A 57,671-nucleotide genomic window follows, 5' to 3' on the forward strand; every position below is an offset into this window, starting at 1 on the left:
TTGCAAGCCTTCTTGTCGGAAGTGAAAAGTCGTTCTCAAAAGAGATTGAAGAACTGCGCAGCAAAGTACAGCGCCTTTCCAGTAAAATTAACAGGTTTTCAGAAAGGGAAAAAAGTAGATTTGCAAAAGTTCTCAATCTTTTTTGCTACTGGTTCTTATCTATTTTCCGAATTCCTGAGCTATTATTTATCAGGCAAAAACCTATAAAATTTGCAGATTATTGCATAGCCTAAAATTCGTTTTTTAATTTAATTCCTTAAATTGACAGGGCAATTTCAAATTGCGGAGCCAGCATAAACGCTCTTTGAACTAAGTATATATTAGGTTTTGAAATAAGTCTTTTAACAAAAAAGATTGCAACTCAAAAGAATAAGCTATACAAAATAAAATTGTATAAAACAAGCTGTAAATAGTATATTATTAAATATATTCTATTAATTAACAATGGTTTCTTATTTATATTTCTATATCTATTATATTCTTTGAGTATAATCTCCTGTTGGTACGTACTATTTGTTGGGGCAACTTGGGATAATTTTAATCGGCAAATTTTTTCGGCACATCAAATGAGATCAAAATCTGTCAGTAATATGTCTTTCAGAATAACGTCAATAACTAAGTGATAAAATTATACTTAAGTGCTGTATCTACCGATAAAACTGGTTGAAACACCGACAGCTTAGTCGTATCAAATTGAAGGAGTGTGTACAAATGAGAATACTTAGGAAGACAATAAGTGTGTTAGTGCTGGTCTTTTTTGTAGCATCTCTTACAGCTGGGTCAGCCAGTGCAGGCTACTGGAAAAATGATTGCAACTGCGACAAGGATAAATGCAGTGACTGGGGATGCAAAGATAAATGCGGTCACAAAGATAAATGCGGTCACAAAGATAAATGCTGTAAAAAGGATAAATGTGACTGTGACTTTGACTTCGAAGCCTTCTTTGGAGGTAGCTTCTTCGAATCCAATTACTTCTTCGGAAATGATTGCTTCTATGGATTAAGCGACGATTGGTTTGATTGCTAGTGAAATTAACCAGGCTTTCATGATATAAGTATGAAACAAATTATCACTCATTCGTAATGTCTTACATCAGGCTGCAGGGACCATTAAGTCCTCAATAGTTCAAGTTTAGAGTTTCTATGGGGAGTACTCTTAACAGAAATTATGCGTTTAAGTAGTGGTGTAAGCACGTACCTCTATCACATAATTATGGATTAGACAGTTTGAATTCTCATGCGACTGGTTCTTTAGTTAAACTGCGTAGTTTCTTTCCCTACACTGGATGGCAGTCGTCGAAATGCATTTACGAATGAGTCTCGTTTTATATTTCATAAATTTCATAATCGTACGAATCTGTTGTATTTTTTTGAAACTTATCGGATTTCTAATTTTTCGGATTTCTAACTTTTAGGGATAATTTCTAACTTCTGGGGACAATTTCTAACTTTTAGGGATAATTTCTAACTTCTAGGGACAATTTCTAACTTTTAGGTATAGCTTGATTAAGGATAAATTCCTGAGACTCAAACTGCTAACTTCTACTTTGTAACTGATGGTTAGTGTTACATTTTTCCTGTTACTGATTTAATTTATACAGGATTTATCTCTTAACTCTCAATTAATTTTTTTGACCAAATTTAGCTCATCCTTTAGTGCTATATTTTTTGATTCGGGGTTTACTCGATAAACTGCTAGACTGGAGATCACCAATAAAAATAAAAAAAAATATAAAGTGAAAATTGGATTAGTTTATAATTGGCTTAGTTTATTTAAGAAATAGAGTTGTATCTGGAAAGTAATTTTTATAGAAACAAGTAGTTCATAGAAACTGTGTGCATATGACAAAGAAATAAATGTATCCATTAACTTTTCAAAGTCTCAAATATACAGCGCTGGAGGAGTTTGATTGAATAAAGGAAATTTGATGCATTTTGGTGCTCTTATTTTTCTGCTTCTGGTAGCACTTTTAATCTTTTCGGAACAGAGAAAGGAAAACACCTCAGGGCTTGAGAACGCAAGTGTACAGGAAGCAAAAGAGATGATTGAGAAAGGCGACGTATTCGTACTTGACGTTCGAACGCCTGATGAGTTTAACTCATCTCATATCAAAGGAGCGACCTTGATTCCGGTAAGCAATGCCTTTGGATCAAATTTGAGTTCGGATAGGCTGCTCAAGGCTCGTATAGATGAAGTTCCTCAGAAGAAAATACTGGTTTACTGCAGAACAGGACGCAGAAGTGATACCGCAGGTATAATGCTTGTAAACGCAGGATATTCACAGGTTTATAGTATGGTAGGAGGTATTAATGCCTGGATTAATGCAGGGTATCCGGTTGTCAGTTCGGAAGATAAGGAGGCTGAAGACTCCCATAATTGAGATCACATAGTCTATTAATCTGTATCACCTACTACCTCAGAGAAGGAAACGGTTTTACCGTCCACAACCCTCCGATTTTTACTTTTTCGCTTCTCAGTGCAATCAACAATTCTAATTATCGTCCTGCTTTTCCAATATATTTCAATTGAAACCTGTTTTCTTTCAATTGCAGTGACTTCAAACGAAATAACCTGAAACGAAATAGCCTCAAACGAAATAGCCTCAAACGAAATAACCTAAAACAAAATAACTTGAAACGAAATAACCTGAAACGAAATAACCTGAAACGAAATAACCTGAAACGAAATAACCTGAAACGAAATAACCTGAAACGAAATAACCTTAAATGCAGTAGTCTCTTAAGATCACTACTACATACTCGCTCTGTGATTACTCTATACTCGTTCTGTAACTGAAAAGGCTTTTATTCTCCAGACCTCTAAATTTATAATGAACTAAAAATTCTAAAACTGGTTCTATAATTACTTGGGGAATAAAAACCAATTTGAGTATTAAGTTTGGGGGTAATAGAATATGGGAAGAGATGCACCAACCGAAGAGAAGAACATAACACCGCGAGACAGGAATGTAACTTTTGAAAGAGGAACGGAGTTTGTGGTTCCTTATGTAAAAGAAAATATTAACAGGTGTAGATGCTCGCAGTGTCCGGTTCAGGCTAATAGTCGATGTGCGCAGAGTGAAGGTCAGAGTGTAAAACAGGCATTGAAGAATGCGCCTGCAGGTGAGGTTCCGGATCCCGAGAAAGTTCCGGGAGTTTATTGCTCGGAAGGTCCTGCCACATGTCAGGATCTTGATTTTGATAGACAATGCATCTGCAGTTCATGTGAAGTCTGGAAGGAATATGATCTCAAAAATGCAAATCCAAATAATCATTTCTGTCAACATGGAAGAGCAACCTGATCATTCATTTATTCCATATGCTCAACATAATTAATTTTTACTTTTCAATCTCGTATTGACTCTTTAATTTAATATTTAGTCAGTGTATTTAAATTTCACTTTAAATTTCATTTTTTGTTCACTCTAAATTTCACTTTAAATCTCACTTTTTGTTCATTCTAAATTTCACTTTTTGTTCATTCTAAATTCCACTTTTTGTTCACTCTAAATTTCACTTTAAATCTCACTTTATTTCATTAGTTTTTCTTAGTTTTAGATGCCATGAAAGCAGTTTCCTGGATTTATGAGAATTTGGCCTAGAACCGAAAATACTATATCTTTTAATAAATATTGTTATTGAACAGTTGCAAAATTTTGGAGCTGACGAGTATAATCTTAATACTTAGTTCTCGGGTCTATCTTAGGTTTTTCAAGAATTCTAAAGGCTCAAATAGCCCTATTTCAACATATGGAGGAGCAAAATAAATGGTATCCTCTTTACTGGCAAACGTTGACGTACTTCTTGGCTTTGCTATTTTGATTCTCACGATTTTCTACAGATTTCAAGTCCCTCCTGTACTCGGTTTTCTTGTAACCGGAATGCTGATTGGTCCATATGGGCTTGGTATTCTCAATGGAGGACAGAATGAACTGAATGCCGATCTCGGTGTAATCTTTTTGCTCTTTACAATTGGAGTTGACCTCTCCTTAAAAGAACTATGGAAGATGAAAAAGGCTTTATTTTTGGGTGGAACTCTCCAGATCCTTTTAACTACGTTTCTGGTCCTCATATTATGTTCTTCTCTAGGCTTCAGCTCAGCTACATCTGCCTTTATAGGATTCTTAATTTCGCTTAGCAGTACTGCAATAGTACTCAAAGTCCTCCAGGACAGAAACGAAGTTTATACACAACATGGGAAAACCTCACTTGCAATTTTGATATTTCAGGACCTCGCTATCGTTCCCCTAATTCTGATTACCCCGTTATTGGCTGGAGATTCTCTAAATTTTGAAGGTTCGCTTTCAACCGTTTTTCTCAAAGGTTCACTGGTCATTCTGGTTTTTATCCTGAGTGCCAAATTTTTGATTCCCTATATATTCTACCATGTGGGCAGGACAGGCAATAAAGAGTTATTCCTTGTCAGTGTTGTCTTTATCTGCCTTTCTACCGCTCTCTTTACCTCAAGTATCGGACTGTCTCTTGCTCTTGGCGCGTTTTTAGCTGGGATTGTCATATCAGGTTCCCAATACAGCCAGCAAGCAATGGGCAATATTGTACCTTTGAGAGATATGTTCATGAGTTTCTTTTTTGTGTCTGTAGGGATGCTCTTGAACATCGGATATTTGCTTGATCATCTCTCTATCCTGATTCTTGCTTCAATTGCCTTAATTTTTATCAAATCAATAGCAGGAGTGACTATAACATTTCTTCTCGGCTACCCGCTCCGTACAGCTATATTGACAGGGTTTGCGTTGTCTCAGGTAGGAGAATTTTCTTTTGTTCTATCCCGATTGGGGGTGGAATATTCTCTCATGACTGAAGATACTTACCAGGCATTTCTTGCAGTTTCTATAATTACCATGGGAGTTACGCCTTTTTTGATTAATTCTTCCTACAAGCCTATCGATTTCCTTGTCACAAAAGTTTCAGAAACAACCAATGGCATGAAGCTAATACATGGATTATATTCAAAACCTATTAAAGAGGAAGAACAGGCCGAGCCTGAAATGAAAGATCATTTAATCATCGTAGGTTTTGGTTTTTCCGGAAGAACAGTATCGAAGGCTGCAAAAGCAGCAGGCATCCCTTATATTATCGTAGAAGCAAACCCTGAAACTGTTGTCCAGGAAAAGCAGAAAGGGGAGAACATCCACTATGGAGATGCAACCTTTGAGGTTGTACTGGAACATGCAGGCGTTAAGAATGCAAGAGTTCTTATTATAGGGATATCGGATTCAAATGCCACAGGTAAGATAGTAGAAATTGCAAAAAAATTGAATCCGAACATCTGCATCATCGCAAAGGTGAGAGATCTACAGGAAATGAAACGCCTTAATTCCCTGGGAGCTGATGAAATCATCCCCGAGGAGTATGAAACTTCAGTAGAAATCTTTGTCCGCGTGCTGGAAAAGTATCTGGTTCCAAGAGAAGACATTGAAAAACTCGTAAATGATGTGCGAGCTAATGGCTACCGGATGCTGCGGAAATTGTCCGGGAATACATGTGGTGATAGCGAGTTCAATATAAAAGACGGGCTTCCGGGAGTTGATATTCAGGTTCTCAAAGTAGAGGATGGTTCAAGTTTCGATGGAAAAGCCCTTGCAGACCTGAATTTCAGGACAAAGCACGGAGTTACAGTACTTTCGGTTCGCAGAGGCTCGGATCTGATTTACACTCCAGAAGGCAATTTCATCCTTCATGCAAAAGATGCCTGCATCCTTCTGGGAAAACCTGAGGATCTCTGCAATATAAGGAGGTTCTTTGAAAGTATTCGCGGATAATCAACAATTTCACTAATTAAAATTTCACTAATTAAAATTTCACTAATTAAAATTTCACTAATTAAAATTTCACTAATTAAAATTTCACTAATTAAAATTTCACTAATTAATTTCAATGTCTCCTCTATCTACAACACAAATATATTCCATGCATCCTGAGTTCTTCCAATGCGTCAGATTATTCTCGCGTCTGCATCTCCGAGGCGACAAGAACTGCTTAAACAGCTTATAGGCGATAATTTCCGGGTCTATTCCAGTTCCTATATGGAATCTACCTACCCTGGTCTGCCCCCTGAAGAACTTGTCTTAAGGCACTCCACCGGAAAAGCCAGAGACGTGGCTAAACACTTCAATTCCGGGCTTGTAATTTCTGCTGATACTTCGGTGCTTTTTAATGGAGAACTTATGGGAAAGCCAGAATCTTCCGAAGAAGCAGAGAGAATGCTGAAACTCTTAAGCGGACAGCGATTCCTGGTTATAACCGGGCTTACAGTCTTTGACCTTGACAGCGAGACAGAAATCACCGAATTGGAATCCACGACAGTCTGGATGGACGAAATAAGCAATGAACAGATTTCAGCCTATGTCAGAACAGGAGAACCCCTTGATAAAGCAGGGGCTTTTGCTGTTCAGGGAAAAGGGGCAGCCTTTGTGAAAAGGATCGAAGGAGACTTTTTTAATGTTGTCGGCCTTCCTCTTTTCCGGTTGGGAAAGATCTTGCAGAAATCTGGAGTATCTATATTTGAGGGAAATTTGCCCTGAAACCGTTGAGCTGCAACCGTTGACCCGCAACCGTTGCGCCGGTTGATCACGCCGGATAGGGTTTGGGGATAAGGTTATCAGACTCAAACGGTTCTTGGGGTTTTCGGTCAAGCCTTTTTTGAAAAGGGTTGCGGTCAAGCCTTTTCTCAAAAGGGTTGCGGGCAAACAATTTTTTTAAAAGGCTTGCGGCAAAAGTAATAAAGCATTTCTTAACAATTAGGTAACAATACAGGAATTAGAATAACTCTTAAATTGAATTCCCATAGATTAAAGAGATTTAGTCTCACTTTAGCAAGTGTTCTAACAAAATATTCAGGTACTTAAATTTCCAGAGGCGTTCCGGATGCTCCAGGTTTACAATACCCTTACACGAAAGAAAGAGATTTTCAAACCGTTAAAGGAAGGTGAAGTTTCGATTTACGCCTGCGGGCCTACAGTTTACAACATGCCGCATATAGGCAACTATCGTACTTTTCTGATGGCAGATAATATTGTGAGAAGTCTTGAGTACCTTGGATATAAAGTAAAAATTGTAATGAACATTACTGATATAGATGACAAAACCATCAGGGATTCGAAAGCAGCCGGAATGTCACTTAAGGATTTTACGGATAAATATACGGCAGAGTTTTTTAAAGGCCTTGATATGCTGAACATAAAAAGGGCCTCAGCTTACCCTAGAGCTACGGAAAATGTTGACAGCATGATTGGACTTACGCAAAAGCTGATAGATAAAGGGATGGCTTATGAAAAAGGCGGGTCGGTCTATTACAGAATCTCAGCATTTCCGGATTATGGCAAACTCTCAAAGCTTGATTTTGATAACATTATAATTGGCGCGTCGGTGGATGTGGATGAATATGATAAAGACAATCCCCGTGATTTCGCTCTCCTGAAAGCTTCAATCCCTGAGGAAATCGAAAGGGGAATTTATTATGAGAGTCCATGGGGAAAAATCCGTCCTGGATGGCATATCGAATGCTCGGCAATGGCCATGAACTGCTTCGGGCCCACTCTGGATATGCATTTAGGAGGAGTGGACCTTATTTTTCCTCACCACGAAAATGAGATTGCGCAATCGGAAGGGGCAACCGGAAAACCGTTTTCATGCAACTGGATTCATGGAGAACACCTCATAGTTGAAGGAGAAAAGATGAGCAAGTCCAAAGGAAACGTCTTCACCCTGCCCGAGATTGTCGAGAAGTACGGTGGGGAAGTTGTACGCTTTATGTTTCTCTCAGTCCACTACCGTAAAAAGCTTGACTATTCCGATGCCTTTGCAGAAAATGCTAAAAATAATTACTTAAAGCTTAAAGAAACGCTCGAGAACCTTGAATTTAGCCTGGAAAGCGCAGAGGATGCAGCTTATCCTGGAGACGAAGAGGTTCTTAATACCCTTCCTGAACTTGATATCCAGTTCAGGGAAGCTCTTGAAGACGATTTCAATACCCCGAAAGCCCTAACGGTTTTTAAAGAACTTTCACGTACAGCTAACAGGTATCTTGAATCCGAAAAAAATCGACAGGTCCTTGAAAAGCTCTATTCTCTATACAGACAGTTTTCGGATGCTCTGGGTCTCTTTTACGAGTCAGAAAAAAAGAAAATCCCCACAGAAGTGATGGAACTGGTTGAAGAGCGTGAAGCTGCCAGAAAAAAGAAAGACTGGGCAGTTTCAGACGCTATCAGAGAAAAAATAAAATCTATGGGATATATTGTACAGGATACAAAAGAAGGGCCCAATGTAAAAGAAGCCGAAGAAAGTGTATAAAGTATTTAAGGTATGAACTTCTTTAACTCGAATTCTCAAAACGATCATGGCTCTTCGTCATTCCCTATGGATAGAATGATTTTCAATTCAAGACCTCATTGGTTTTTATGAGGATATTATGAGAATATTATGAGAATATTATGAGAATATTATGAGAATATTATGAGAATATTATGAGAATATTATGAGAACATTATGAGAATATCATGAGAATATCATGAGAATATCATGAGAATATTATGAGGATATCCACACAAAACAACGAAGAACCATAATTATTTATTCATTTATATACTATTTTATTTACGTTAATCTATTCTTACTCAGGGTTGTACTCTCTTTTTCTGTGAGATGCACCCATATCGTCTAATGGGGGGAACAGTTTCTGGATAAAGTAACTGTTGATGAAAAAGTCACTGTTAATGAAAAAGTTGTTGAGAATTCCGGCAGGGAGGCTTTAAAAGCAGGGTATATTCTAGCCGAACTGGGGCATGCTCCAGGTACAATAAAAAAATTTGCGCTCGTATCTCCTAAAGCCCTGGAAGAGAAATCCACAGAATCGGTTGATAACGCGATGCTTATGATTAAGGAGATTTCTAAAAAAGTTGTAGGCAATCTGGAGGACACTCCCCCTGAGTTCAGACCATCTCAGATGGAACTGACTTTTAACTTACTGCTGACAATGAATGGAAAGGCAGTTATCACCAAATCGGAAAATGAGAAAAACCTGAAAGTAATGTTAATGTGGAAGGATAAAGGAGAGGAGACTGAGAAGGAAATCCCTGAAAAGTAAGGTTGAACTCGGCATATACACTTATATAAATTCTTAGTTTAAACTTATGGATTCGAATAGAGGGCTTCCTGAATCCATGTATTCATCTATTGGAAAACAGAGTATTCACTTCTTTGTAATCAACATATTCATTTATCTGTAACTAACATATTTACCATTGGGTCTTTAAGTTAAATCTGTGATTATATGTTCTAAATGTCTCTTGCAGTTTTCAGGCATGGTTTCCATAAGGAAGAATAAGTATGATCTAAAGAAGCAAATCGAAAGTGATAGGTGGTATGAAGTCCAAACTTCTTGTTTTTTTACTGGTTATTTCGCTTTTTGCAAACGCTTACTTTGTCCTGTTTGAAGAACAGCCTTCCTTTGAGGGAAAACAGGTCCAAGAAATGCAGACTCAAATAAATTCCCTTGAAACGGAAAATAAAAACCTTAAGACACAGATAAATCAGAGTAATGAATCGCTTCAGTCTTATGCTTCTCAGTTAAAGTCCTATCGCGAAAGAGTCTTTGAGCTTGAAAATGGCTCTCAAATATGTCCTGCAGGGGTTGAAGGCTTTGCTACTCTCCAGGGACCTGCGGTTTTCCAGAAAGTAAAACTTGAGAGATCAGGTTCCTTTATATGGAAAAATGTTTCTGAGGAAGGAGCTTTGCTCAATATCTCAACTGAGATCCAGTCTGGAAAAGGCCGTGTGCTTGTCCAGACAACTCCTCTGATGGGTGTGGTCTTTCAGGATGCTGCAAACACTGCAGTTTTCGTCGCTGAAAACAAAACCGGTAGACAAATGTCAAGCAGTGATATTATTTTCAGCATTACCGCTTCGAATGAAACTCCGGGAGTCGATGGTCCCAGCGCAGGAGCTCTCATGACCCTGCTTACGATTTCAGCCATTGATAACAATACCAAACTGAACAATAGTATAACCCTTACAGGCACGATTGACGATGAAGGCAATATCGGTCAGATAGGTGGAGTTCTGGAAAAAGCTAAGGCAGCAAAAGTCGGGGGTAAAACCCTTTTCCTCATTCCGAAGGAAAACAACCAGCTTGTTACATATAAATATGTAGAAAGGAAGCTTGGCGGTTTTAATGTCATTGAGAAGCAGTCTGAAGTCGTAGATGCTAAAGAGTACATAGAGAAAGAGGTGGGAATCAACATCGAGTATGTGGATACTATTGATGATGTACTTAAATATGAGAAATAAAATATGGATTCGAATATTTACTGTAACTCAGATTGTTTTTCCGGGGATTCTTTTTATCCCCGGAATGATCACGTTCTCCTGTTTGACGGTATAGTTCCCAGGAATAGAACAGTCCTTGGTGATTCCCCAGACGATACAGAAAGCTAGGGCGACGAAGATGTTAGTGGAAATTATCTTCTCGAAGACAAACGAAGATACATGTATGGCAGGATTTTTGAAGTACAGGGCGAGTTATAGAGATGCGGAAAATGATAAAAAGCTCTAGGAAAGGGTCGAAAAGTTTTCGGAAAAAGAGTTAAGATGAGCACTGAGCGTTATTAAAAAAAGGTTATTCCTGAGCAAAAGTATTCACTTCTTCAAACAGACCGGCCAAGGCAATTCTGATTTTCCCTTCCTTGTCAACACTTCTCATTTTGACCCTCCTCTCATTTATTGTTCTGGGTTCTTTCATGGAGAATGTTCTTGTAGATCTTCCCGTCCTTCATGATCACCACGAAGTTCTTGTCCGGGTCCGCGACAAGGTCTATGTTTTGCAGCGGATTCCCGTCCACAAGCAGCAGGTCGGCAAGCGCGCCTTCCTTCACCACGCCTAATTCTCCGGGATAGGGATCGCGCGGGCCGCAAAGTTTGATCAGCTGGGCATTATCGTGAGTGGCCATTTTCAGAGCTTCATAGGGTGTGTACCACTTCTTCATCTTGGCCAGGAATTTGCCCTGTTTCGCGGCGAGCGCGGGGTCGAACAGCATGTCGGTGCCGAAGGCGGTTTTGACCTTGTACTTTTTGGTGAGCGCGATGACTTTCTCCAGGCCGGCAACACATTGCGCATACTTGGCCGTGCTAATAGGATTCTCGAATTTGAAAGCGTCTTCGTCACCAACCGACATCGGTTGCATACTCCACCAAACGCCCTTTTCTGCCATCAGTTTCGCTGTTTCCTCCTCAATGAAGAAACCGTGTTCGACGGATAGGGCACCGGCTTCTATCCACTGCCGGATGGCCTCGTCGGTATTGGCGTGGATCATGACATAGGTGTTCCAGGTCTTGGCAACGTCGCAGATCGCCTTCATCTCCTCGAAGGTGTATTCCGTGACATCGAGCGGATCATAAAGTGAAGTCACGCCGCCGCCTGCCATGGCCTTGATATGGCTGGCACCCATGCGAAGCACCTCCCGGGTGCGCTTAATCACCTCTGGCACCCCATCTGCGATCAACACGTGCCCGACTCGCTGCATGTAGTCGAGCGGAGTGCCTGGATTCTCAGGTACATCATTAGGGCCACGGAAATCGCCGTGACCGGAGGTCTGGCTGATATATGCGCCGGCAGGATAAACTCGAGGGCCGTCGATCAAACCCTCATCATTAGCCTTCTTTATCGAGAAAACATTGGCACCGGCATCCCTCACCGTTGTGAAGCCGCGCAGAAGGGTTTCTCCAGCCGATTTGGCGGCCGCTATGCTGAGAAGGCCGAAATCGGAACTAAGTATTTTGCTGATAGGCCAGAAACAGAACATGGTGTGCCAGTGGGCATCGATGAGCCCGGGAATCAGCGTGCGCCCCCCGCCGTTGATCACCATCGCGCCGTCAGCGGTGATCTTCTGGGCCGAGATCTGCTTGATCAGATTACCTTCAACAAGAACGTAGGCGTTTTCGATGCGCTTCTCGTGCACGCCGTCGAAGACGTGAACATTGGTAAAAAGAGTCTTTGGTTTGGCTGCCTGATTAGCCGGTGTTGTTGCTCCCATTTTCCTTTACCCCCATCTGAAATTTCCCCCTGTTTCAATGGATAAAAATTATATTATTCAATTTTATATATATAAATGGCAGCATATATAGGTTTTTGGAATATAAAATTGCGTTCTAACGGACAGCAAACAATTTGGTATCTTGTGCAGCTTATCTGGTTCAGAGAGTTGTAATACTTATACTTCTCTTATTTGGAGTAATAGTAGGCCTTAGGTTGCAGGAAAACACGGGACAACGACGATAAGGCGGTTGGTTGATCGTACTTTTTGTTCTTCTCTCTACTATCTTCTGGTTCTTCTTGGTTTTCGGATTTTTTACAAGAATCGCGTTTTGTATCATGATATTTTCCTCTACCTATTATATACAGTTCAGTCCCGACCATTTAAATATCGTAAACTACATATTACTACAGGTTTGAAAAGTCATACTTTATTTCCAAGAATAGTTTTCTTTTCAGAAAGAATAATTTTTTCAAATCCTGAAAAACAACCTTTTATCGACTATGCCACCCGAAATCACCCCAATCCTTGAAGAACCCGCCCTCATCGTCAGGAACACAGAAACCTCACTGGTAGTTGCAGACATCCACCTCGGAATCGAGTGGGACCTTTACAGGAGCGGGATCAATTTGCCCAGCCAGATGAAAGGGAGACTGGACAGGCTTCTTGGCTATATCCAGGCAAATTCCCCTGATAGAGTAATACTTCTTGGGGACGTGAAACATAATGTTCCTAAGGTCTCCTGGCAGGAGAAAGACGAAATTCCTCGCTTCCTCGAAACACTTGCAGAACATACACACGTTGATATTATCCCCGGAAACCATGATGGAGGAATCGAACTTCTTTTCAACAGGCACAAGGATATAAGGGTTCATTCCGCACGCGGTGCAGTTATTGACGGAACAGGATTTTTTCATGGGCATACCTGGCCTGCATCTGAAATACTGGCTGTATCTCATGCAGTCACCGCCCATAATCATCCCACTATTCGTTTTACAGATTCCTTTGGTTACTCCGTAGTTGAACCTGCCTGGATCAGAACAAAGTTTAATATGGAAGTCCTGAAAATCCATTTCGGAAACCTTGATTTTGAGAACCCTGCACAGTGGGCAGATCCTGAACTCTTCGTAATGCCGGCTTTTAACGAGCTATGCGGAGGTGTGCCTTTTAACGAGTCCACTCAGGAAGAGTTGCTAGGGCCGGCTTTTTCTTCAGGTGGAATTAAACTTGAGGCTTCGGAAGTGTATTTACTTGATGGAACAAGGCTCGGACTGCTCAGGAATATTCGGAAGCTGAAGCATACCAGAGTTAGAAACAAGAATCAGAATAGAAGATGCAGGAATTCAAAAGGCTCTACATAAGATGATCTGGCATGTAGACAAAGAATTTAGCTTTAAGAATTTAGCTTCAAGAATTTAGCTTTAAGAAGTTAGCTTTAAGAATTTAGCTTTAAGAATTTAGCTTTAAGAATTTAGCTTCAAGAATTTAGCTTTAAGAAGTTAGCTTTAAGAAGTTAGCTTTAAGAAGTTAGCTTTAAGAAGTTAGTTTTAAGAAGTTAGTTTTAATTAGACAGAAGATTAGGCTCCAGTCATATAATGGACTCTTGTCATTAAATATAGTTTTTTAGCTTGAGTTACAACTAACCGCAGCCTGTATATAAAAATAGTTGTCTCTAACTCTGACTTTAAGTTTCCAACCACAATGAAATGCTTTTCAATTTTTGTCCTGGTTTTATTTAGGAATCAATTCAGTATTAACATTCCCGTAATATCCAAATCTTTTTAAAATTTAGCGCATATTACTAATCTAAACAAACATGATATTCTTTGAATAACATGCACAACCAATGAAAGTGCTTGCAGATGGCAGCATTTTCATGCCAAATATTTAAATGACTTAAAAACAAGTGAAAACTTGAAGAATCAAAGGGTTTTGGAATATTACATTAACTTATTTATCTACTGACATATCACTAAAATCGTCCGCGAATTACCTCTCTATTTTTACAAAGAAATAATTAATCTACTCAGTACTATAATAACGATTTAGAATAGTCTCCAGGTCTCTAAATGATAATTGCTCACAAACATTAACTGCAGGATTTAAAATTATTTTTTGTGGTCAGGGAGTGCGGAATGAGAGAAACACTGAGAAACTCTGGTATTGATATTATTGGAGACGTGCCCTGGGGAACACATTTCTGCCAGTTTTATCAGACAAAAAAAGAGTTAATGGACATAGTTGTCCCTTATTTTAAAGCAGGGTTGGAAGATAATGAATTTTGTCTCTGGGTTACGTCACAACCCCTGGAAGTAGAAGAGGCAAAAGAAGCCTTGAGAAGAGCCGTTCCTGATATTGATATTTATCTGGAGAAAAAGCAAATTGAAATTATCCCTTATAACTCCTGGTATTTGAGAGGAGAAAGTTTCGATTTTGAGAGAGTTTTAAATGGATGGGATGAAAAATTAGGTGAAGCTCTAGCCAGTGGTTATGGAGGACTCAGGGTAGCAGGAAATGCTTCTTGGTTGAAAAAAGGATATTGGGATGATTTTGGTGATTATGAGAAAAAACTGGACATTAATATCGGCGAACGACAGATAATCTCTCTGTGCTCATATCTTCTTAGCATGTGCAGTGCAGCAGATACTATTGATTTAGCTTTTAACCATCAATTTTCTCTGATTAAAAGGAAAGGAAAGTGGGAAAGGATCGAAAACCCCGGGCAGAAAAATAAGACTGATTGCAAGCAGACTGAGAAAGCGTTGATCCAGAGTGAGAAAGCGTTGATCCAGAGTGATCAGTACATCAAGCAGAAGTTAGAAGATATTCCTTCACCTTCTCGGGAAGTGGGTAAACTGGAAATCAATGATATCATTGACGCCCAGTCGATCCAGTTTATGATGGACTGCTTCTATAAGATTGCTCACATTCCCATGAGCCTGGATGATCTCAAAGGTAATGTTCTGGTAGGCGTAGGATGGCAGGAGATCTGCACGCAATTCCACAGGGTTCACCCCGAAGCCTGTAAAAACTGCGTAGAGAGTGACACAAAGTTATCTGTGGGCGTTTCCCCTGGAGAATTCAAGCTATATAAGTGCAAAAACAATATGTGGGACATAGCGACTCCCATCATAGTTGGTGGTCAACACCTTGCCAATATCTTCTCAGGCCAGTTCTTTTTTGAAGATGAACCTCTGGACTATGAGCTTTTCCGATCCCAGGCCAGAAAATATGGTTTCAATGAGGAGGAATACATAGCAGCACTTGAGAAAGTCCCACGGTTGAGCAGGGAAGCTGTGAATACAGGCATGGCCTTCTTTATAACTTTTGCCAACGTGATCTCGCAGTTAGGCTACAGCAATCTTAAGCTGGCTCAGTCTCTAGCTGAACGTGAAACACTTCTGGGTGCACTGCAGGAGAGTGAGGAGCGTTTCCGTTCAGTCCTTGAGAACTCACTCGACGTTGCTTACAGGCGAAACCTTCAGACTGACAGATACGACTACATGAGCCCGGTGGTAGAGAAGATTACTGGCTTCTCTGCCAAGGAAATGAGTGCAGTGAATGCCAGTGAGATTCTTGATCGCATTCATCCCGACGACCGTCCCAGAGTTCTTTTGAAGCGGGACCAGGCATACGATACTGGCTCTGGAACTTTGGAGTACCGGTTTAAACATAAGGATGGCAAATATCGCTGGTTCTTAGATCATTATACGGTTACCAAAGATAGAAACGGCAAGATGCTCTTTATTGGAGGTATCGTCCACGATATTACAAAGCGCAAAAAAGCAGAAGAAGCTCTAAAAAAAGCACATGAAAATCTAGAAGAAAAAGTTAAAGAACGAACAATCGAGCTTGAGAAAGCTTACAATTCATTGAAAGAAAGTGAGAAAGGCCTTGCCGAAGCTCAAAAAATGGCTCATATTGGAAACTGGGAATGGGATATTGAAACTGATAAAGCCTACTGGTCTGATGAAATGTATCGTATTTTTGGACGTGATCCTCAAGAGCTAGCACCTTCTTACAATGAATATTTAAGTTACATACATCCCGATGATCTAGACTACTACCGCAACGCCCTTAAAAAAGCTACAAAGGAAGATCTTTTTGTTATCGATTACAGGATTGTCTTAGCAAATGGGGAAGAACGCATAGTCCATCTAAAATCAGAATTCGTGTCTAATGGTGAGAATACCCCCACAAAAATAAAAGGAATAGTTCAGGACATTACTGAAAGCAAAAAAGCTGAAGAGAAAATACAGAAACTGTTGAATGCAATGGAATCATCGGATGATGCTATTATAACTGAGTCTCTTGAATGTGTTATTACAAGCTGGAATAAGGGTGCAGAGCAGATTTATGGTTATTCATCTGAAGAAATTCTGGGGAAAAATGTCTCAATCCTTGAACCGGATGATCTCAAAGGGGAAATAAGACAGTTAATTGAAAAGATTAAACAAAAAGAAAAGATCCGGCATTACAAAACTCTTCGGCAGAAAAAGGACGGTACCTTAATAAATGTTTCAATAACTCTTTCTCCGGTTTTTGACGCATCTGGAAAGCTCGTGGCTATCTCAAGTATTGTAAGAGATGTTACTGAGCGTATCAAGGCGGAAGAAGCACTGCGTGAGAGCGAAACGCGTCTACGTCGATTTTACGAATCAGATATGATCGGTGTGTGTTTCTACAATCTGAAAGGTTCGATAACAGAAGCTAACGATAAGTTCCTGGAGATAGTTGGTTACACTCGCGAAGACTTGCTGACTGGGCAGATTAAATGGGATAAGATGACTCCACCGGAGTACAGTCAATTGGATGAGCATGCCATGGCGGAACTCAAATCAAAAGGTGCAAGTACGCCTTATGAGAAGGAATACATCCGCAAAGATGGCTCGCACGTACCTGTTATCATAGGGGTAGCTACTTTCAATAAGGTGCTTTATGAAGGATTAGCCTTTGTTCTCGATATCACCGAGAAAAAAAAGGCAGAGGAAGCTCTGTCAAATCTCGAGACTGCACGTAAGAAAGAAATCCACCACAGGATAAAAAATAACCTGCAGGTTATCTCTTCTCTTCTTGATCTTCAGGCTGAGAAATTCGATAATCCGAAAGTTATTGAGGCTTTCAGGGAAAGCCAGAATCGAGTTATATCTATGGCTCTCATCCACGAAGAACTATATAAAGGAGAAGGAGCTGACACTCTGAATTTTTCTGAATACCTTAAAAAATTGGCTGAAAATCTTTTCCAAACTTACAGACTTTATAGTAAAAATCTCAACCTATTCACAGATCTGGAAGAAAATGCATTCTTTAATATGGATACTGCTGTCCCGTTAGGAATAATTGTTAATGAACTAGTTTCCAATTCCCTCAAACATGCATTTACTGAAGACCAGGAAGGTGAAGTCCGAATTAAGCTTTGCAGGGAAGGGACCAATGATGAAATAAGTAAATCTCTTTTCAGCCTGACAGTTTCAGATAATGGGATAGGAATTCCTGAAAATTTAGAATTAGAGAGTCTAGAATCACTCGGACTTCAGCTAGTAGATATTCTTGTTGACCAGCTGGACGGGAAAATCGAGCTTAAAAGAAAACAGGGAGTCGAGTTTAAAATTACGTTTAGTGTAGTGGAAAATCCGAAGTCTATGAATTAATAAACACAGGATACATTTTCAATAAGAATCTGAAGTTTTGCAACGAATTTAAAATTAATTTTTCTCATAAAGTAATGATGATTTCACTAATAATTTATCAATATATGGACTCGTTTTCTCAATGTTTATATAATATGCGTGGATGTATGGAAAAATTAAATGTCAGGACTCAGGCTAATAGACAGTCGTTATTCTTGATATTCGCACTTGTAGCTTTCAGCCATGGAAGTGTGAATAAAAAATTCACTATCCAGCAACTTACATATCTAAGAATTCATAAATCTCCGTGAGACCTTCCAAGATTCTTTTCTGTTGTGGGCACTCAGGTTGATTAATTAATGGCTGATTAGCTGATATTGATTTATTATTGATTTATTATTGATTTGTTCATGGCTAATTTACTTACTGACTTATATATGATTACTGATCAAGTTAATAATTTATTATCGGTTTACTGATTGATCACTAATCGATTACTAAGCGGTTTATTCGCATTCACCTGAATAGGATGTACTGATTCGATGAGCATGGAAATTAACAATGAAAAAATGTCAGATAGCCTTGTACCGTCTGACAATGAATCTGACAGTAATGATATTTCAGATAGCAGGGTCTTTGATGATTCTAAACTTACAAAACTAAACGGTATCAGAAACCAGGGACTTAACCCATACCCCTATAAGTTTGAAAAGAATGGGGATATCTGTGAAATCCAGAAAAAGTTCGAGGACTTTGAAAAGAATGAAGGCTTAACGGTCAGAACCGCAGGAAGGCTCTACAATATTCGCAGGCTTGGAAAAATGATATTTGCCGATCTTGGAGACCAGGGGAGCAGAATTCAGGTTACTTTAAGAAAAGGAAATCTTCCTGATGAGGATTTCAATACTTTTAAAACCCTGGTCGATTCGGGAGATATCGTAGGTGTTCAGGGCACACTTTTCAGGACAAAAAGGGGTGAAAATTCCATCAGCGTGTCCGAATTTTCCCTTCTCTCAAAATCCCTCTGTGCCCTCCCCGAAAAATTCCACGGCTTAAAAGACGTTGAAACCAGGTACAGAAAAAGGTATCTTGACCTTATAGTCAATGCTGATAAGCGAGAGATTTTCGTCATGAGGAGCAAACTCATCTCCGAGATCAGACGATTCCTTTCTGACAGGGAATTCCTGGAATTTGAGACTCCGATACTCCAGAATGTCTACGGAGGCGCAAACGCAAAGCCTTTCACGACTTTCCATAACTGTCTCGGGCAGAAACTCTTCCTTAGAATTGCCCCTGAACTTTATCTTAAGAGGCTTATTGTTGGCGGTTACGAGAAGATCTTTGAGATCTCCAAGAATTTCAGGAACGAAGATATTGACACAACCCATAACCCTGAGTTCACCATGATCGAAGTCTATGAAGCTTACAGGGACTACAATGACATGATGGACTTAACCGAAGGCCTGATCTCGGAACTTGTGGTCAAGCTGACTGGTAGCTATGAAGTTAAAATTGGAGAAAACACGCTCAATCTCCGTACCCCCTGGAAAAGAATTTCCATGGAAGATGCCTTAAAAGAGTATGCTGGACTTGATGTTTTTGCACACTCGCTTGAAGAATTGAAACAAATCGCAATCGATAACAAGATTGAGGATTACGAAAAGGCAAAAACTTACGGAGAGTTCCTTGCCCTGCTATTTGAGGGCCTGGTAGAAGACAAGCTGATAAACCCGACTTTCATTTATGATTTCCCTGTGGAAAATTCCCCACTTGCCAAAAACCACAGGTCAAAAGAGGGCTTTGTCGAGAGATTCGAACTCTTCTTAAACGGCTGGGAACTGGCAAACGGTTATTCCGAACTGAACGATCCTATTGAACAGCAAAAAAGGTTCGAAGAACAGGACAAGAAAAGAAAGTTAGGAGACCTTGAAGCTCAGACCATCGATTACGATTTCGTAAATGCTCTCGGATACGGAATGCCCCCTACAGGCGGCATGGGGCTTGGGATCGACAGGCTCACCATGATCCTTGCGGGCCTGGACTCTATCAAAGAAGTAATCCTTTTCCCGCAGATGAAAAGGGAAGACTGAGTGATTTCAGACTTAATTTTATTCTACAGGTCCGAGTTCGTTCTATAGGTCCGAGTTCGTTCTGCAGGTCCAAGTTTGTCCTGCTAAGCGGACGGCCAGTTGGGGAGAAAATCCCCTTCTTTTTTATTCCGGAGAAGCTTACTCCTGAAAAGCCTGAATGGCACCTTCCCTGGGCAGTATATTATTTGATTTTGCTGCATTGGTCATCGGTTAAGGAATTTTCTTGCCTGAAAGCTATCTATTTTGCATTAGGAGCCGACCTTAGAAGCCGGCCTTAAATTTTTGCCTCTTTACATGAAATCTGTACCCTGTTCCAGCTTACAACTCATTGAAATAGATAATAAACGTTGAGACATTGCTGCAATTTGTCATGCTTACTAACTTAACCGAAGACGTATGTGATAGGTTTTCACCAGTTGATATACTGTTGAAGTTTAAGGAAAGTAAAAACATAAATTATGGTGAAAATAACATAATTATTAAAGTTACTAAGAAAATAAGAGAATTAGATAAAATTCTACAATTCAATATATTCCCTACAAAAACTGGGAGTTGAGGTAAAGAATTCAGGTAATTGGATATACTAAAGGAAGGACCGCTATGAACCAGTATCCACAATGGTATTATGATGAATTCAAACAAGTCGGGGTAGACTATACAGATCTTGAAGAAGTCAGGGCTTATGATCTATGTATGCAGAAATTGAGAGATATTGAAAGTGAATTTAATAGTATTCAAGGACTTATTAATATTAAGGACACGGATTTACTTCTTGAAATCGGAACTGGGACAGGGGAACTGGCACTCAAATTTTCAGCGCACTGCAGAAAAGTTGTGGCTATCGATGTTTCGAAAAAGATGATAAATTTTGCGAAAATGAAGGCTGAAGGCCAGAAAAAAACAAATATCGAATTTTATAATGCTGGCTTTTTAACATATGAAAATTACGATGAACCTTATGATGTCATTGTCACTCAACTAGCTTTACACCACCTTCCAGACTACTGGAAAATGATTGCTCTGAGACGGATCTACGGAATGTTGAAGGAAGGCGGAAAGTTCTACTTACGTGATGTTGTTTTCCCTTCACTGATTTTGGATTATGACAGTTATTTTAATAAAATTATAAATGACCTTAGAAAATCTGCAGGGGACAAACTTGCTGAAGAGACCGAAATTCACATAAGGGAAGAATTTTCAACGCTGGATTGGATTATGGAAGGTCTCCTGAAAAACGCTGGTTTTTGTATTGAATCTGTTAAATGTGATGGATTTATTGCAGGTTATCTTTGCAAAAAATGATATGTTTGAAATGTAAGAGACTTGAAAAGCAACTGATTTTAAAAAAAGTATCAAAAAGGTTCAAGGAAAAATATCAGGTGGAGGACGGCGTTTTCGGAGTCAATGTCAAAAACGGAAAATGCGTCTTTGAAACCTGAAGCAAGTACCCGACGGCAAAAAAAGCTTCTCGAAGACCGGCTCGTGAGCTGTTCACCTGGAAAACAGGTGCATTGGAGCGTGAATGAAGGGTTTTGAGATTATTGAGGATGCCGGGATTTGCAGGTTAAAAATTCGAATTTCAGGGTTTTTTGAGGAAATGGATGTAAAAAAGATTCAAGGGGAATACAGGCGTATAATGACTTACGCAAATTGACCAGTGATAAAAACAATTCAGTGAGGGCTAAGGCTGTCTCTGTTATTGGTTCTGTATATTCCCACATGCCGAATAAACAAAAGGCGTGGAGTGACCTAACTAAAATGACAAATGACGAACATAGTTCTGTGAGATCTGGGGCTATCTCTGCTATTGGTTCTGCATTTTATGATATGCCAGATAAGCAACATGCATGGGATGACCTAATTAAATTGACCAATAATGAATACAGTTCCGTAAGATCTTGGGCCGCATATTCTCTTGGTTCTGCGTTTTTTCAGGTGCCGGATAAACAAAAGGCGTGGAATAACTTAATTAAATTGACCAATGACGAACATAGCTCTGTGAGGTCAGAAGCCATCTCTGCAATTGATTCTGTATTTCTCCATGTACCGGATAAACAAAAGGCGTGGAACGACTTAATTAAATTGACCAATGATAAAGGCTGGTCTATGAGGTCTGAGACTAACTCTGCTATTGGTTCTGTGTTTCTCCATGTGCCGGATAAACAAAAGGCATGGAATGACTTACATAGATTAACCACTGAACAAGATAGTTGGAAAAGGTGTAAGGCCGTCTCTGTTATTGGTTCAGTATTTTCAGAAGTGTTAGATAAACAACAGGCATGGAATGACTTAATTAAACTAACCACTGATGGAGATAGTGATATTAGAGCCTCCGCAAATCACTCTCTCGGGAAAGTTTCTATATTCAAGGCTTCTCAAGCAGAAAGGGAAAAAGATTACAAAAGGGAATTAGAAACAGCAATTGAATTTTTTGAAAAAGCAGCAAAGGAATCTTGGTGGGATAATCCGTCTCAATTTTGCCTTCCTTTTTATCGTTCATTTCATACAATTGTTTTCAAAAAGCAAGAAGCAAAAGAAGAAGTGGACAAATATCTTGCAGAAGCAAAAGTTGCCGTTAGAGGCTCAAAAAGCAAAGAGATGCTTTTTGAAACAGTTAAGAACCTTGCAAATGCCTTGAAAGAAGTCCAGAATCTGGACAACTTAGATTTAGAGGCGAAAAAATGCGAGCTTAATTTTTATAGAAAGTACTGTGATCGTGCAGCAGAACTAATGAGAGATACTGAAGAAGCAGCACCTTTTGCAACAATAGCTATGAGAAAAGGACTACCTATTCTGAATAGAAATCTAAAAGAGCTTCTCGAAGAGATCCAAAAGAAAGCAAAAATCGCGTGCAAGGAATCGAAAGGAACTGATACAGAAGAAATTGCATGTGCTATTAGTAAAGAAGTTCAAAAGTGGGAAATTAGTAGTCAAGGAGAAATGGCACAAAATATTGAAGATCTAATCCAGATCTTCAGGCTGAGAATGCCACACCTAGAAGGTTATGAACACATTTTTGAGGAAATTGAAGGAATACGAAATGAAATTGATCTCGTAAAACAGTATAAAATAGTTTGTCGAATTATTGGACTAGTACCGATGTTTAGCTCAATGCCAGATCATGTAGTACAAGATATCAAAGAAATCAAAGAAAAAACAACTTCACTTTCAAACGAATTTAAATATTTGCAGCTTTCAGTAGATAGATTAACAGCATCAGTAGATGAACTGCAAAATCCACAGGAATATCTTGATACTATCCAAAGAAATTTGGAAGAAATTAAGAATGAGATTCCCGAAATGAAAGGAAAGATCGATGAAGTGCTATATGAACTGTATTCTCCTGTGAGTACAACTCAAAAACTGAAAGTTGCAATTCCGATAATTCCATCACTTGTCTCTTACGAAATGGAAACAGATGTTCCAAAACTTGTGGCTGAAAAAATTGATGAATTAAAGAATTTAGTTTTGCGTTTTAAGAAGGGTAAATAATTAGATAAAAGCCTGTCCTCTTCAAATTTGAAGAAGAGCTTTCTGCACGACCTCAATAAAGACTTACAAACCCTTCCATCCTTTTCTGATAATACAAATACTCCTGGGCATACCCGCAGTAGTGTCCGAAATAGTCCCTTCCCCAATCCCCCATACAGCTCATGTTTGTGCAGGTTTCAAAGTAACTGTCATCTATATGGTAATGCTGGATAATCTGCTTGATGTGAGTATCAACTGGAAAGGCTTCCATTTTATCAAAAGCGAAAAGAAGCACGCAGTCAGCAACCTTTTCTCCAATGCCCCTGAGCCTCATAAGGCGTTCCCGCGCATACCTGTATTCCAGGCGAAAAAGAACATCAAGGTCCAGCTCGCCCGACGCAACTTCTTCGGCTGCGGCTATTATGTTCTGGGTCCTGAAGCCCAGCTTGCACTTGTCAAGCTCGGAGGAATCGACATTTGCAAGAGTTTCAGGGCCAGGAAAGCTGAAATATCCCGGTTCGATTTCCTGCCCGAAAAACCGGCTGAGCAGGCAGATTCTTTTCTGGATTGTGGGGATGTTTGAGGCTGTTGAGAGCATATAGGAGATAAGGCATTCCCAGGGGTCCTGCCGGATCAGCCGCAGGCCTCGATATTTGCGGATCGCCCTGTCGATCAGCAGGTCCCGGTTTATGCTTTCGTAGATAGAAGGCAGGTTGTCGTCCAGGCGGAAATAACGAGTAAGAAACTCAGGCTGAAGCTTTGAATCGACAATCAGTTGCCCGTGGTCCTGCGAAAGCCGGATAACCTGATCTCCGACAACGCCTGTCCACCAGTCTCCGTCTCGTACCCATCGGAAGACCTGCCCGCAGTCGAGAGTATAATTGAGGTCAAAAAATTCAGGTTTAAGCCTGTACGTCCAGCTCAAGCCCCCTGAGAAAAGTCCCTGCTGTTAACGTATCTCCCAGCCCTACCGTGGTTACTGGAGATCTGGAAAGCATTGTAGGCAACATGCAAATAATATAGTTCCCCTTCAAAGTATAAGCCCCCTGCCCAAGAATATTTCCATTAAAAGCCTTAACGAAAGCTGCAATCTGTTCTCTTCCAAACGGGCTCTCCTGAAGTTTCGAAGCTTCCTCTTCCACAAATTTCCGCCCTTCAAGCCTGCCTGAAGCTGCATACACGCCTGCACACCTGACTCCGAATTCCAGGGATTCAAGCTTTTCTCGGGCTGCCCTCTGCAAAATTGAACTTTCGGATTCGTCAATTTCAAATTCAGAAGCTGCTCTGGAATTAAACTCAAAACCGGTTTTAAACACAGCCAGCACAAATTCCCTGGTATGGATTATGAGCTTCTTAAGCCCGTGCCCTGATGCCAGCCTGAAAGCCGCACTGGATATAGCATCTGCATCCATATGCTGAAGTCTCTCTCCGGAAACGCCGTGTAAATTAGAAAACACTGCAAGCTCGTCTTCATTCATTCCAAGGCTATCTGAAAGTTTTGCAAACTTCAGAAAAACCGAATTTGCAATTTCTTTACTTGCAAAATGTCCGAGTTCCAGGTGAATCTGAAGCTTATTGTTTCTGGTTTTCCAGCTTTTTAGCTGAGAGAAAGTATCATCAAGAATTGTCTTATAAGTGCAGCCATTGGGATAGTTCTCAAGCAGGAGATGAAAACCCGATATAATTACTCCGTCGAGCTCGCAGGCGTGTTGGAGAGCATACTGTTCAAACGCAGGGTTGACAAAAAGCCTGAGATTCAAATGATCGCAGGTAGCTATGAAGCGGTTTTCCCTCGGAACCCGAACCTCTTTCCCATAAAGGGAAAATGTCTCCCCCTCAGAGAAATCAAATACGAAATGTATGGGCTCCTTGCTGCTGGAAAAAGCACCTTTATTTTCTTCAGGTTCTTTCCTTGCGTTTTCCGTTATCTGCGTTGTGGGTTCCGGGAAATAGATCGCCTTTTTTGAGAAGAGAGAAAGCTGGGTTTTAGAGGGCACTGCAACATTAGGTATTACTCTGGAAGCTCCTAGCTGGGAAAGAGCATTTGCCATTATTCCTGCATTTCCGCCCATTCTTACGAGGGACTTTCCAAAATAGCGTCTTTTAAGAAACTCGAAAACGGACTGATCAAAAACAAGCCACTCGGCTCCACATCCATTTTTCATACAGTAGGCAAGCCCTGCTACAAAATCCGATTCCGAAAAGATTTTTCCGGGAGGGTTCTCGATTTTGTCAAGAATTTCAGCCTCTTCGAAGGTTTCCAGCAGTTCCGACATCTCGGCCCCGCTGATCCTATACACCGAATCTATGTTGACATTATATCCGCAAAGTATATTCATCTAACCAGTTCCTGTATCCCTTAAATAGGAGGCGAGTGGAGGCAAATAAGTGGAGGGCAAATGGATGGAGGGCAAATAAATGGAAGGCAAGTGGAAGGCAAATGAGTGGAAGGCAAATGTACAACTTTGGATACGTCAAAGAGAATTTATTTTCATGCCTGATCCTGTTTCATTCTTGCAAGCATGGCTGCAAAAGCTCCTGCCGAGATTGCATCACCTATCCCGACTGTTGCTTTGGGCTTATCTACCACCTTGGAAGGAATTAAAACCGCATCATGGTCAGACCCATAAAGATATCCGTATTCGAACTCCTCATGAGTACAGAGTTTCTTCCCTACACAGTAAACCCTGAAGTTCTCCAGGTCTTCTATGCCTTTACTTGAAACCGGAACCTCCAATCCTGCTTCTACGTCCTCAAGGTTCTCAATTTTTCCTTTAAGGGCTTTGGCACCGGCCAGAGTTGAGGAAAAGAGCAGAGCATCCCTGTGTTCTTTAAGTGTAAGAGGATGGCCTTTTGCAAGGACACAAATGTAAAAGCCAAGAGAATGAACATGGACCCTTTCAAGCGACAGGTCCTTTAAAAGCTGAACAGCTCCATGGTAAAGAGAGGTTATCCCGGTCTCTTCTTTTCTTATCACGGAATAAGAGAGTTCTTCATGCCCCAGGACGTTCAGGGCATTTGCCACTTCTACGGTATCAAGGCCCAGGGAATGAACATGTTTGGCGACAATTTCGGTCAGGATAGCCTTTCTTATTACCCTGTTCTGAATGGATGTAAGTTCTACATGAATGCGGAGTTCAGGATTTAGAGCCTTGAGTTTCTCAATAGCTTTCACGGAATGAGAAACATAGTCCTTATACGTAGACCCATCCTCGTACTGCTCTTTTATCATCTGATAACCTGAAAGCATTGCCCCGTCAATCGGAAAGAGTGAATCGAGGTGCTCATAAATTTCCCTGTCCATGTCAAGGCGTATCCATTTTGGGCGGGAAGAGATTATAAGGCGGTTATCTCTCGGGATCTGGAATTTGCTTCCACCGCAGGTTACGTCCATGCCTTTGGAATACTCAAAAATCCAGTTGACTTTTGACTCGGTTCCGGGTTTGAAGGCTTCTCGCGGGGGTTTAAGTACAACCTTTCCATCTTCTACCTTAGGGTGCAGAAGATTGTCAGAAGCCACAAAATATTCTGCCTGTTCTTCGGAAAGCCAGGGAATATACGCCACCACTTTTTTTATCCCAAGGCGGGCAAGAAGATTGGAAATTATTCCTGCCTGGCCGCCCATGCGTGCATAGTCAAAACCCAGGTGCTCTTTCAGCCATTCATGAGTATCCGAGGTATGGGTAGGAATTTCAGCGGCTTTGCCCTCTCGCATGGAAATCAGCAGGCGAGCCATGAAATCAAGAGGCTCTTTTATTTCTCTTGGGTATGTTTCAACTCTTGCCTGAATCTCAGCCTCATTAAAAAGCCCCATAAGCATAGACAGTTCTTTGTCTGTAAGGTGCTTGATAGCATCGATATTACTGTTGTAAGCTACAAACATGCCTTCCAGATAAGGAAGGGCTTTTTTGACATCGTAAAAAGCATCATTGTAACGCTGTTCCCATTCTTGTATATCCACTTGAGAAACCCCCTGGAAATATAGATATGAACCTGAAATAATTTTCAGGGACTAGGGGAAAACCCGGATTTTTCCCGAAGTAACTTCATTTATATTTCGAATTAATCTTGTTTACATTTTTTATTTCCTTCCACCTGTTTTTCAGCCTGTATATCATTCCTGTAGTCAGTCCTGTTTTTTTAGTCCTGTATCAGTCCTGCTTTTTTAGTCCTGTATTTTCAGTCCTGTATTTTCAGTCCTGTGCCAGTCCTGTTTTTCCAGTCCTGTACTGCAGTAAGTTATATACTGGCGTTAAGCCTGTATTCAATATGGTATTAAGTATTCAACACTACATTAAACACTGCATTAAGTCGTATATTCTGCATTAATCCTGACATAGTCATAGGTCAGGTCGCAACCCCAGGCTGTTGCCTGTTCCTCTCCCAGATTGAGGTTAAGGGTAATGACAATTTCTTCATTTGCCATTATTTTTTTCAAAAGCTCGAGATCCGAAGAACTGGAAATCTCGCCGGAATTTACAAGTTCAACCTCTTCTCCTCCTCCTGAGAAAGAGAGAGAAAGCATTTCCTGTTCAAGTTCGGCACCTGAGTAGCCTGCGGCGGCTACAACCCTTCCCCAGTTTGGGTCCTTTCCGAAAATTGCGGACTTAACCAGAGGAGAACGTACAATTGCCTTTGCAACAAGTTTAGCGTCCTCGTGTGTTTTTGCGCCAACTACCCTGGCTTCAATAAGTTTTGTAGCTCCTTCTCCGTCTTTTGCCATTTTCTTCGCAAGCTCGGTGAAGACGTAAATCAACCCCTCCTCAAAGTCATCCAGACAATCCATACAGGGCTTGACTCCAGACTTGCAGGTGGAAGTAAGGAGGACCATGTCGTTTGTGCTTGTATCCCCGTCAACCACGACCATATTGAAAGTTTTATCCACTGCTATTCTGAGAGCAGCATCCAGTACGTCGGCAGGCACTTTCGCATCGGTATATGCAAAACATAGCATAGTTCCCATATTGGGTTCAATCATCCCCGAACCTTTGGCAATGGCTCCTATCCTGATCCCGCAGTCCATCTCAATAGCTACTTCTTTTACGACCCTATCCGTGGTCATCATTGCTTTTGCAGCTTCACGGCTGCACTCAGGAGAACTGCCCAGCCCTTTGAGGACTTCAGGGAGATGTTCCGCGATTAAGGAGACATCAAGCCTTCTGCCAATTACTCCTGTCGAGGCAACTGCAACCGTGTCAGCTTCAAGACCAAGCTTCTGGGCAAGTACGGATGCCATTTCCATCGCATCCAGAAAGCCGTCATCGCCTGTAAAGGCGTTTGCGTTTCCACTATTTACAATTACTCCCGAAAGACGGTGATGAGTATCGATTACTCCCTTACTAAGGGTAACCGGAGCTGCTGTGACCTTATTTTTTGTAAAAACGCCTGCTGCAGGCCCCTGTGCAAGAATGACAGTCAATCCCATTTTTCCGGTTTTAATTCCGTTTGCAGATACACCCTTTACTGCACAGATTCCACCTTCTATTTCCTTCATGAAAGACTCTCCTTTTTCCTCAGAGCTTTGCAAGACCTTCGATAATATCGCCGCGAGTAATTATCCCCACCACGCGGTTGTCCTCAGTTACAGGAAGCCTGTTGATCCTGTGCCTTATCATATGCTCGGATGCCTCTTCAACAGATGCCTCGGAAGAGATTGTGTGCACATCCCTTATCATAATCTCTTCTATCTTTGTGGAACCCACATCAGAGAGCATCTTCTTTGTTTCCTCCCAGCCAAGGAGTTCCCTGATAGGAACCTCGATAACCTCAAAGGGGCTTGGAAGCCAGAGTTCCCCCTTTTCGGGGAGTATCAGCAGTTTTAGCAGGTCCGCTTCACTTATGATTCCCACAAGCTCTTCACCGTCAAGGACAGGTGCTCCACTGATATTGTTTTCCTTCAGGACTCTTGCCGCTTCCCGGACTGTATCATCAGGCTTGCAGAAAACAACGTTCGGGTTCATGACATCTTTTACATTCATCTGACTATACCCCTTGAGACAAATTCTATTCTTTAATTTAATCCGTCACCAGTTATATTTTCTTGCTTTGGTTAAGTTTACGGAGCTGCAGCAGGCAGCCAGAGCCCAGATTTCTCGTCCAGTCCGAACATAAGGTTCATATTCTGGATAGCCTGTCCGGAAGCACCTTTGACCAGGTTATCGATTGCAGAGAGCACGACAACCCTGTTATTTTCCTTATCTGCTTCAAAGCTTATATCACAGAAGTTAGAACCTCTGACTGCGGTTAAGGAAGGAACTCCTGAGGGGAACCTTATAAACGGCCTGTCCCTGTAAAATTCCTCGTAAATTGTCTTTAAGTCGTCCGCGGAGAGAGGTTCTTTTGTAAAGAGGTGAGCAGTTGTAAAGATCCCCCTGATAGATGGAATTACATGGGGAGTGAAATTAATGTTCCTGAGCTTTCCATCAAGCCCGGTCAGTTCCTGGACAATTTCAGCCCTATGCCTGTGAGCTGTAAGTTTGTATGGGATGATATTTTCCGCCAGGTTTGGATAATGTGAGTTTTGAGTGGGTGAGATCCCAGCTCCTGAGATTCCTGTTTTGGAATCAAAAACCGCAATATCGATCAGTCCAGCTGCTGCAAGCGGGGCTGCTGCAAGGGTTGCCCCTGTAGGAAAACACCCCGGGTTTGCCACGAAATTTTCATCTGCGACTTCAGGGTGAAGCTCTACAAGCCCGTAAACGGCATTTCTCGGGTCGCTATGCTTTATCCCGTAGATTTTCTCAAATTCTGAGGTTTCAAGCCTGTAGTCCGCGCTAAGGTCAACAACCTTAGTGTTGCCGTCAAGCAGTTCAGGTACATAGTTCATACCAGTTCCGTGAGGTACTGCAAGAAAAACTACGTCACAGCGCTCCCTTATATCTTCAGAGTCAGGATTTTCATATTTCAGGTCGAGAAAACCTTCAAGATGCCTGTGAGTGCTCGTTACAGGCTTCCCTGCAAGGCTTCGGGAAGTTGCCAGCTCTACCTTGACATTCGAGTGGTTAACGAGCAAGCGCAGGAGTTCTCCTCCCGTATATCCCGAAGCTCCTATTATTCCAGCCTTAATCATAAATGTCACTGCCTGTGTAATACTAATACAAGATAATTAAATTTGTTATTGAAAAAAACAAATATAAAACCTGTTTCTGTTATTAATTGATGTAATGAGGTCTGCTAGAAAAGCTGGTTCCGGCTACAGAGCCATACCTTTTTTCGTAAGCACAGTTTTTTAAAGGAGATCTCAACTTGTAATCAATATCAGTAGAATTCTTTACATAACCGATCTATAAAGGAAATTAAATTGAACTTCTGCAATAAAATTACAAATTGAATTAGATATGCGCTTTTATAATTAAATTACAAAGTAAATTGGATATGTTGAGTTAGATATGAATATGTTGAGTTAAAGATACTTCTTCAACTTCTCAATAAACAGATCTCAAGTGAAATCTGCTTTGATAATCGAAATTTTTCCTGAAAGCTTCTGCCTGGATTCCAAACTTACTGCTGATTGTCTACTTTCGTAAAGGATAAGAAGTTTACTTTTCCCGGTTCAGGGCATCTAGCTAGAAGACGCTAATCATAAGGAAGCCTTATAATGGAAACTCCCCAAATTTATCAGTAAATTTAATTATGAAGGTTTTTTCACAAATTTGTCAGTAAATTTAATTATGGAAGTTTTTTCACAAATTTGTCAGTAAATTTAATTATGGAAGTTTTTTCACAAATTTATTAGTAAATTAAATTGTGCAGGTTTTCTTTCCGAATTCTAGAGAGAACGACTCATATAATTTTAAATCAGTAAGATTTAAATTTTTTAATATATAAGTATATTCCAGATGAAAATTGCTAAGGCACTTAGCGCCGGAAATTGGAAGTTTACAGGTAAATGATTTTATCTTTGGAGACTATCTTACTATAGGAAAATTTGCGACATACCCCTTAAGTGTCAGGAAGAAAAAATCATGAACAGAAAGAAGACAGTCTATCTTGCAGGTCCCCTCTTCAGCCATGCAGAACTCGATTATAACGGTAGATTGAGGGATTTGCTGCTCAGTAAAGGATTTTTGGTTTTTTTACCACAGGAAGATGCAGAGGATACGGTAGATGAACGCGAAAAACAAAATCAGGAGTGTATTTTCAATAAATGTGTGGAGGGTCTGGACGGTTCTGACATTGTAGTTGCAGTTCTGGATGGTGTGGATGTAGACTCAGGAACTGCCTGGGAGATAGGCTACGCTTATGCAAAGGAAAAGCCTGTCATCGGTATTCGAACCGATTTTAGATCTCTCTCCGATGGGATTGTTAACCTTATGGTAGAGATGGCTATAGTCTCCCTTGCAAAGGATGAAGACGAACTGCTGAAAATGATAGAAAAATTCCGGTAACTTTAGTGGCTGACTTCTAACTGTCTCTGTTCCCGAACTTTTAGGTCCCAACTTTTCTTTGATCACATTTTTCTTTGGTCTCATTTTTCTTTGATCACATTTTTCTTTGGTCTCATTTTTCTTTGATCACATTTTTCTTTGGTCTCATTTTTCTTTGATCACATTTTTCTTTGATCCCAACTTTCCTTTAGTCTCAATTTTTCTTTGATCCCAATTTTTCTTTAGTCCCAATTTTTCTTTGCTCGGAGCTACTTGTGACCCGAACTACTTTTTCCGTTTATCAGAATTTACTCTTGAAGACAAAATCACAGATAACATATCAGGAAATCAAAGTTATGCTGGTGCACCCTGTTGCTTGCATGGGCATGTTTGTGCTACCGCTCTAAATATGGAGTTTAAAGGAACTACTAACTTTTAGAGTTCTGACTGAATAACCTTGACTCCAGAATGAAACAGGCTTAATAAAAGATGAAGCAAAATGTTCAGGCTTTGAAAGCCTAATGTGTAGGCTTATTTTTTCTCGACCTCAAACTTTGAGATCTCCAGGAACCAGTAGCTTCCCCTTAAGACCATTTCACTCTCTATGACCTTTATTTTGTTTTTGAACAACGGGCCGTCAGTAACAAAGGTATGGAATTCCCCGTTTTCACCACATGGATCGATTGAAGGATTGTGATTTTTCAGGTCGCGTATGAAATTTTCATCGATTTTTCGGCCCAGCCACTCTTTCCCTAGCAAATCGGCTTTGACGCTGAGCAGGATCACCTCAAACCCAGAATTTATGAGGTCGTTTATGATCTGTTCGGGATTCCTCTGCCAGAGAGGCATTATTAACTCAAGGCCCAGGTCCCCGCATATCCTTTCTACAAGTTTCTCGTGTGTGCCGATATGCCCGAAAACAGCCCCGTCTATTTTCTCCCCGCTATCCATTAAATTACGGACCACTGTTTTGAATTCCTGTTCATATGAAACAAAGTCTTTATGGATAAGAGGAATTCCAAGCGTCTCAGACTGTGCATAAACCAGGTCAGGACTGATGTCATGGGAGCCGCGCCTCTGAATTTCCCTGAAGTTCAGGAGATGGGAAACCTCAAAACCTTCCGAGATTGCCCTGTAACATGCAAGACAACCGTCCTTTCCTCCTGTCCATGAAACAACCACCCTGCCTTTGTCACTTTTGCTTTCATCGATCTTGCTTTCATCGATCTTGCTTTCATCAATCTTGCTTTCATCAATCTTGCTTTCATCAATCTTGCTTTCATCAATCTTGCTTTCATCGATCTTGCTTTCATCGATCTTGCTTTCATCGATCTTGCTTTCATCGATCTTGCTTTCATCGATCTTGCTTTCATCGATCTTGCTTTCATCGATCCTGGCTGAAGTTGGATTGGTTCTCATCTTCCATATACATGCACAATTTGAAAAAAAGTCTTTTGTTTTTCACCGATGTTTCTCCGAAATTCCTCAAAACCTGTTAGGCCAAGTTTCTTCCCTATATCAGCAAATGGGCCCTGAAGGATTAGTTTGAAAGCACACTTACCCGTAGGCGGAAAAAAGAGAATGAAAAGGAGTTATAAAGATGCCCTTTATATTAATGAAGTGTTAAAACCCTCTTTTTAAATTAAATATGTAATTACATCTGAATTGGAATTAGTTGAGAAAAGATCAGTTGCAGAAGCTAGAATCTATAACGATTATTAGGTAAAAAAATTTTAATATAGAATGCCCAACATAATAACTACTGGAGGTTAAAATAGTGACCTTTGTGAACGGATATAATTTCACAAAAGTGAAAACTTCACATGGGCCTGATATGTACGTCTCCAGATATGGGAAGCTGGTAAAGATCGTTCCATTCAGTCCACAAGTGGAGTTCTCCGACAAATACACCAATGACTTGATCCACCAAATCGAGTCAGTGGAGTGAAATAATAGCGAATTTTTCCGACTTTTTCTTTTTGATTCGGACCTATTTTTATGAAAGCCTTTTTTTCAGGCCGAAGCTCGCTCGGTCTGGCATTTTTTAGACTATTTTCACTATATATATAACTTGTGTTTACCTACATTTTTTATATACAGTTCTTGCTTTCAGGCATTTTCAGGAGCTTTCAGCTTAGAGCACCTTGTTTATGAAAGCATTTGTTAACTTTACATAGGTAAAAGAAGTCTTAACAAATAGAAATCCGGTAAACTAATCTTCAATTATAGGGAAAAGAATAAATGTTAGAAACTAAGGAAAACCATCAAGTTGCTCCGGAAATAAGAAAAATCAATAAATTGACCCAATAGAAATCAAAGTCAATAAATTGATCCAAAATAGAAAAGAAAGTCGGCAAATTAATTAAAAATGAAAATGAAAGTTTATAAATTGGTTAAAAATAGAAATAAAAGTCAATGACTTTATACAAGAAAGAAATGAAAGTCGATAATTTGATCCAAAAGAGAAAGGAAAGTTGATAAATTGATCCGAAGCTACAGGAAAACTGACCTTGAAGAAATGGTAAGAATCTGGTATGAAGCTTCCGTTATTGCCCATTTCTTTATCCCGGCCTCATTCTGGGCTTCGCAAAAGAACGCAATGAAAGAGAAGTACCTTCCACTCGCTGAAAACTTTATTTTTGAGGACGAAGGGAAGATTGCAGGATTCATCTCCCTTGTTGGAGAACACGTCTGCGCCCTCTTCGTAGTGCCGGAAATGCAGGGTCAAGGAATCGGCACGGCCCTTCTCGAATATGCAAAGACCCTGAAAGGAAGGTTATCCTTAAAAGTTTACAGAGAAAACAAGAGTGCATTTCACTTTTATGAAAAGTGCGGGTTTGTGGCGACTGGCGAAGAGGTTGATGAGTATACAAGTTGCGTGCAGATTTTGATGGAATGGGAATGAAATATTTTTTTTGAAGAATTAAGGGTTTCAAACGCGTTATGGCAGGGCAAATCAAAGATAAAAGACAAAAATAAAAAAACTATGGGACTTACTACTAACTCTTATTCTTAGCAAAACCTTGCTATTGACAAAAAATAGCGATCAACGCTCATTGGTCAGCGGTTAAGGAATTTTTACTCCTATGAAATCGATTTCGGAACACTATAACTATTCATTAATATATCGATCTCTAAACCTTTTTCGATTAACATGTAGACCCAAAGCCTGACTTTTATATATAGACCCCAGAGCCTCAAAAGTTAGATTCACTCCGCAGTTTTTCAGTACAATTTTCAACAAATTTAGAAAGAATATCCTGGAAATTCTTGAATTTCTGATTAAGTTTTCTGCCTGGTTTTTTTGCAAGCTTTTCGATGCCGTGAATTACATACTGATGAAGAAATTAGACAAGTTTGAGAGTAAAGCAATCGTGCCAGTTGCTATCACTTATCGAGAGATTTGCTTCGATTTCGTATTTCCGCATCGTACTTTCAAGAGTAAGGGGAGATTGGAACATCATTGAACAAATTGAATATATTTGAGTAATATAAAATCCGTGGCAAGAATGGCATTTTTAAACCTTAACCGCTGACCAATGCAAAAATATTACGTCAAAAATATTCAAAATCGGGGAATAAATTGGAAGGAAATGTAGTAACAGCTCCAAACAAGAGATAATTTGACAATCTCTAAAACAATTAAGAAAAACTACGAAGAGCCAGAAAAGTAGTTAAATTCCTATTTGCATTATTTAGTGGGAGTAGGTAAAAATGGGTTGCAGTTATGTCCCATATATCGATAGTTTGAGCACCGAAAGTTTGGACTGCTTTGCAGTTAAACACTTATTCACATTATTTAGTAGATATAGGTAAGAATGGATTAAAGTGGTAGTATATTTCTCGGTAGCTTGAGTATCGATGGTTTTGGATTATTTTGACATCTGGTTAGAAAGACTGGACCGTACCTCCAGGCAAATCATGTACAGTAGTATATATAGTTGTATTTTTATGAGTATTGGATATTTAAATGGACATTTATATATATTTTAGATATATGCATCTCAAAAAAAAATCAGTTCCAGAATCAAGAAATTATACAGCAGAAGCAATTTATACAGCACATACTCCAGCGTATTTTCCAGAGTGTGCTGCCCCATTCCAGAGGATATGCATGTCTAGTAAACCCAATATATCAATTATAATCCCGGTCTATAACGAAGAGGAAAATATACTGGAATTATATGAGAAACTATGCAATACCCTTTCACTACCTCACCTAATTGAGAAAACATATGAAATAATTTTTATTGACGATGGGTCCACAGATAGTACTTTTGAAGAAATAAAAAAAATAAAAAACTCTAAAGTCAAGATTGTAAGGTTTCAGAGAAATTATGGAAAGGCTGCAGCTCTGTCCTGTGGATTCAAAAGGTCAAAAGGGGATATTGTCATTACTCTGGACGGGGACCTACAGGACGATCCAAAAGAAATCCCCAGGTTTATAGAAAAACTAAAAAAGTATGACATGGTTTCCGGCTGGAAAAACAAAAGACAAGACCCTATTTCGAAAACGCTGCCTTCAAAATACTTTAACCGGTTAACTCGATTCATAACCGGAGTCAACATTCACGACTTCAACTGCGGGTACAAAGCGTACAATAGCTATGTTGTAAAAAATATAAATGTGTATGGAGAGCTCCATCGTTACATCCCGGCTCTTGTTTACTGGAAAGGTTACACCGTAGGAGAGATTGAAGTTGAACATCACCCGAGAATACATGGAAACTCAAAGTATGGAGTCGAAAGGCTATTGAAAGGATTTCTGGATCTTATAACAGTTACATTTCTTATGATATACAAAAAGAGGCCTCTACACATTTTCGGAGGCATAGGAATCCTTCTTGGGTTATCCGGAATAATTATATCCGTATACTTAATGGTTTCGTGGGCAACAGGATTAAAAATAGGAGATCGGCCTCTTCTCATGCTTGGAATCTTACTTACAGTCACTGGGGCTCAGTTTATCTCCCTTGGCCTGATAGGAGAACTGATCACAAACTTGAGAAATAACGATGATTATATAATAAAATACGATAGCTATGAACTGGAAAATGGCAGGTAAAATTGCGTTATTTCGGGTTTAATGTTTTACCAGCTCCATAATTTTGGGTTTAATGTTTTACCAGCTCCATAGAGACCTTATCCAGATAACTCCAAAAGATAGAAATTAATGAATAAAGATATGCCCGAAAATGCCGGTTGTTCATTTATAACTAATGGAGATGGTGTTTCAGAAAGTTTTCGAAACAGCCAGAGAAATGACCGGCAAAAATCGTAAATTTTCTACAAAAGATATAGAGTTACTTATGACTCTTATCAGAGTCTGAACCACTAACTTAATAATACCCTCGAAATTCTATACAAACAAGAGTAATAAGGAATGACGAAGAGACAGAATTAATAATATATAAAATTATATGAAATTAATTAGTTAGGTGACGGGTTAGAGGATGATCCCAAATAAACTTGAAAATAACCGAGTAAAATGATTATCGAATTTTACCCATGAGAGGTACAATGATATCGGGCACACAAAAATGGCTAAAAAAACACTTAATTGATAGCCAGATATTGAATGATTATAAAAAAAGTTTGAAAGAACATACCAGTGTCTTAATACTTTACACTTTACTAACTTTTATACTTACTTATCCTGTAGTTTTCAAGATATGCAATTATATTCCGGGAGGCGGAGACGCATTTCAGTGGATAAGAATACTCTGGTATACTCCAGTAGCCATATTCAACCCTGGCCTAACAAACTTAACACACGACTATTTAATATTTTATCCGGATGGAATCCCAGCTTCACCCTTTCAGTCGGCATTTAATCAAATCCTTTCATACGTGTTATCCAGTATAATAGAAATTCATGTAGTGTATACCATACTATGGTTATTCTCATTTATTTTTGGAGCATACGGTACATATCTGCTTGTAAGATATCTGACAGGTGACAGGACTTCTTCCTTCATAGCTGGAATTGTGTTTGCTTTTTCACCTTATCATTTTGTACATTCACTTGGCCATTTTGGAGCAAATAGTATTGAGTGGATACCTTTCTGCGCCCTATACTTGATGAAAATGTTTAAAGAAGGTGGAGTTCGAAACAGTTTTTTTGCAGGAATATTCTTTATTCTCGTAGCCATGAGCGACCTTCAATATATGATGTTTATGGGAATTTTCGTGATGTTGCTGTTTGTATATGAAATATACGTTTTTTTAATAACAGAAAAAAGAGGTTATATAGAAACACTGAAAAGAATATTCTACAAGTACGCCTTATTCGGATTTGTTTCATTTATAGGTATAATACCTCTCGCCCTGGAAAACATTTTAACAGCTACATCCAGTGATAACTTTTTAAAATTAAATCCCTCTGAAACAGTCACGTATTCAGCTGATTTACTGAGCTTTTTTCTTCCTTCGGTTTTGCATCCCGTTTTTGGGAATATCATGACAAATATTTATAACAATTTTTCAGGAAACACCAGTGAAAATACGATGTTTATCGGATACACTGTGATTTTACTCTCTTTATTTGCAGCTTATAGACTGAAAGGAAACAAACATGTAAAATTCTGGCTGATAGCTGCCTTATCTTTTTCGATAATCAGCCTTGGCCCACTTCTTCATGTAAACGGTAAGACCTCGTTTACAGAATTCAATACTACTGTTCCTCTTCCGTATTTAGCTTTGTATTATTTGATCCCATTTCTGGACAACTGCCGGACATCGGGTAGATTTTTTGTAATTGCTTCGCTTTCATTCGCAGTTTTGCTGGGTTATGGAGCTTCAGAACTGCTAAAATCCAACAGGATAAATAAAAAGGCAACTGTAATTGTAATAACTGGTTTGATAATTTTTGAATATTTAGCAGTTCCTGTATCTTTATCGCCTGTCGATGAACCCTCGTTTTACAAAGAGATTTCACAGGATAAAGGTAATTACGCATTGCTTGAAATCCCTGCAACTAAAGATTATGTAGCAGGTTCAACCATCATTTATTACCAGACAATACATGGAAAATCCGTCATAGGTAACTGGGCTGCCAGATATCCATCTACTGCAAGAAATTTTGAATTAAATACACCTGTGGTAAGGGAATTAACTTATTTGCAATCTACTGATGATATTCTGGATCAGGATATAGATCAAGTCGGAACATCAATTTTAAATTATTATAACATCTCGTATATTGTTTTGCATACAAATTATATGAATGACACAGAAATTGACTTTGCCGAGAAACTAATCCAAATGAATCTCAATGCGGAACGAAAAACCTATGAAAAGGACTCCCTAATTGTGTACCACGTCAAAAAAGAGCCTCTAAAATCATTTATGGTCTTAAAAGACGGATGGAACTCACTGGAAACATTAAATTTAGAACCAGCTCGATGGATATCAAATAATGCTACAATATTAGTTTATTCGAATAGCTCCAGAAATGCCACACTAAATTTTAATGCACTCAGTTTCCAACGTCCGAGAACTCTGGAGGTTTACAATGGCAAAACTCTTCAAGATAGACAAACTATCAGTACAGAACTTTCCAGGTTATCTGTTCCAATTAGCTTAAAGGAAGGCGAAAATCTCATTCTTCTGCATGTGCCAGAAGGAGCTGATATCCCAAGTAATATTCCAGAGTTAAAAAATGAAGATAGCAGAGAATTGAGCATAGAAGTTCAAAATGTTCGATTAACCGACTCTTCGTAATTTCAGGGGGTAGTTTGAAATTCAACTTTTTTAATTTTTGATAGGCCATAGGTATCCCCTTCAAATTGAGTGGTCTTCAAATTGAATGGAAATCCTCACTTTTAATTTTCATTCACTGAGCTTTTTTATCTGATGAGTTGAGCCAGATATGGCATCTCAAATGTACTTACCACAGAAAAAATATAATTAGCCATTTTGTCATATTTTAAAAATAATTCCCCCAAACCCTTCAGCCTTGACATTTTATCGTCTTTTCAATTTAAAGTCTCCATTTTTTGAAAACTGTAACATATCCAGCCATAGTTTTAGTGTTACTGCCCTTAACAGACTCTACCGTTAAGCTTACAGTATATATTCTGCTTTAATGTCTGTGTGTGCAATATTCTTGACTGTCGAATAAGTACGTCTCCAAAACTCCATTTCCATGAAGTTGGAGAGCCTGTACTTTTGTCAGTAAGTTGCACTTTCAAGAAGATTTTTAGAAGGTTGAAGCAGCTGAAAAAGCAGTAACATGTGCCTTTAATTATTTTACGACAATATAGTTCTTTATTGTTTTCGTGTTTGTTCCTGCAGCATTCTTCACTGTTAAGCTGACCGTATATTTCCCTGCCTCATCGTATGTGTATGAAGGATTTTTCTTAATTGAATATGTTCCGTCTCCGAAACTCCATTTCCATGAAGTTGGAGAGCCTGTACTTTTATCCGTAAACTGTACCTTCAGTGGAGCTTTTCCTGAGGTTGGAGTTGCAGAAAATGAAGCAACAGGTTTTATTGGAGCTGTTTTTACAGTTATATAGTTCTTTATTGTTTTCGTGTTTGTTCCAGCTGCATTCTTTACTGTTAAACTGACAGTGTATTTTCCTTCTTTACTATATGTGTGGACAGGAGTTTTAACTGTGGAGGTTTTTCCATCTCCGAAACTCCATTTCCATGAAGTTGGAGAGCCTGTACTTTTATCCGTAAACTGTACCTTCAGTGGAGCGTTTCCTGAGGTTGGAGTTGCAGAAAAAGCAGCAACAGGTTTTATTGGAACTGTTTTTACAGTTATATAGTTCTTTATTGTTTTCGTGTTTGTTCCAGCTGCATTCTTTACTGTTAAACTGACAGTGTATTTTCCTTCTTTACTATATGTGTGGACAGGAGTTTTAACTGTGGAGGTTTTTCCATCTCCAAAAGTCCATTTCCATGAAGTGGGTGAGCCTGTACTCTTGTCAGTAAACTGCACCTTCAGAGGGGCATTTCCTGAGGTAGGAGTTGCAGAAAAAGCAGCAACTGGTTTTATAGGAGCTGTTTTTACAGTTATATACTTGGACTTTGTTACCGTATTGCTACCGCCAGCGTTGCTTGCTGTAAGTACTACTGTATAAGTTCCTGCTTTAGTGTATGTATGCACAGGATTCTGCTCGGTTGAAGTTTTTCCATCTCCAAATGTCCATTTCCATGAAGTTGGACTATTGCTGCTTTTATCAGTAAATGTTACCTTCAATGGGGCATTTCCTGAAGTTGGGGATGCAGAGAAGTCAGCAATTGGTGGGGTCGGTTTTTCTGGTTTGGTTTCTACATTGTCTATTTTGAATCCATAGGCTGTATCTGATCCGTCAGTCTGAAGCTTCACTTTCATAGTGTCTTCAGTGTACCAGTCAGTCCAGAAATCGTCTCCATTATTGCTTCGATCATAAGTTACGAGTTTATTACCCTCCTTATCTAGAATAGTTAATTTATCCCTATAATCAGCAATTGATAATTTTGTGAAATGTAACCTCATCTGAGTAGCACCAGATTCACTTATTATAGGCCATGTATAGTCAAAGTTATTTGCATAAGAATGATATGACTCTGGTAAAGTTGATGGAGGAGCCATATCAGTTCTTGTCTCTACCTGATCTATTTTGAATCCATAGGCTGTATCTGATCCATCAGTCTGAAGTCTCACCTTCATAGCGTCTTCAGTGTACCAGTCAGTCCAGAAATCGTCTCCGTTATTGCTTCGATCATAAGTTACGAGTTTATTACCCTCCGTATCTAGAATAGTTAATTTATCCCTATAATCAGCAATTGATAATTTTGTGAAATGTAACCTCATCTGAGTAGCACCAGGTTCACTTATTATAGGCCATGTATAGTCAAAGTTATTTGCATAAGAATGATATGACTCTGGTAAAGTTGATGGAGGAGCCATATCAGTTCTTGTCTCTACCTGGTCTATTTTGAATCCATAGGCTGTATCTGATCCATCAGTCTGAAGTCTCACCTTCATAGCGTCTTCAGTGTACCAGTCAGTCCAGAAATCGTCTCCGTTATTGCTTCGATCATAAGTTACGAGTTTATTACCCTCCGTATCTAGAATAGTTAATTTATCCCTATAATCAGCAATTGATAATTTTGTGAAATGTAACCTCATCTGGGTTGCACCAGATTCTTCTATCGCAGGCCATGTATAGTCAAAATTATTTGCATAAGGGTGATCTGACTCTGGTAAAGATTCAGCCGAAGAGGCAACAGTACATGTTATTATACTTATTAAGAAGCAACATATTACAATCTTTGAAAAATTCATTTTAGAACTCCTTCCTATTTCAGGTACTCAAAAAATAATTTCACAAGGTAATATTTTTGCAATGCTGTACTGATCAAAATTAGAGACTTTAATATTTTTTGATTTTTTGATGGAAGTCACTGAATGCGAAAAACAATGGCAAATACAGGCAACTCTACAATACATATTAAAATCTCCAAGTTTACAAAAAAATAACCTTAAGAGACCGTCTCAAAACTCAACTAATTTTTAAACTTTTCTATATTACCCCACAATTGAATAAAAATATTCGAAACTATATAAATTAAACAGAAATCTGGCGTGAATACAAAAAATTCATGTAGAAACTGCAGCAGTCTTTCCTACGAAAAACTTTAACATTAATACAAAGTTTTCCATGCTTCTGCGTGTGCCAAAGGCTCATGAGGGTTTACACACCAAAAGTGAAAGAATGCTTTTAGAATTTTCAACTCAGCGTAAACAAATTAAAAAACCAAATTGTAAACTCAGTTACTTAAAACTGGAAGAGAACAATTATCTTAAGTTTGCTTAAAAAATAGATTCCACTCTTTTGCGAAACATGATCAATTAATTATAACCACTATGCAAAAGTGGTATGGTAGAGAAGAGAATAGAAAAAACATAACATAAATTTCAAAAATAAAAGTTCTAAAAAAAAGCATTAGAAAAAATATGTAAATGGGATAGCGCGGATTTGAACCGCGGTCCAAGCGTCCCAAACGCTCGAGGATGGACCAAGCTACCCTACTATCCCAAGGGGTACTTCCCTTCAAACGATATTATCCTTTATATAGCTTTCGTTAGAACATGGGCCTGTCATGCTTTCTCTGGAAAATTTTACTGAGAAAATCAAAACTCTTTCTGCCTGAGCTTCCCAGAATTTTGAATTTCTTTCTGATTCTCTGAGGCTCTTTTCATTATTGCCAGCGTCTATAAATCTCATTTTCTACCCCGAGCAGGTCAAGAGTTCTTCCCACCATAATATCTACAAGGTCTTCAAGAGTTTGGGGTCTCGAATAAAATCCCGGGCAAGCTGGAAGGATACTTGCTCCTGCTTTTTTAGCTTTGAGCATATTTTCGATGTGTATGAGGCTAAGCGGGGTTTCCCTGGTCATCAGGATTAGTTTCCTCTCCTCTTTGAGGCAGACATCTGCGGCTCTTGTAAGAAGGGTATCAGATACCCCATTTGCAACGGCTGCAAGAGTTTTCATGCTGCAAGGGGCGATAACCATTCCCCCTGTCCTGTAGGAGCCACTGGCTATTGGTGCTGAGAAATCTTTCTGGGCGTAGCTCCATGTTGCGAGTTTTTCCACTGCCTCTGGAATATAATCAGTTTCAATTTCGATTATCTGTTTTGCGGCATCCGTCAAAACCAAATGGGTTTTTATTCCTTTTTCCTCCAGTACTTCAAGAAGGCGAATTCCATACTGGACCCCTGAAGCTCCGCTGATTCCTACCGTTATCTCCATTTTATCCTGCCGTTAATGTTCCTGCTGATACTTTAACTCATCTCTGTGCTATTATCATTATTCTCTCTATACAGTTATTTTCATGAATCTTCCTAGCTGTTATTTTCATGAATCTCTCTAGCTGTTATTTTCATGAATCTCTCTAGCTGTTATTTTCTTACTCATCTTATGCTTTACTTCTATTATTCATCTCATGCCGTTGATTCAAATCTATATCTTGCTCTTCCAGTTCGTCGCCTTTTTTGTAAAAAGAAATGAAGCTTTCCACCATTTCCCCTGAGGCTAAAACTATGTCTTTTATTTCTTCAGGGGTGATATCATCCTGGTGTATTCCGACAACAAACACCGAAGTCTTCTTTGTGGCTCTGCTCACCTGCCTTGCCCCATCCAGGGCAAGATATTCCTCCCGGTGCCCAGGCATTGTTATCACCGATGAACTTGCTCTCTGGTTTTTCTCATCAAAAAGCCCGACAGCAACAGCTCCCACATGTTCCTCTCCGCCTGTAAGGGTCAGAAGGTAATCTTCTCCTACCTTTTTTGCACCAAGTACAATCTCAATTTTCCCCACTTTCCGTTTAATCTGAAACAAATTCCTACCTCGACCCTTAAAATTTCAAGGAAAATCCGTTTTTCCGTTACGTTTTTTAGAATTATTATTTTTTAGAATTTTTATTTTTTATAAAACATTGTTTTTATTTTATCCTACTCTACTTTAGATATCACTTAATTTAAACTGTTTAAGGGGTTTTTTAACGTCAAAATAGTCTCTAGCGGCCTTTCCCACGGCTTCACAGTACTCTTTCGGGCTATATACTCCCATTCTCCAGTTATCCATTTGGGCTTCCTGTAAGATAGATACAAAATGAGAAGCTTCGTTAAGAGGAATAATCTTGTGGTCAGTTTTTATCATAGCTTGCATTTCCAGCATTTCGGGCGTCTTAGGAATGTCCACAAGCACATACTCAGGATTAACCCCTGCCAGTTCTGCAATTTCTTTTTCGACCCTTCTGATTCGGCCACGGTGCCTCAGTACGGCTTTTCCTACTTCTGCCAGGCCTACATATAAAGCCCGTTTATAGAGTTTACGGGCATCAAGCAGCCGTGAAAGTTCTCCTGCATATCCGGTTGCGTTTCTCATAGATGCAACAAGGTCTATATCGTCCATCTGCCTGAGCTTAAACGGGTCAAGTTCATTATTTTCAATCATATACTCCACTGCTCTAGAACACATAACTTCAGAAATCCTGGTTACATGATGATAGTAAACCGATGTGTTCATCCAGAAACGTGAGACCAGAAGTGATTCGGCAGCTTTTAGACCACCATAATCTACAACGAGCCTATCCTCGTAAAAATTCATCTGCTTTATTAGACGATTATAATCCACAACGCCGAAGGCTACACCTGTGTAACGAGCATCCCGAACAAGATAGTCCATTCGGTCCACATCAATCTCACTGCTAAGAATCTGCCCTAGAGAAGTTTCTCCTTTTATGTGTTTTACAAGGTTTCCGGGAGAAATTCCGTATTTGCTCAGGACTTCTCTGATCTCTACTTTTCCCAGGATTTCCTTTACATCGTCATGCCTGCGCCGCGTGTATTTATCAATTACGTTCTCGGTAACGTGAGAAAAAGGTCCATGCCCTATATCATGCAGAAGAGCAGCAGCTTTTATTTCGGTTTTCTTGTCCTCTTCAATCGAGTCTAGACCCCTGGTCAGCGTGGATGCAAGATGCATTGTTCCAAGCGAATGTTCAAAACGCGAATGATTTGCTCCCGGGTAGACAAGGTTTGAAAACCCAAGCTGTTTGATCCTTCTCAGGCGCTGCATCTGGGGTGTGGAAAGAAGGTCCTGAACTAAATCATCCAGCTCGATGTAACCATGTACGGGATCAAGGACAACTTTCATTATTCTTTAGACAGATCTCATTATATATTGTTGTTACTACTACTCTGATACTGTAGATTTTGCAGAAACCCCTGATACCCGAAAGTTTAAAAGAAAGCCGGATATGGTATTATCATGATTATATTTTCAGGCGGCACCGGAACTCCAAAGCTCCTTGACGGGCTCAAGGAAATCATCCCAGCAGAAGAATTAACTGTTGTTGTAAACACTGCCGAAGACCTCTGGATTTCGGGAAATCTGATTTGTCCTGACTTGGATACAGTACTCTATCTGTTCTCGGACCAGATCGACCGAAATAGATGGTGGGGCATAAAAGACGACACCTTTCTGACCTATGAACGTATGCAGAAACTGGGCGTCATTGAAAGCATAAAGCTTGGGGACTGTGATAGAGCAACCCATATAATTCGCTCGAACTTTATCCGTAATGGAATCTCCCTTACAGATGCGACTTTAGAGCTTGCGTCCATTTTCGGAATTGATGCAAAGATTTTGCCCATGTCTGATGATCCTGTTTCTACCTATATAGAAACTCCTGAGTCAATTATACATTTTCAGGATTTCTGGGTCGGAAAACATGGAGAACCCGAAGTGCTGGGTGTTGATATAACGGGAATTTCCGAAGCTTCGATTTCTCCAAAGGTACTCGAAGCCCTTGAAAATGACGACAACATCCTTATAGGGCCAAGTAACCCAATCACAAGCATAGGGCCTATCATTTCCCTGCCAGGCATGAAAGATCTGCTGAAAAAGAAAAAGGTCGTTGCAGTCAGCCCAATAATTGGCAATGCCCCTGTAAGCGGGCCTGCCGGGAAACTCATGCAGGCCTGCGGGCTTGAGGTCTCTTCAATGGGGGTTGCGGAATATTATCAGGACTTCCTGGACATCTTTGTTTTCGATGAACGGGATCAGGCGGACGAATTCGCATTTGAGAGGCTTGGATGCCGCGCTTCCCGTGCAGATACTCTTATGACCTCAACTAAAAAAAGCAAGGAACTGGCAGAGTTAGTGGTAGCATTGTTTGATACTATTGCTTGTCCTTAATTTCCTATTTTAACCATTTTTTATTTTTACTATTTTTTATTTTTCACTATTTTTTATTTTTCACTACTTTTTATTTTTCACTACTTTTTATTTTTCACTACTTTTTATTTATATTAAACACTTTTAATTTTTACTAATAAGTATTTTTACTTTTTTTTGTTTTATTCTCTTCAAATTTTTTTCATTACTTATCTTACCCATTTTCTTAACTTTATATTTCTCTTTTTATCTATTTTCTAGTATATTTACAGCGTTAACAAAATTCGAAAGTTTTATTTAATACATTTGGTATTGAAAATAACACTAAAAAACATAATCTATAAATTTTGTATTATTAATTAAATAATAATTTCGAGAAAGTGCTATTTTTATAACTAGACTAAGAAGACATTAATTTAGTTCATTTGGAGAAAAAAGCATGATAAAAGCAGGTATAACAAATCTAAGGAGAATCAGCACAAAATTCATTTATCTTGTTTTCCTGACTGCCCTTGTTCTTTCCCTTGGATCTGTTCCAGGAATGGCAGCTGAAAATTGTAACTCGAACTTGATGGGTCAAGTCTTTGCTGCAGCCGAAGCAGATCTCGGAGCTATTGGACCAGAAAACACACTTATTATTACAGATATAGGCTCTCCTGAAGAGTCCTATGTTTTCCTGGATGATTTCTACTCAGAGTTTTATAACAGAGACCTTCTGTACACAAAAAATCTCCTTGTTGTCCAGAACTCAAGGAATAGTCCCCTATGGTTTGCATTTTTCAATAAATGCAGCGGGAAGTGCACTTATATCGAGGTCTCCGATGAAAACGAAAGTAAAATTAGCTACAAGGTAACGGAAAACATAGACTTTGATAAACTTTCGAAAACCAATAAATCGAGAGATGCGTGGAGTGAAAAAGTAAACAATTCGGTATTTGACGGGCGTGAGTTTGCTATTCTTTCAATTTCGAACGCCTGGGCTACAGGGAAGCTTGATTATGAACTTATGCAGTGCCTGGAACTGCACAATCATTTCTGTCCAGGAGTTTCAAGCGGTTATGTGCTTGCAGGCTGGATGGAAGAAAACTACCCGCTTGAGGATGGAGTGAGTTATACGGTTTTCTCCTGCCCTAACTGGTGCAAAGACGATGTTTTCGTAAAGCGCTGGGATGTGACTCCGGGAACAGGAGGTATCTGGGTCTCTAAATTAACAGATAACGAAACCGAAGCTCTAGGTGGTTCTCCTGCAGGTATTTTCGTAGTCAAGGATAAAAATGCCGGAACTATGAAAGCAGTAGTCCTCGGGTTTGACTTTGACGTTGTCGATGCGAACAGTGGTGCAAAAGACGATGATCCAGGATGGGTCTCGAAATATTTAGCTGATCTCTGGCTTATGGATAAAGAAAATTGGGACACAAAAGGACTTGTCTCGGTAATTTCAGTGAAGGATATTGATGCCGATACCCTGAGCGAAATGGAGCTAGCAGACAATAATCCTTATGTGGTTCTCGGACTGCTTAATTCGACAGAGAGTACTCAGCCCTCGGAAAACTGAGCTAGTAGAACAGACAATTAAACTAATCTCTAAACCCACAAAAAGTTTAATCAGGTGTGTTTGAGGATTCCAGTAATCCTCATATCTGCCTCTTTCTCTTCCTTTTTTAGTTTTTGTTGTTTTGACATTTTTTCTGAAAGTCATATACTTTCTTTCTGGCATGTTCTGATCTTTTGGTTTTTGATTGTTACATGCATCTGGGTTATAGGATGAGGCTATAGAATTCTTTATTACCTAAATATTACCTAAACGCACATGAAATTCTTCTAATCACAGGCACAAAGAAATGAAAGTACTTGAAAGAACTTTCATGCCAAATGGAATTTCTTATTAATAACACAGAATTCTTTATTATCAGAATAGGATTCTTTATTATCAGAACAGGATTCCTTATTAATAACTAATTATTTACTTATAGAAATATCGCAACAGCCAAAAAAGAGTTAATACCATGCTTGAAAAATTGAAAACCTCACTCATTAATTCTCCTGTGATCAAGCGAGGAGAATACAATTACTTTATCCATCCAATCTCTGATGGTGTACCGTCCATAGACCCCCATATGGTTGAAGAGATCGCCGAATATATTCTCCAGATTACCGACATCAAAAAAGTTGATACTATTCTTACCATAGAGGCCATGGGTATTCCTGTAGCAAATGCCCTTTCTCTGAAAACGGGAATTCCTTTGACCATTGTTCGAAAGAGGCCTTATTTCCTTGAGGGAGAAGTGGAACTGTCTCAGAGTACAGGGTACTCGAAAGGAGCTCTTTATATAAACGGGCTCAAGAAAGGGAACAGAGTAATTATTGTGGACGACGTCATCAGTACTGGAGGAACGCTGATAGCACTCGTAAAAGCCCTGAAAACGATGGGTGTAGAGATTCTGGACGTAATTTCCGTTATCGGTCGAGGAAACGGCTATTTGCAATTAAAGGAGCTCGGGGTTGAACCCAAGATTCTCGTTACGATCGACGTGAGCGAGAAAGGTGTGGAGATCAAGAATGTCTTTGGGAACGAGTAATGCGTTTGACCTAAGGCCTGACTATATTATCAATGTAATAAATAAACTGGGCGCAAAAATCGTAGGTTTCCAGTTTCCTGAAGGGCTCAAAAGAAAAGGTCCGGAGCTAGCAAAAAAAGTTGAAGAAGCCACCGGAGCTGAGATTATCATCTCTGGAGACCCATGTTTCGGGGCATGCGACCTGGATAAGACTTTGCTTGAGCAGGTTGATATCCTTTTTCACTTCGGGCATGCCGAGCTGGAAGATACGAAATTTTCCGAAAAGATCTATTTCATCGAAACACGTTCCGCAGTTGACATCCGGCCGGTTGTTGAAAAGGCTGTCTCTGAACTTAAGGGGCAGGTTATAGGGCTGATTACTACTGTCCAGCATGTCCATAAGCTCCCTGAAGCTTGCGCTGTCCTGAAGGCAAATGGAAAGACCTGCGTAATCGGGAAAGGAGACTCCAGGCTAGCATATCCGGGCCAGGTACTTGGCTGCAATTTTTCGACAGCAAGGAACGAGGTATGTGATGAATATTTATATATTGGAAGTGGAGATTTCCATCCTTTAGGTGTAGCTCTTTCCACAAAAAAGCGAGTCCTTGCAGCCGATCCCTTTTCCGGAGAAGTTCGCGAGGTGGACCCCTCAAGAATCCTCCGCCAGCGGAGTGCGGTAATTGCAAAATCACTGGATGCGAAGGTTTTCGGGATAATCGTATCGAGCAAAAACGGGCAGGAAAGAATGGAGCTGGCTTTCTCTTTGAAAGCGCTTGCGAAAAAGCACGGAAAAGAGGCACACCTTATCCTGATTGATCTTGTCACTCCGGATCAGCTTCTTCAATTCAAAGTAGACGCTTTCGTGAATACTGCCTGCCCAAGGCTTGCAATCGATGAAGTTGGGCGTTTTCCCTCCCCAATGCTTACGCCTCAGGAATTTGAGATAGTGCTTGGAGAGCGAGAATGGGAAAAACTTGTGCTTGATGAAATTACCGAAGAGCCGGTATAACTTTTTAAATGCTGGTTATGTCCAGGTAATATGTTAAGATCCAGATAATAGTTAAGGTCAAGATAATAGTTAAGGTCAAGATAATAGTTAAGGTCAAGATAATAGTTAAAGTCCAGGTAATAAGTTAAGGTCCAGGTAATAAGTTAAGGTCCAGATAATAAGTTAAGGTCGAATTATTAAACTAAAATATACAAATGAAGAATTAAAATTAAAATGAATAGAAAATTTAAGTAGATGAAATGAAACAGAGAAAACTTGAGATACTCCTGGAAGAGTTGGAAGACTTTTCCAGTCCTGAACTTGAACTGGAGCAGTACCAGACCCCTCCTCTTTTAGCTGCGGAAATTCTTCACTTTGCTTACATGCAGGGAGATCTTGATGATTCGGTGCAGGATTTGGGCTGCGGTACTGGTATCCTTGCAATTGGGGCAAAGCTTCTGGGAGCCAGAAAAGTTGTAGGTTACGATACGGATTCAAAAGCACTTGAGACCGCAAGAAAAAATGCCCGAAAACTTGGAGTAGAAGTCGAGTTCGTATTATCAGACATTTCCGACATTAAAGAACGCGTAAAAACAACGGTTATGAACCCTCCTTTCGGGGCAAGAGTGAAAGGCAGAGACCGGCCTTTTCTTTCGTCAGCGTTAAGAACAAGTGAAGTGATATATTCAATTCACAACCGCGGAAGCCTTGCTTTTATCCAAAAGTTCATTAAGCCTGCAGTCATTACACACTCCTACGTTGCGAAATTCCCTATAAAACGAACCTTCGATTTCCATAAAAAAGAACGAGAGGTTATTGATGTTGAGATCTACAGGATTAAGATCTCCGGATAATCCAGACGCAAGTAACATTTAAAGGCATCAAACTTTATAGCTTTAGTGCAGGACTTTACCTCAAAAGGGGAGCTATTACACTGCTTATAATAAGTATGCCTGTGTATTACCAAACTATATAGTGCGTCAATAGGGCAAAAGTGACAGATAATAGGAACATGATAATTTATACCATCTATTGAGGTTGATTATCTGTCAATTGAATGTGCCAGTATCCAATTGAATGGCTACCAGCATTCCATATTATTGATAGCTGCTGTGATTACGATTTATATCGACTACTAATAATAGTCCAAATGAGGGATCATGATTAGAATTAGAAAAAGTAAAACTACGAGAAAAAAATTGACTGGCCCGAGCGAAGGAAAGCCGGTTGCCGAAAATGTAACTCAAATTACTTCAGAAAGCAGAGACCAATTCAAAGGCCAGTCGAGAGATCAGTTTAAGGCCCAGCCCAGGGAACAGGTTAAAACTCACCCAAGGGAGCAGTCCAGAGATCAATATAAGAGCCAATCAAGAGATCATTTCAGGGGGCATCCCAGAGAACAATTTAAAGGTCAGTCCAGGACTCAGTCAAAGGACCAGTTTAGGGGAGACCAGGGCAAGAAAAGAAGGTTCCCTTACCAGAAAAAAGGCTCAAGGGAAAGATCGGATCTGCCTGAACCCAGAGTTCCTTACGAAACCAAGACTCCGGAAGAAGAGCTTGAAAAAGGAGGTTTTGTGCTTCCTGGAGAGCTTGTGGGAACGACTGAAGAGTTCAAGCCCGGGGAAGGGACAACTGTGTCTGCCGGAGATATTTACTCTACAGCTACCGGAAATGTACTTATTGACAGGAAAGCCAGAGTAGTTTCGGTCAGGCCACGCACACTCACTCCGAATATTCTTAAAGTAGGAGATATTGTCTATGGAAAGATAACTGACGTGCGCGAATCCGGAGCAATGGTGGAAGTTGCAGGAATTGAAGGCAAAGAAGAAAGGGAAATTGTCAATGTGCGTTCGGGAGACATCCATGTGTCGAATGTGCGAGACTCTTACGTTAAAAGACTTTCAGATGAGTTCAGACCTTATGATATAGTCAGGGCCAGGGTTCTCGACACTGAAAGAATACGCCTTACAACAGCTGAGGATTCCCTGGGAGTTGTAAAAGCCTACTGTTCAAACTGCAAAGGAGAACTCGTGCTTGAAGGGAAAAAGCTTAAATGCCCCGTCTGCAATATGACCGAAACTCGCAAAATCTCAACCGAGTACGGAAAAGGAATAAAATAATTTTATTCTCCTGCAGGTATGGGTTTCTGCACAGTAAATAATCAGTAAATTATCAGTAAATTATCAGTAAATTATCAGTAAATTATCGTAAATTATCGTAAATTATCGTAAATTATCGTAAATTATCGTAAATTATCAGTAAATTATATTACTCACACTTACAGGTGGTCACCAATGGAACTGAACATTCTCTCCAAAACAGACAATGAGCTTGAAGTCGAGCTCAAAGGCGAGACACATACCCTTCTAAATATACTTAAGGATCTTCTGATTAAAGACCAGAGGGTTGAGATCGCCTTCTATGATATGAAGTACGTAAGTATCAGTGACCCGATCCTTTACATCAAAACCGATGGTACAAACCCTATTGAGGTCTTAAAGGACGCTGCTTCGAAAATAATAACTCAGTGCGACGAATTTACTGATGTCTTTAGCAAAGCAGTAAACGCCTGAAGTATTTGAAAAATGGTGCATAACGTCTTTTTAAAGGCGTTTTGCTTTCTTTTTCCGGTAAATCCGGGATCTTTCCAGCAGGGGGCTCTTGATAGTTATTAAGGAGCCTTTGCTATCTTAAAATCTAAGGAGTTTTGGAATACTTTTTTATGAATCAATGCGTATCCAGAGTAAACAAGAATCTTAAACGCGAAGTAGGGTAAAAGCATTTAATTGGATGGAGTAATTTCGATTCTTTTTAGTTCAAAATAATGTCCTGAATCTGCAACTTAAAAATCATAAACTAACCTGTAACTATATTGAGGTTGATCTGTAATATATTGAGGTTAATCCGTAACTAATATTGAGGTCAATCCATAACTAATATTGAGATTAATCCATAACTAATATTGAGATCAATCCGTAACTGATATTGAGGTCAATCCATAACTAATACTGAAGTATGAAAGATAAATTGAGGTATAAAAGAAAATGAAACTTGATGACTCATCCCTTCAGAAGTTCGGTTTTATAAAAAGAGAGACCCTTGGTAGTATAAATATCGACCCTCTTCAGACAGGCGGGCGGTTGACTGAGGCTGCAAAACAGGCTCTTGTAGAGTGGGGAGACGGATATTCTGTATGTGATTTCTGCGGAGGGGTTCTGGATCAGATAAAAAAGCCTCCAATTTATGATTTCGTACATAAGGCCCTTCCAGAGTTTCTGGGCTGTGATGAAGCAAGAGTCACAAATGGTGCACGGGAGTCCAAGTTTGCTGTCATGCATTCTATTGGAAAGCCGGGTGACTGGATTGTACTCGATGGACTTGCCCATTACTCTTCATATGTTGCAGCCGAAAGAGCAGGCCTTAATATCAAAACCGTACCGCATTCAGGCAGTCCCGACTATTACCTTGAACCTGAAGGGTATGCCACAGCAATAGAAGAGGTTACAAAGGAAAGTGGAAAACCGCCGGCTCTTGCACTTGTAACTTACCCGGACGGAAGTTATGGAAACCTACCTGATGCAGGAAAGATAGCGTCGGTCTGCCACGAATACGACGTCCCTCTCCTTCTAAATGGTGCATATGCCGTCGGAAGAATGCCGGTATCTGCAAAAGAATTCGGTGCAGACTTTATTGCAGGCAGCGGGCATAAATCGATGGCCGCATCCGGACCTGTCGGAGTTCTCGGGGTAAGTGAAGAGTATGCTCCTATCGTGTTCAGGAAATCCAAACATAACAAGGTAAAAGAAGTTGAGCTTCTGGGGTGCACGGCAAGGGGCGCTACGGTTATGACCCTTATTGCATCTTTCCCGGATGTGGTAAAGCGTGTTAGGAACTGGGACCAGGAGGTCGAAAATGCTCGCTGGTTCTCGGCAAGGCTTGAGGGAATGGGCTTTATCCAGCGCGGGCAAAAACCCCATTCTCATGACCTTATGTTCTTTGAAGCTCCACGCTTCTATGAAATCTCCGAGAAAGTCAAGAACGGAAGATACTTCCTCTATAAGGATCTCAAAGCACGCAATATTCACGGTATCAAGTCCGGGCTTACCAAATATTTCAAACTCAGTACTTTCGGGCTTGGGAAGGAAAAACTTGAAGCTGTAGCGGACTCCTTTGAGGATATCCTGAAAAAATATGAAGATATTTAAGGATGTTTAAGCCGGTCAACGGTCAATATTTTATACTTCCGGGAGAACTCAACCAGGGTGCACGACCCTGGTTCTGAATTTTCCCTTCTCTTTTGAAGCAAATAAATTCAAAGATCCAGGATCCCGGAGAAAAGTATGCAAAAAGTGCACAAAAAAAGTACATTTTTGGAATATCTGCCAAATTTATCTGCAGAGTCCAGGTACTTTTACTGAGTCCAATACCTTTTACTGAATCCAATACCTTTTACTGAGTCCAGTACCTTTTACTTTTTCTACTCCACATTTTCCATATACCTTCTTGTGCGAATTTAATACCCAGACAGTCAATCTCTCTGATGATTAAATAGCATGAGCCCTCAAATGACTCAGTTTCATAATTTAGTGATTTCTCATTTTTTCCGTCCTTAAAACTTCACTTTTCTCTGCTAACTGCTCAAATAAACTGTAATAATCCTTGAGAAATGATTTCTTTGGCAGGAATGCCAAAGAATTATTTTACTCCTTTAATTTTTTCACTGAATTTTTTGACTAAAATCGATACGCTTCGCTACTTAATCCTTAACTCAGCTCTCAAAAATATCTTTTACTAAAGCTTAAATGGAGTAAATAATCTGAACAATTCCAGAAATGACTTTTGTGGTTTCTTGAGCAAATTTAATCTTCTCATTTGAGTAAGTTTAATCTGATTCTCAATTCCTTTATCAGTCCTGAACTGCTTCTTGTTATCCGTTTTTAGACTTTTTGAATAATAGCTTTCAATAGGATTATTTGTCGCTGGCGCTCCTGGAAGATAATGGAACAAAGTAAGATTTAGCCAGTGTTTATTGATCATCCACAATCGTTTTTGAACCAATTCATCATATGTTCTTATATTTTCCATTAATTTATTGAAATTATATTTTGCTTTTTCAAGACTATTAAGTGGAAGATTTTCCTTTTTTCGTCTTCTTTCAAGCTTTAATTCATTTCTATACTTGTAAAATTTCTTTTTTGCTTTTTTACTCCATTCCTGATGTTTTTCTTCTTTATTAACTAGGTTCGGTTCTTTAGATAGAAGTTCTTCCAGAAATTTAATCTCATTCTCTCGATTGTAAAATATATTCAATAACCTGTACTTCAATAGTTCCTGTTCAATTGTTGTATTTTTTGGGAAATCACTAACAATAAGCTTGTTTAAGTGCATCAAACAATATTGATGGACTAACTTATCACCAAAAATTTCCTTTAATATATCAGGGTATCTCTTATCAAAATCCGTAACGATAAACACAGGCTCTGATGCATCCAGATTTTTCTGTAAAAATCCCTTGATGGTTTCTGAACTCTTATCTTCAAAAAGTTCATCTGCTATCGTTCTTTGAGTTTTTGCATCCAGTAAGGTTAAACGGTATTTCTGACATCTTCCTTCTTTTGGATGTTGTTCGTCATAGTGCACCATATGTATATTTTCTGAAAATGGAACAGTTTTCTGTTCCATTTCTTCGTAGAATGCTCTTAAAATAGTGCTTTTTGATCTTGGATAGATGAAGTCCATTATATCAGAAATTCCATCGTATGAAACGTTATGGTATCTGAGTAACTGGAAGAAATCATTGAATGAATTAAAAAGTAAAGTCTTCAGATCTTCCCAAAAACTATGATCTTCTTCGTGTGTACTACCACAATTTGAGCATTTATATCGACCAATGTTGATTTCTCCAAGACCTTCTTTAGTATGGGGATTATAGCCATTATGAACCATTGGAGTACTACAAATTGAGCAGACTGGAGGAATTTTTCTACGAAAAATTCCTCGTGTAGTATATTCATAATCGTTTCCAAAACAACCAAAAACATCTAAGAGAGCAGGGAGCTCCGAAAAGTTATTAAGAGTAAGGTTTATAGTTACCATTGTTTTTGCCGTAACATCATTACATAATTATAGAATTATAATTTTGTGTAGTGATGTTACACTTACTTTTATCACTAGATTTTGGGACTGAGTCCCTCAAATTATTATGAGAATTTAATCATTATGGGGGAGTATGCTTGGAAGATGATAGTGGAGATACGTTTAAGTACAAACTTGGTAAGTGGGTTCTAAGCATAGATGAATGTGCTTTCATGGATCTTATGGATATTGGAAAGAAAAAGTCTATGCCTCAATATCTGATCGAGTCAATTGATAATTGGGTAAACAAAGAAGAACCACTTATAACAGATGAATTTATTTCGGAAATGTGCGACTTTATTAAAAACGAAAATGAAGTCCTTTACGACCGTCTGGTGAAGAAATGCGCACTGAAAGGAATAAGTATAGGCGAAGGCATATTTGAATCACTGAGTCTTTTGAACTGTGGAATGATAAGTACGCAGGAGTGCAGACAGTATGGAGATGACTTTTCTGATGTGTGATATATTTCTGTCTTATATTTTCACTCTCTTGAGTAAGTTTAATTTTGTACTTCAATTTTGTACTTCAAACGTATAAGTCCTGAATACATTTCGTGTAAAAGAAAGGTAATTCAGGTGCAGCAGTAAGATTTCGCAATGAAATTTCTCTGCTATTCACCTGTCTTTAGTTTTTCAGTAAATCTTTTTTGGGACATTTATTCCAATTTGCGCTGAAGAGTTTTCTTACTTGAAACCTTTCAGGGCTTCGAAATTCAGGGTTGCAAAGTAATCCTCAATGGTCTCGGCTCTCCTGATCTGCACAACACTTCCGTCCTTCCTGAGAAGGAGTTCGGCAGAACGGAGCTTTCCGTTATAATTGAAACCCATAGCGTGTCCGTGAGCTCCTGTGTCGTGGATTGCGAGGATATCTCCGATTTCAATTTTAGGAAGCGGCCTATCAATTGCGAATTTGTCATTATTCTCACAGAGGGAGCCGGTTACGTCATACTTATGGACAGGAGCCTCGTTTTCCTTTCCGAGCACTGTTATATGGTGATAGGCTCCGTAAATGCCCGGCCGCATCAGGTTGGCCATGCAGGAGTCCATCCCAACATAGTCCTTATAGGTGTGTTTGAGGTGACGAACCTGGGTAATCAGGTAGCCATAGGGGCCTGTAATTACACGGCCGCATTCCAGGAAGACTTTAAGCGGATAAAGCCCGTTAGCCGTGATTGTGGCTTCGTAAGCCTTTTTGACACCTTTTGCCACGGTTTCGAATGAAACAGGTTCTTGTTCAGGCCTGTAGGGAATGCCTATGCCTCCGCCGAGGTTCACAAACTCGAAATTTATGTTGAGTTCTTTTGAGATTTCAACTATAAGTTCAAAGAGGATTCTTGCGGTTTCCACAAAGTAATCAGCATTTAGTTCATTCGAAGCCACCATCGTGTGCATTCCGAACCGCTTTACTCCCCTGTCCCTGAGTATGCGGTAGCCTTCAAAAAGCTGGTCTCTCGTAAAACCGTACTTTGCTTCTTCAGGCTTTCCTATAATAGCATTTCCTTCCTTAAGAGGGCCAGGATTATACCTGAAACAGACAATTTCAGGAAGTCCGGCATATTTTTCAAGGTAGTCAATATGGCTTATGTCATCAAGGTTTATGTATGCTCCAAGCTCTTTTGCCTTCAGAAACTCTTCAGCAGGAGTATCGTTTGAGCTAAACATTATGTTTTCCCCAGCAATTCCTGCTTTTTCAGCAAGAATT

Annotated in this window: 45 protein-coding genes and 1 tRNA gene (2 of these 46 only partly in view); 29 read left to right on the forward strand and 17 right to left on the reverse strand. The window is 39.6% G+C overall.

The window, feature by feature from the left end; genetic code table 11:
* The 6 genes from MSKOL_RS13580 to MSKOL_RS13605 form a co-directional block, all read left to right on the forward strand.
* On the forward strand, positions 1–233 hold the final stretch of the coding sequence (locus MSKOL_RS13580; protein WP_197078770.1) for an ion transporter. It extends 640 nt beyond the left edge of the window; 233 of the gene's 873 nt are visible here — the last part of the coding sequence; the start codon falls outside the window, past its left edge; the stop codon is at positions 231–233.
* A 478-nt stretch (positions 234–711) separates the two neighbouring features.
* Positions 712–1,026, forward strand: a complete 315-nt coding sequence (locus tag MSKOL_RS13585) for a hypothetical protein (protein ID WP_156151099.1) — start codon at positions 712–714, stop codon at positions 1,024–1,026.
* Between the two features lie 883 nt (positions 1,027–1,909).
* Positions 1,910–2,380 carry a rhodanese-like domain-containing protein gene (locus tag MSKOL_RS13590; RefSeq protein ID WP_048157090.1) on the forward strand — a complete coding sequence of 157 codons (471 nt, stop codon included), beginning with the start codon at positions 1,910–1,912 and terminating at the stop codon, positions 2,378–2,380.
* Between the two features lie 534 nt (positions 2,381–2,914).
* Positions 2,915–3,301, forward strand: coding sequence for a DUF2769 domain-containing protein (locus tag MSKOL_RS13595; protein WP_048121748.1), 387 nt, complete (start codon positions 2,915–2,917; stop codon positions 3,299–3,301).
* Between the two features lie 465 nt (positions 3,302–3,766).
* Complete coding sequence (locus MSKOL_RS13600) at positions 3,767–5,782, forward strand: cation:proton antiporter (RefSeq protein WP_048157093.1); 2,016 nt, start codon at positions 3,767–3,769, stop codon at positions 5,780–5,782.
* A gap of 168 nt (positions 5,783–5,950) precedes the next feature.
* Positions 5,951–6,544: a Maf family nucleotide pyrophosphatase gene (locus MSKOL_RS13605; RefSeq protein WP_048157096.1), complete on the forward strand. Its 594-nt coding sequence runs from the start codon at positions 5,951–5,953 to the stop codon at positions 6,542–6,544.
* A 46-nt stretch (positions 6,545–6,590) separates the two neighbouring features.
* On the opposite strand, the gene MSKOL_RS21410 is transcribed toward MSKOL_RS13605, so the two are convergent.
* Entirely contained in the window at positions 6,591–6,713 is a 123-nt protein-coding gene (locus tag MSKOL_RS21410; RefSeq protein ID WP_255351936.1) for a hypothetical protein, read from the reverse strand.
* A 174-nt stretch (positions 6,714–6,887) separates the two neighbouring features.
* Between MSKOL_RS21410 and cysS the strand changes: the two genes are divergently transcribed.
* The 3 genes from cysS (at position 6,888) to MSKOL_RS13620 (ending at position 10,307) form a co-directional block, all read left to right on the forward strand.
* Positions 6,888–8,312, forward strand: a complete 1,425-nt coding sequence (gene cysS, locus MSKOL_RS13610; RefSeq protein ID WP_048157098.1) for a cysteine--tRNA ligase — start codon at positions 6,888–6,890, stop codon at positions 8,310–8,312.
* A 538-nt stretch (positions 8,313–8,850) separates the two neighbouring features.
* On the forward strand, positions 8,851–9,105 hold the full coding sequence (locus MSKOL_RS18860) for a CU044_2847 family protein (protein WP_229393419.1): 255 nt from the start codon (positions 8,851–8,853) through the stop codon (positions 9,103–9,105).
* Between the two features lie 278 nt (positions 9,106–9,383).
* A complete protein-coding gene (locus MSKOL_RS13620; protein WP_048158372.1) occupies positions 9,384–10,307 on the forward strand; it encodes a S16 family serine protease in 924 nt (307 codons plus the stop codon).
* 425 nt (positions 10,308–10,732) lie between these two features.
* On the opposite strand, the gene MSKOL_RS13625 is transcribed toward MSKOL_RS13620, so the two are convergent.
* Positions 10,733–12,049 carry an amidohydrolase family protein gene (locus tag MSKOL_RS13625; RefSeq protein ID WP_048157101.1) on the reverse strand — a complete coding sequence of 439 codons (1,317 nt, stop codon included), beginning with the start codon at positions 12,047–12,049 and terminating at the stop codon, positions 10,733–10,735.
* 503 nt (positions 12,050–12,552) lie between these two features.
* Here MSKOL_RS13625 and MSKOL_RS13630 point away from each other — a divergent pair.
* From MSKOL_RS13630 to MSKOL_RS13655, 7 genes are all read left to right on the forward strand, one after another.
* Positions 12,553–13,410: a metallophosphoesterase gene (locus MSKOL_RS13630; protein ID WP_048157103.1), complete on the forward strand. Its 858-nt coding sequence runs from the start codon at positions 12,553–12,555 to the stop codon at positions 13,408–13,410.
* Positions 13,411–14,184: 774 nt separating this feature from the next.
* Positions 14,185–17,700, forward strand: coding sequence for a PAS domain S-box protein (locus MSKOL_RS13635; protein WP_048157106.1), 3,516 nt, complete (start codon positions 14,185–14,187; stop codon positions 17,698–17,700).
* A gap of 521 nt (positions 17,701–18,221) precedes the next feature.
* Positions 18,222–19,769 carry a lysine--tRNA ligase gene (lysS, locus tag MSKOL_RS13640; RefSeq protein WP_048157110.1) on the forward strand — a complete coding sequence of 516 codons (1,548 nt, stop codon included), beginning with the start codon at positions 18,222–18,224 and terminating at the stop codon, positions 19,767–19,769.
* Between the two features lie 693 nt (positions 19,770–20,462).
* Complete coding sequence (locus tag MSKOL_RS13650) at positions 20,463–21,071, forward strand: class I SAM-dependent methyltransferase (protein WP_231592656.1); 609 nt, start codon at positions 20,463–20,465, stop codon at positions 21,069–21,071.
* Between the two features lie 5 nt (positions 21,072–21,076).
* Positions 21,077–21,208 carry a hypothetical protein gene (locus tag MSKOL_RS21415; protein ID WP_255351937.1) on the forward strand — a complete coding sequence of 44 codons (132 nt, stop codon included), beginning with the start codon at positions 21,077–21,079 and terminating at the stop codon, positions 21,206–21,208.
* 83 nt (positions 21,209–21,291) lie between these two features.
* A complete protein-coding gene (locus tag MSKOL_RS21420) occupies positions 21,292–21,423 on the forward strand; it encodes a hypothetical protein (protein ID WP_255351938.1) in 132 nt (43 codons plus the stop codon).
* A gap of 20 nt (positions 21,424–21,443) precedes the next feature.
* Positions 21,444–23,261: a hypothetical protein gene (locus tag MSKOL_RS13655; RefSeq protein ID WP_231592658.1), complete on the forward strand. Its 1,818-nt coding sequence runs from the start codon at positions 21,444–21,446 to the stop codon at positions 23,259–23,261.
* Positions 23,262–23,313: 52 nt separating this feature from the next.
* On the opposite strand, the gene MSKOL_RS13660 is transcribed toward MSKOL_RS13655, so the two are convergent.
* The 6 genes from MSKOL_RS13660 to argC all read right to left on the reverse strand — a co-directional run bounded on the left by MSKOL_RS13660 (position 23,314) and on the right by argC (position 30,309).
* Positions 23,314–24,165 carry a DNA-3-methyladenine glycosylase gene (locus MSKOL_RS13660; protein ID WP_048157119.1) on the reverse strand — a complete coding sequence of 284 codons (852 nt, stop codon included), beginning with the start codon at positions 24,163–24,165 and terminating at the stop codon, positions 23,314–23,316.
* Complete coding sequence (locus MSKOL_RS13665) at positions 24,143–25,579, reverse strand: ADP-dependent glucokinase/phosphofructokinase (RefSeq protein ID WP_048157122.1); 1,437 nt, start codon at positions 25,577–25,579, stop codon at positions 24,143–24,145. The genes MSKOL_RS13660 and MSKOL_RS13665 overlap by 23 nt, the downstream gene beginning before the upstream one ends.
* Positions 25,580–25,731: 152 nt before the next feature.
* A complete protein-coding gene (pfkC, locus tag MSKOL_RS13670) occupies positions 25,732–27,201 on the reverse strand; it encodes an ADP-specific phosphofructokinase (RefSeq protein ID WP_048157124.1) in 1,470 nt (489 codons plus the stop codon).
* A 345-nt stretch (positions 27,202–27,546) separates the two neighbouring features.
* On the reverse strand, positions 27,547–28,734 hold the full coding sequence (gene argJ, locus MSKOL_RS13675) for a bifunctional ornithine acetyltransferase/N-acetylglutamate synthase (protein ID WP_048157126.1): 1,188 nt from the start codon (positions 28,732–28,734) through the stop codon (positions 27,547–27,549).
* Between the two features lie 19 nt (positions 28,735–28,753).
* Positions 28,754–29,218: a CBS domain-containing protein gene (locus MSKOL_RS13680; protein ID WP_048121781.1), complete on the reverse strand. Its 465-nt coding sequence runs from the start codon at positions 29,216–29,218 to the stop codon at positions 28,754–28,756.
* A 77-nt stretch (positions 29,219–29,295) separates the two neighbouring features.
* On the reverse strand, positions 29,296–30,309 hold the full coding sequence (argC, locus tag MSKOL_RS13685; RefSeq protein ID WP_048157128.1) for an N-acetyl-gamma-glutamyl-phosphate reductase: 1,014 nt from the start codon (positions 30,307–30,309) through the stop codon (positions 29,296–29,298).
* Positions 30,310–31,204: 895 nt separating this feature from the next.
* On the opposite strand from argC, the gene MSKOL_RS13690 reads away from it, so the two are divergent.
* Positions 31,205–31,627, forward strand: coding sequence for a nucleoside 2-deoxyribosyltransferase (locus MSKOL_RS13690; RefSeq protein WP_048121785.1), 423 nt, complete (start codon positions 31,205–31,207; stop codon positions 31,625–31,627).
* A gap of 510 nt (positions 31,628–32,137) precedes the next feature.
* Here MSKOL_RS13690 and MSKOL_RS13695 read toward each other — a convergent pair.
* Complete coding sequence (locus MSKOL_RS13695; protein ID WP_231592245.1) at positions 32,138–33,025, reverse strand: diphthine--ammonia ligase; 888 nt, start codon at positions 33,023–33,025, stop codon at positions 32,138–32,140.
* 1,063 nt (positions 33,026–34,088) lie between these two features.
* On the opposite strand from MSKOL_RS13695, the gene MSKOL_RS13700 reads away from it, so the two are divergent.
* The 3 genes from MSKOL_RS13700 (at position 34,089) to MSKOL_RS13710 (ending at position 39,328) form a co-directional block, all read left to right on the forward strand.
* Complete coding sequence (locus MSKOL_RS13700) at positions 34,089–34,511, forward strand: GNAT family N-acetyltransferase (protein WP_048157133.1); 423 nt, start codon at positions 34,089–34,091, stop codon at positions 34,509–34,511.
* 1,209 nt (positions 34,512–35,720) lie between these two features.
* A complete protein-coding gene (locus tag MSKOL_RS13705; RefSeq protein ID WP_048158375.1) occupies positions 35,721–36,671 on the forward strand; it encodes a glycosyltransferase family 2 protein in 951 nt (316 codons plus the stop codon).
* 443 nt (positions 36,672–37,114) lie between these two features.
* The gene (locus MSKOL_RS13710; protein ID WP_231592246.1) at positions 37,115–39,328 is read left to right on the forward strand and encodes a hypothetical protein; all 2,214 of its coding nucleotides are present in this window, start codon (positions 37,115–37,117) and stop codon (positions 39,326–39,328) included.
* Between the two features lie 523 nt (positions 39,329–39,851).
* On the opposite strand, the gene MSKOL_RS18865 is transcribed toward MSKOL_RS13710, so the two are convergent.
* The 6 genes from MSKOL_RS18865 to MSKOL_RS13735 all read right to left on the reverse strand — a co-directional run bounded on the left by MSKOL_RS18865 (position 39,852) and on the right by MSKOL_RS13735 (position 45,263).
* On the reverse strand, positions 39,852–41,885 hold the full coding sequence (locus MSKOL_RS18865) for a PKD domain-containing protein (RefSeq protein WP_052725509.1): 2,034 nt from the start codon (positions 41,883–41,885) through the stop codon (positions 39,852–39,854).
* A 679-nt stretch (positions 41,886–42,564) separates the two neighbouring features.
* Positions 42,565–42,639: transfer RNA gene (locus MSKOL_RS13720), tRNA-Pro, on the reverse strand.
* A 15-nt stretch (positions 42,640–42,654) separates the two neighbouring features.
* Positions 42,655–42,828, reverse strand: a complete 174-nt coding sequence (locus tag MSKOL_RS20390; protein ID WP_156151101.1) for a hypothetical protein — start codon at positions 42,826–42,828, stop codon at positions 42,655–42,657.
* Positions 42,803–43,354 (reverse strand): UbiX family flavin prenyltransferase, encoded by a 552-nt coding sequence (locus MSKOL_RS13725; protein ID WP_048121796.1) that lies wholly within the window; start codon positions 43,352–43,354, stop codon positions 42,803–42,805. Before MSKOL_RS13725 ends, MSKOL_RS20390 begins: the two co-directional genes overlap by 26 nt.
* Positions 43,355–43,520: 166 nt before the next feature.
* Positions 43,521–43,943, reverse strand: a complete 423-nt coding sequence (locus tag MSKOL_RS13730) for a hypothetical protein (protein WP_231592247.1) — start codon at positions 43,941–43,943, stop codon at positions 43,521–43,523.
* A gap of 123 nt (positions 43,944–44,066) precedes the next feature.
* Positions 44,067–45,263, reverse strand: a complete 1,197-nt coding sequence (locus tag MSKOL_RS13735) for an HD domain-containing protein (RefSeq protein ID WP_048121798.1) — start codon at positions 45,261–45,263, stop codon at positions 44,067–44,069.
* Between the two features lie 114 nt (positions 45,264–45,377).
* On the opposite strand from MSKOL_RS13735, the gene cofD reads away from it, so the two are divergent.
* From cofD to pscS, 8 genes are all read left to right on the forward strand, one after another.
* Complete coding sequence (cofD, locus tag MSKOL_RS13740; protein WP_048157141.1) at positions 45,378–46,307, forward strand: 2-phospho-L-lactate transferase; 930 nt, start codon at positions 45,378–45,380, stop codon at positions 46,305–46,307.
* A gap of 418 nt (positions 46,308–46,725) precedes the next feature.
* Positions 46,726–47,841, forward strand: a complete 1,116-nt coding sequence (locus MSKOL_RS13745) for an FmdE family protein (RefSeq protein ID WP_231592248.1) — start codon at positions 46,726–46,728, stop codon at positions 47,839–47,841.
* Positions 47,842–48,292: 451 nt separating this feature from the next.
* Positions 48,293–48,865 (forward strand): hypoxanthine/guanine phosphoribosyltransferase, encoded by a 573-nt coding sequence (gene hpt / locus MSKOL_RS13750; RefSeq protein WP_048157143.1) that lies wholly within the window; start codon positions 48,293–48,295, stop codon positions 48,863–48,865.
* Positions 48,846–49,853, forward strand: coding sequence for a diphthamide biosynthesis enzyme Dph2 (gene dph2 / locus MSKOL_RS13755; RefSeq protein ID WP_048157145.1), 1,008 nt, complete (start codon positions 48,846–48,848; stop codon positions 49,851–49,853). The genes hpt and dph2 overlap by 20 nt, the downstream gene beginning before the upstream one ends.
* A gap of 239 nt (positions 49,854–50,092) precedes the next feature.
* Positions 50,093–50,686 carry an METTL5 family protein gene (locus MSKOL_RS13760; protein ID WP_048121809.1) on the forward strand — a complete coding sequence of 198 codons (594 nt, stop codon included), beginning with the start codon at positions 50,093–50,095 and terminating at the stop codon, positions 50,684–50,686.
* A gap of 306 nt (positions 50,687–50,992) precedes the next feature.
* Complete coding sequence (locus MSKOL_RS13765; RefSeq protein WP_048157149.1) at positions 50,993–51,952, forward strand: exosome complex RNA-binding protein Csl4; 960 nt, start codon at positions 50,993–50,995, stop codon at positions 51,950–51,952.
* A 174-nt stretch (positions 51,953–52,126) separates the two neighbouring features.
* Positions 52,127–52,405, forward strand: a complete 279-nt coding sequence (locus tag MSKOL_RS13770; protein WP_048121813.1) for a DNA-directed RNA polymerase subunit L — start codon at positions 52,127–52,129, stop codon at positions 52,403–52,405.
* Between the two features lie 471 nt (positions 52,406–52,876).
* Positions 52,877–54,037, forward strand: coding sequence for an O-phospho-L-seryl-tRNA:Cys-tRNA synthase (pscS, locus tag MSKOL_RS13775; protein WP_048157151.1), 1,161 nt, complete (start codon positions 52,877–52,879; stop codon positions 54,035–54,037).
* A gap of 586 nt (positions 54,038–54,623) precedes the next feature.
* Here pscS and MSKOL_RS13785 read toward each other — a convergent pair.
* Positions 54,624–55,928, reverse strand: coding sequence for an ISNCY family transposase (locus MSKOL_RS13785; RefSeq protein WP_048157156.1), 1,305 nt, complete (start codon positions 55,926–55,928; stop codon positions 54,624–54,626).
* A 137-nt stretch (positions 55,929–56,065) separates the two neighbouring features.
* Here MSKOL_RS13785 and MSKOL_RS13790 point away from each other — a divergent pair, with 137 nt between their 5' ends.
* Positions 56,066–56,431, forward strand: a complete 366-nt coding sequence (locus MSKOL_RS13790) for a hypothetical protein (RefSeq protein ID WP_048157157.1) — start codon at positions 56,066–56,068, stop codon at positions 56,429–56,431.
* A gap of 222 nt (positions 56,432–56,653) precedes the next feature.
* On the opposite strand, the gene lysA is transcribed toward MSKOL_RS13790, so the two are convergent.
* A protein-coding gene (gene lysA, locus MSKOL_RS13795) for a diaminopimelate decarboxylase (protein ID WP_048157160.1) crosses the window boundary here: on the reverse strand, positions 56,654–57,671 show its 3' portion. It continues 245 nt past the right edge of the window; 1,018 of the gene's 1,263 nt are visible here — the last part of the coding sequence; its start codon lies off the right edge, out of view; its stop codon occupies positions 56,654–56,656.

Source organism: Methanosarcina sp. Kolksee (assembly GCF_000969945.1).
In the GTDB taxonomy this organism is placed as follows: Archaea; Halobacteriota; Methanosarcinia; order Methanosarcinales; family Methanosarcinaceae; genus Methanosarcina; species Methanosarcina vacuolata.

Excerpts from the sequence above, each read along its gene's own strand:
- MSKOL_RS13725 (WP_048121796.1), bottom strand. The coding sequence starts at position 43,354 with ATGGAGATAACGGTAGGAATCAGCGGAGCTTCAGGGGTCCAGTATGGA.
- pscS (WP_048157151.1), top strand. The coding sequence starts at position 52,877 with ATGAAACTTGATGACTCATCCCTTCAGAAGTTCGGTTTTATAAAAAGA.
- MSKOL_RS13735 (WP_048121798.1), bottom strand. The coding sequence starts at position 45,263 with ATGAAAGTTGTCCTTGATCCCGTACATGGTTACATCGAGCTGGATGAT.
- MSKOL_RS13690 (WP_048121785.1), top strand. The coding sequence starts at position 31,205 with ATGAACAGAAAGAAGACAGTCTATCTTGCAGGTCCCCTCTTCAGCCAT.
- dph2 (WP_048157145.1), top strand. The coding sequence starts at position 48,846 with ATGTCTTTGGGAACGAGTAATGCGTTTGACCTAAGGCCTGACTATATT.
- MSKOL_RS13695 (WP_231592245.1), bottom strand. The coding sequence starts at position 33,025 with ATGAGAACCAATCCAACTTCAGCCAGGATCGATGAAAGCAAGATCGAT.
- MSKOL_RS13585 (WP_156151099.1), top strand. The coding sequence starts at position 712 with ATGAGAATACTTAGGAAGACAATAAGTGTGTTAGTGCTGGTCTTTTTT.
- MSKOL_RS21420 (WP_255351938.1), top strand. The coding sequence starts at position 21,292 with ATGAAGGGTTTTGAGATTATTGAGGATGCCGGGATTTGCAGGTTAAAA.
- MSKOL_RS13680 (WP_048121781.1), bottom strand. The coding sequence starts at position 29,218 with ATGAATGTAAAAGATGTCATGAACCCGAACGTTGTTTTCTGCAAGCCT.
- MSKOL_RS13650 (WP_231592656.1), top strand. The coding sequence starts at position 20,463 with ATGCAGAAATTGAGAGATATTGAAAGTGAATTTAATAGTATTCAAGGA.
- MSKOL_RS13620 (WP_048158372.1), top strand. The coding sequence starts at position 9,384 with ATGAAGTCCAAACTTCTTGTTTTTTTACTGGTTATTTCGCTTTTTGCA.
- MSKOL_RS13600 (WP_048157093.1), top strand. The coding sequence starts at position 3,767 with ATGGTATCCTCTTTACTGGCAAACGTTGACGTACTTCTTGGCTTTGCT.
- argJ (WP_048157126.1), bottom strand. The coding sequence starts at position 28,734 with ATGAAGGAAATAGAAGGTGGAATCTGTGCAGTAAAGGGTGTATCTGCA.
- MSKOL_RS13745 (WP_231592248.1), top strand. The coding sequence starts at position 46,726 with ATGATAAAAGCAGGTATAACAAATCTAAGGAGAATCAGCACAAAATTC.
- cysS (WP_048157098.1), top strand. The coding sequence starts at position 6,888 with ATGCTCCAGGTTTACAATACCCTTACACGAAAGAAAGAGATTTTCAAA.
- MSKOL_RS13785 (WP_048157156.1), bottom strand. The coding sequence starts at position 55,928 with ATGGTAACTATAAACCTTACTCTTAATAACTTTTCGGAGCTCCCTGCT.
- MSKOL_RS13705 (WP_048158375.1), top strand. The coding sequence starts at position 35,721 with ATGTCTAGTAAACCCAATATATCAATTATAATCCCGGTCTATAACGAA.
- MSKOL_RS18865 (WP_052725509.1), bottom strand. The coding sequence starts at position 41,885 with ATGAATTTTTCAAAGATTGTAATATGTTGCTTCTTAATAAGTATAATA.
- MSKOL_RS13635 (WP_048157106.1), top strand. The coding sequence starts at position 14,185 with ATGAGAGAAACACTGAGAAACTCTGGTATTGATATTATTGGAGACGTG.
- MSKOL_RS13630 (WP_048157103.1), top strand. The coding sequence starts at position 12,553 with ATGCCACCCGAAATCACCCCAATCCTTGAAGAACCCGCCCTCATCGTC.
- lysS (WP_048157110.1), top strand. The coding sequence starts at position 18,222 with ATGAGCATGGAAATTAACAATGAAAAAATGTCAGATAGCCTTGTACCG.
- MSKOL_RS13765 (WP_048157149.1), top strand. The coding sequence starts at position 50,993 with ATGATTAGAATTAGAAAAAGTAAAACTACGAGAAAAAAATTGACTGGC.
- cofD (WP_048157141.1), top strand. The coding sequence starts at position 45,378 with ATGATTATATTTTCAGGCGGCACCGGAACTCCAAAGCTCCTTGACGGG.
- MSKOL_RS13665 (WP_048157122.1), bottom strand. The coding sequence starts at position 25,579 with ATGAATATACTTTGCGGATATAATGTCAACATAGATTCGGTGTATAGG.
- MSKOL_RS20390 (WP_156151101.1), bottom strand. The coding sequence starts at position 42,828 with ATGAGATTTATAGACGCTGGCAATAATGAAAAGAGCCTCAGAGAATCA.
- argC (WP_048157128.1), bottom strand. The coding sequence starts at position 30,309 with ATGATTAAGGCTGGAATAATAGGAGCTTCGGGATATACGGGAGGAGAA.
- MSKOL_RS13595 (WP_048121748.1), top strand. The coding sequence starts at position 2,915 with ATGGGAAGAGATGCACCAACCGAAGAGAAGAACATAACACCGCGAGAC.
- MSKOL_RS13625 (WP_048157101.1), bottom strand. The coding sequence starts at position 12,049 with ATGGGAGCAACAACACCGGCTAATCAGGCAGCCAAACCAAAGACTCTT.
- hpt (WP_048157143.1), top strand. The coding sequence starts at position 48,293 with ATGCTTGAAAAATTGAAAACCTCACTCATTAATTCTCCTGTGATCAAG.
- MSKOL_RS13760 (WP_048121809.1), top strand. The coding sequence starts at position 50,093 with ATGAAACAGAGAAAACTTGAGATACTCCTGGAAGAGTTGGAAGACTTT.
- MSKOL_RS13710 (WP_231592246.1), top strand. The coding sequence starts at position 37,115 with ATGAGAGGTACAATGATATCGGGCACACAAAAATGGCTAAAAAAACAC.
- MSKOL_RS13605 (WP_048157096.1), top strand. The coding sequence starts at position 5,951 with ATGCGTCAGATTATTCTCGCGTCTGCATCTCCGAGGCGACAAGAACTG.
- MSKOL_RS13770 (WP_048121813.1), top strand. The coding sequence starts at position 52,127 with ATGGAACTGAACATTCTCTCCAAAACAGACAATGAGCTTGAAGTCGAG.